Annotated in this window: 53 protein-coding genes and 5 tRNA genes (1 of these 58 running past the window's edge); 39 read left to right on the top strand and 19 right to left on the bottom strand. The window is 72.8% G+C overall.

Features of this window, described 5'->3' with window-relative positions; genetic code table 11:
- Positions 1–808, bottom strand: partial view of a PucR family transcriptional regulator gene (locus tag IE305_RS16980; protein WP_190130448.1) — the 5' portion only. The gene continues 455 nt to the left of window position 1, outside the view; the window shows 808 of its 1263 coding nt (coding positions 1–808); the start codon lies at positions 806–808; its stop codon lies off the left edge, out of view.
- A 202-nt stretch (positions 809–1010) separates the two neighbouring features.
- Here IE305_RS16980 and IE305_RS16975 point away from each other — a divergent pair, with 202 nt between their 5' ends.
- Together IE305_RS16975 and pruA are read left to right on the top strand one after the other, a co-directional pair.
- Entirely contained in the window at positions 1011–1937 is a 927-nt protein-coding gene (locus IE305_RS16975; RefSeq protein WP_190130447.1) for a proline dehydrogenase family protein, read from the top strand.
- Positions 1938–1978: 41 nt separating this feature from the next.
- Positions 1979–3610 (top strand): L-glutamate gamma-semialdehyde dehydrogenase, encoded by a 1632-nt coding sequence (pruA, locus tag IE305_RS16970; protein WP_190130446.1) that lies wholly within the window; start codon positions 1979–1981, stop codon positions 3608–3610.
- A gap of 125 nt (positions 3611–3735) precedes the next feature.
- Here pruA and IE305_RS16965 read toward each other — a convergent pair whose 3' ends face one another.
- Positions 3736–4092 carry an SH3 domain-containing protein gene (locus IE305_RS16965; protein ID WP_190130445.1) on the bottom strand — a complete coding sequence of 119 codons (357 nt, stop codon included), beginning with the start codon at positions 4090–4092 and terminating at the stop codon, positions 3736–3738.
- A 370-nt stretch (positions 4093–4462) separates the two neighbouring features.
- On the opposite strand from IE305_RS16965, the gene IE305_RS16960 reads away from it, so the two are divergent.
- Complete coding sequence (locus IE305_RS16960) at positions 4463–4615, top strand: hypothetical protein (protein WP_190130444.1); 153 nt, start codon at positions 4463–4465, stop codon at positions 4613–4615.
- Between the two features lie 16 nt (positions 4616–4631).
- Here the strand turns inward: IE305_RS16960 and IE305_RS16955 are convergent, their stop codons facing one another.
- Complete coding sequence (locus IE305_RS16955) at positions 4632–6227, bottom strand: purple acid phosphatase family protein (protein WP_190130443.1); 1596 nt, start codon at positions 6225–6227, stop codon at positions 4632–4634.
- 138 nt (positions 6228–6365) lie between these two features.
- Between IE305_RS16955 and IE305_RS16950 the strand changes: the two genes are divergently transcribed.
- The 4 genes from IE305_RS16950 (at position 6366) to cimA (ending at position 12105) form a co-directional block, all read left to right on the top strand.
- Positions 6366–7415, top strand: coding sequence for a 3-isopropylmalate dehydrogenase (locus IE305_RS16950; RefSeq protein WP_190130442.1), 1050 nt, complete (start codon positions 6366–6368; stop codon positions 7413–7415).
- Positions 7416–7616: 201 nt separating this feature from the next.
- Complete coding sequence (locus tag IE305_RS16945) at positions 7617–8702, top strand: branched-chain amino acid aminotransferase (RefSeq protein ID WP_190130441.1); 1086 nt, start codon at positions 7617–7619, stop codon at positions 8700–8702.
- A 123-nt stretch (positions 8703–8825) separates the two neighbouring features.
- Entirely contained in the window at positions 8826–10169 is a 1344-nt protein-coding gene (locus tag IE305_RS16940; protein ID WP_190130440.1) for an MFS transporter, read from the top strand.
- 328 nt (positions 10170–10497) lie between these two features.
- Entirely contained in the window at positions 10498–12105 is a 1608-nt protein-coding gene (gene cimA / locus IE305_RS16935; RefSeq protein WP_190130693.1) for a citramalate synthase, read from the top strand.
- Between the two features lie 15 nt (positions 12106–12120).
- Here the strand turns inward: cimA and IE305_RS16930 are convergent, their stop codons facing one another.
- Complete coding sequence (locus tag IE305_RS16930; protein ID WP_229891083.1) at positions 12121–12759, bottom strand: TetR/AcrR family transcriptional regulator; 639 nt, start codon at positions 12757–12759, stop codon at positions 12121–12123.
- A 130-nt stretch (positions 12760–12889) separates the two neighbouring features.
- On the opposite strand from IE305_RS16930, the gene IE305_RS16925 reads away from it, so the two are divergent.
- The 4 genes from IE305_RS16925 to IE305_RS16910 all read left to right on the top strand — a co-directional run bounded on the left by IE305_RS16925 (position 12890) and on the right by IE305_RS16910 (position 19092).
- Positions 12890–14317: an FAD-dependent monooxygenase gene (locus tag IE305_RS16925; RefSeq protein WP_190130438.1), complete on the top strand. Its 1428-nt coding sequence runs from the start codon at positions 12890–12892 to the stop codon at positions 14315–14317.
- A 416-nt stretch (positions 14318–14733) separates the two neighbouring features.
- Complete coding sequence (locus tag IE305_RS16920) at positions 14734–17070, top strand: polysaccharide lyase 8 family protein (protein ID WP_190130692.1); 2337 nt, start codon at positions 14734–14736, stop codon at positions 17068–17070.
- 220 nt (positions 17071–17290) lie between these two features.
- The gene (locus IE305_RS16915) at positions 17291–18874 is read left to right on the top strand and encodes an acyl-CoA carboxylase subunit beta (RefSeq protein WP_190130437.1); all 1584 of its coding nucleotides are present in this window, start codon (positions 17291–17293) and stop codon (positions 18872–18874) included.
- A gap of 23 nt (positions 18875–18897) precedes the next feature.
- Positions 18898–19092, top strand: a complete 195-nt coding sequence (locus IE305_RS16910) for an acyl-CoA carboxylase subunit epsilon (RefSeq protein ID WP_190130436.1) — start codon at positions 18898–18900, stop codon at positions 19090–19092.
- A gap of 90 nt (positions 19093–19182) precedes the next feature.
- Here the strand turns inward: IE305_RS16910 and IE305_RS16905 are convergent, their stop codons facing one another.
- The 8 genes from IE305_RS16905 to IE305_RS16870 form a co-directional block, all read right to left on the bottom strand.
- Positions 19183–19764: a GTP-binding protein gene (locus IE305_RS16905; protein WP_099201035.1), complete on the bottom strand. Its 582-nt coding sequence runs from the start codon at positions 19762–19764 to the stop codon at positions 19183–19185.
- Positions 19745–20272 (bottom strand): DUF742 domain-containing protein, encoded by a 528-nt coding sequence (locus IE305_RS16900; protein ID WP_190130435.1) that lies wholly within the window; start codon positions 20270–20272, stop codon positions 19745–19747. The genes IE305_RS16905 and IE305_RS16900 overlap by 20 nt, the downstream gene beginning before the upstream one ends.
- 84 nt (positions 20273–20356) lie before the next feature.
- On the bottom strand, positions 20357–20770 hold the full coding sequence (locus IE305_RS16895) for a roadblock/LC7 domain-containing protein (RefSeq protein ID WP_190130691.1): 414 nt from the start codon (positions 20768–20770) through the stop codon (positions 20357–20359).
- A 10-nt stretch (positions 20771–20780) separates the two neighbouring features.
- Positions 20781–23879: a sensor histidine kinase gene (locus IE305_RS16890; RefSeq protein ID WP_190130434.1), complete on the bottom strand. Its 3099-nt coding sequence runs from the start codon at positions 23877–23879 to the stop codon at positions 20781–20783.
- A gap of 317 nt (positions 23880–24196) precedes the next feature.
- Positions 24197–24793: a GTP-binding protein gene (locus IE305_RS16885; protein ID WP_190130433.1), complete on the bottom strand. Its 597-nt coding sequence runs from the start codon at positions 24791–24793 to the stop codon at positions 24197–24199.
- Positions 24774–25187 (bottom strand): DUF742 domain-containing protein, encoded by a 414-nt coding sequence (locus IE305_RS16880; RefSeq protein WP_190130432.1) that lies wholly within the window; start codon positions 25185–25187, stop codon positions 24774–24776. Before IE305_RS16880 ends, IE305_RS16885 begins: the two co-directional genes overlap by 20 nt.
- Positions 25188–25288: 101 nt before the next feature.
- On the bottom strand, positions 25289–25702 hold the full coding sequence (locus tag IE305_RS16875) for a roadblock/LC7 domain-containing protein (RefSeq protein ID WP_190063450.1): 414 nt from the start codon (positions 25700–25702) through the stop codon (positions 25289–25291).
- A 9-nt stretch (positions 25703–25711) separates the two neighbouring features.
- The gene (locus IE305_RS16870; protein WP_190130431.1) at positions 25712–29287 is read right to left on the bottom strand and encodes a sensor histidine kinase; all 3576 of its coding nucleotides are present in this window, start codon (positions 29285–29287) and stop codon (positions 25712–25714) included.
- Positions 29288–29754: 467 nt separating this feature from the next.
- Between IE305_RS16870 and IE305_RS16865 the strand changes: the two genes are divergently transcribed.
- The 10 genes from IE305_RS16865 to IE305_RS16820 all read left to right on the top strand — a co-directional run bounded on the left by IE305_RS16865 (position 29755) and on the right by IE305_RS16820 (position 35023).
- Complete coding sequence (locus tag IE305_RS16865) at positions 29755–29949, top strand: hypothetical protein (RefSeq protein ID WP_190130690.1); 195 nt, start codon at positions 29755–29757, stop codon at positions 29947–29949.
- Positions 29950–30078: 129 nt separating this feature from the next.
- Positions 30079–30861 carry a fumarylacetoacetate hydrolase family protein gene (locus IE305_RS16860; protein ID WP_190130430.1) on the top strand — a complete coding sequence of 261 codons (783 nt, stop codon included), beginning with the start codon at positions 30079–30081 and terminating at the stop codon, positions 30859–30861.
- Entirely contained in the window at positions 30854–32329 is a 1476-nt protein-coding gene (gene gltX, locus IE305_RS16855; RefSeq protein ID WP_190130429.1) for a glutamate--tRNA ligase, read from the top strand. Before IE305_RS16860 ends, gltX begins: the two co-directional genes overlap by 8 nt.
- A 211-nt stretch (positions 32330–32540) precedes the next feature.
- A tRNA-Gln gene (locus IE305_RS16850) sits at positions 32541–32612 on the top strand.
- Between the two features lie 90 nt (positions 32613–32702).
- Positions 32703–32775 (top strand) — tRNA-Glu (locus IE305_RS16845).
- Between the two features lie 26 nt (positions 32776–32801).
- Positions 32802–32874 (top strand) — tRNA-Glu (locus IE305_RS16840).
- 18 nt (positions 32875–32892) lie between these two features.
- A tRNA-Gln gene (locus tag IE305_RS16835) sits at positions 32893–32964 on the top strand.
- Between the two features lie 40 nt (positions 32965–33004).
- Positions 33005–33077, top strand: a tRNA-Glu gene (locus IE305_RS16830).
- Positions 33078–33165: 88 nt separating this feature from the next.
- Positions 33166–34080, top strand: a complete 915-nt coding sequence (locus tag IE305_RS16825; RefSeq protein ID WP_190130428.1) for an MEDS domain-containing protein — start codon at positions 33166–33168, stop codon at positions 34078–34080.
- Positions 34073–35023, top strand: coding sequence for an anti-sigma factor RsbA family regulatory protein (locus IE305_RS16820; RefSeq protein ID WP_190130427.1), 951 nt, complete (start codon positions 34073–34075; stop codon positions 35021–35023). Before IE305_RS16825 ends, IE305_RS16820 begins: the two co-directional genes overlap by 8 nt.
- 277 nt (positions 35024–35300) lie before the next feature.
- Here IE305_RS16820 and ndgR read toward each other — a convergent pair whose 3' ends face one another.
- Positions 35301–36032, bottom strand: coding sequence for an IclR family transcriptional regulator NdgR (gene ndgR / locus IE305_RS16815; protein WP_190130426.1), 732 nt, complete (start codon positions 36030–36032; stop codon positions 35301–35303).
- A gap of 107 nt (positions 36033–36139) precedes the next feature.
- On the opposite strand from ndgR, the gene leuC reads away from it, so the two are divergent.
- From leuC to IE305_RS16795, 4 genes are all read left to right on the top strand, one after another.
- Positions 36140–37579 (top strand): 3-isopropylmalate dehydratase large subunit, encoded by a 1440-nt coding sequence (gene leuC / locus IE305_RS16810; protein WP_190130425.1) that lies wholly within the window; start codon positions 36140–36142, stop codon positions 37577–37579.
- A gap of 5 nt (positions 37580–37584) precedes the next feature.
- Complete coding sequence (leuD, locus tag IE305_RS16805; RefSeq protein WP_190130424.1) at positions 37585–38190, top strand: 3-isopropylmalate dehydratase small subunit; 606 nt, start codon at positions 37585–37587, stop codon at positions 38188–38190.
- Between the two features lie 202 nt (positions 38191–38392).
- A complete protein-coding gene (locus tag IE305_RS16800) occupies positions 38393–38638 on the top strand; it encodes an SCO5555 family protein (protein WP_190130423.1) in 246 nt (81 codons plus the stop codon).
- Between the two features lie 123 nt (positions 38639–38761).
- Positions 38762–39457 carry an HU family DNA-binding protein gene (locus IE305_RS16795; protein WP_190130422.1) on the top strand — a complete coding sequence of 232 codons (696 nt, stop codon included), beginning with the start codon at positions 38762–38764 and terminating at the stop codon, positions 39455–39457.
- A 97-nt stretch (positions 39458–39554) separates the two neighbouring features.
- Here IE305_RS16795 and IE305_RS16790 read toward each other — a convergent pair whose 3' ends face one another.
- Positions 39555–39791, bottom strand: coding sequence for a hypothetical protein (locus tag IE305_RS16790; protein ID WP_190130421.1), 237 nt, complete (start codon positions 39789–39791; stop codon positions 39555–39557).
- Positions 39792–39964: 173 nt separating this feature from the next.
- A complete protein-coding gene (gene cofC / locus IE305_RS16785) occupies positions 39965–40615 on the bottom strand; it encodes a 2-phospho-L-lactate guanylyltransferase (RefSeq protein WP_190130420.1) in 651 nt (216 codons plus the stop codon).
- A gap of 166 nt (positions 40616–40781) precedes the next feature.
- On the opposite strand from cofC, the gene IE305_RS16780 reads away from it, so the two are divergent.
- Genes IE305_RS16780 through IE305_RS16770 form a run of 3 tightly spaced genes read left to right on the top strand, consistent with a single transcriptional unit; the run spans position 40782 to position 43721 of the window.
- Positions 40782–41540, top strand: a complete 759-nt coding sequence (locus tag IE305_RS16780) for a lysophospholipid acyltransferase family protein (RefSeq protein WP_190130419.1) — start codon at positions 40782–40784, stop codon at positions 41538–41540.
- Positions 41537–42538, top strand: coding sequence for an NAD(P)H-dependent glycerol-3-phosphate dehydrogenase (locus tag IE305_RS16775; RefSeq protein WP_190130418.1), 1002 nt, complete (start codon positions 41537–41539; stop codon positions 42536–42538). The genes IE305_RS16780 and IE305_RS16775 overlap by 4 nt, the downstream gene beginning before the upstream one ends.
- Before the next feature lie 34 nt (positions 42539–42572).
- Positions 42573–43721, top strand: coding sequence for a D-alanine--D-alanine ligase family protein (locus tag IE305_RS16770; protein ID WP_190130417.1), 1149 nt, complete (start codon positions 42573–42575; stop codon positions 43719–43721).
- Between the two features lie 19 nt (positions 43722–43740).
- Here IE305_RS16770 and IE305_RS16765 read toward each other — a convergent pair whose 3' ends face one another.
- Both IE305_RS16765 and IE305_RS16760 read right to left on the bottom strand, forming a co-directional pair.
- Positions 43741–44244 (bottom strand): DUF3515 domain-containing protein, encoded by a 504-nt coding sequence (locus tag IE305_RS16765; protein ID WP_229891081.1) that lies wholly within the window; start codon positions 44242–44244, stop codon positions 43741–43743.
- A 20-nt stretch (positions 44245–44264) separates the two neighbouring features.
- Positions 44265–44498, bottom strand: coding sequence for an Lrp/AsnC family transcriptional regulator (locus IE305_RS16760; protein ID WP_190130416.1), 234 nt, complete (start codon positions 44496–44498; stop codon positions 44265–44267).
- Between the two features lie 179 nt (positions 44499–44677).
- On the opposite strand from IE305_RS16760, the gene IE305_RS16755 reads away from it, so the two are divergent.
- Complete coding sequence (locus IE305_RS16755) at positions 44678–45649, top strand: thiamine-phosphate kinase (RefSeq protein ID WP_190130415.1); 972 nt, start codon at positions 44678–44680, stop codon at positions 45647–45649.
- Positions 45649–46446: a bifunctional hydroxymethylpyrimidine kinase/phosphomethylpyrimidine kinase gene (thiD, locus tag IE305_RS16750; protein WP_190130414.1), complete on the top strand. Its 798-nt coding sequence runs from the start codon at positions 45649–45651 to the stop codon at positions 46444–46446. The genes IE305_RS16755 and thiD overlap by 1 nt, the downstream gene beginning before the upstream one ends.
- Positions 46447–46563: 117 nt before the next feature.
- Here thiD and rpmB read toward each other — a convergent pair whose 3' ends face one another.
- Positions 46564–46749, bottom strand: a complete 186-nt coding sequence (rpmB, locus tag IE305_RS16745; protein ID WP_003957616.1) for a 50S ribosomal protein L28 — start codon at positions 46747–46749, stop codon at positions 46564–46566.
- A 253-nt stretch (positions 46750–47002) separates the two neighbouring features.
- On the opposite strand from rpmB, the gene fakA reads away from it, so the two are divergent.
- The 9 genes from fakA (at position 47003) to mutM (ending at position 56166) form a co-directional block, all read left to right on the top strand.
- On the top strand, positions 47003–48670 hold the full coding sequence (gene fakA, locus IE305_RS16740) for a DAK2 domain-containing protein (protein WP_229891079.1): 1668 nt from the start codon (positions 47003–47005) through the stop codon (positions 48668–48670).
- Positions 48671–48709: 39 nt separating this feature from the next.
- Positions 48710–50926 (top strand): ATP-dependent DNA helicase RecG, encoded by a 2217-nt coding sequence (gene recG / locus IE305_RS16735; RefSeq protein WP_190130688.1) that lies wholly within the window; start codon positions 48710–48712, stop codon positions 50924–50926.
- Positions 50927–51081: 155 nt separating this feature from the next.
- Complete coding sequence (gene rsmD, locus IE305_RS16730; protein ID WP_190130412.1) at positions 51082–51681, top strand: 16S rRNA (guanine(966)-N(2))-methyltransferase RsmD; 600 nt, start codon at positions 51082–51084, stop codon at positions 51679–51681.
- 26 nt (positions 51682–51707) lie between these two features.
- A complete protein-coding gene (gene coaD / locus IE305_RS16725) occupies positions 51708–52199 on the top strand; it encodes a pantetheine-phosphate adenylyltransferase (protein ID WP_190130687.1) in 492 nt (163 codons plus the stop codon).
- Positions 52200–52259: 60 nt separating this feature from the next.
- Positions 52260–53291 carry a cell division initiation protein gene (locus tag IE305_RS16720; RefSeq protein WP_190130411.1) on the top strand — a complete coding sequence of 344 codons (1032 nt, stop codon included), beginning with the start codon at positions 52260–52262 and terminating at the stop codon, positions 53289–53291.
- Between the two features lie 222 nt (positions 53292–53513).
- Positions 53514–54110 carry a YceD family protein gene (locus IE305_RS16715; RefSeq protein WP_190130410.1) on the top strand — a complete coding sequence of 199 codons (597 nt, stop codon included), beginning with the start codon at positions 53514–53516 and terminating at the stop codon, positions 54108–54110.
- 2 nt (positions 54111–54112) lie between these two features.
- Positions 54113–54286, top strand: coding sequence for a 50S ribosomal protein L32 (gene rpmF / locus IE305_RS16710; RefSeq protein ID WP_099201005.1), 174 nt, complete (start codon positions 54113–54115; stop codon positions 54284–54286).
- 19 nt (positions 54287–54305) lie between these two features.
- On the top strand, positions 54306–55175 hold the full coding sequence (rnc, locus tag IE305_RS16705; protein WP_190130409.1) for a ribonuclease III: 870 nt from the start codon (positions 54306–54308) through the stop codon (positions 55173–55175).
- A 103-nt stretch (positions 55176–55278) separates the two neighbouring features.
- Positions 55279–56166, top strand: coding sequence for a bifunctional DNA-formamidopyrimidine glycosylase/DNA-(apurinic or apyrimidinic site) lyase (mutM, locus tag IE305_RS16700; RefSeq protein WP_190130408.1), 888 nt, complete (start codon positions 55279–55281; stop codon positions 56164–56166).
- Between the two features lie 41 nt (positions 56167–56207).
- On the opposite strand, the gene IE305_RS16695 is transcribed toward mutM, so the two are convergent.
- Entirely contained in the window at positions 56208–56597 is a 390-nt protein-coding gene (locus IE305_RS16695) for a winged helix-turn-helix transcriptional regulator (RefSeq protein WP_229891077.1), read from the bottom strand.
- Positions 56598–56703: the final 106 nt, after the last annotated feature.

Here is a 56703-nt window from a genome sequence, read left to right as displayed (position 1 = left end):
GCCGGTCGGCAGCGCCGTGGGCGGGGGCGGGCGTGCTGGTGGCGCGCAACCGTACGAGCGCCGCGAGCGCCGTCCCGCCGCCGGGCAGGGAGCCCGGCACCGCGCACAGCGCCGCCACACCCGCCTGCGCCGCCAGCGCCGACGCCGTGCTGTCCGGCGCACCCTCCGCCCCGCCCTCCGCGGCCGCCCCCGGTGCCTCGTCCTCACCGGCGTCCCCGGTCCGCCACGGTGCGACCGCCACCAGCGTCAGCGGCCCGTCCGCGCTCGGCCCCAGGGCCTCCCGCAGCGCCGTGCGCGCCGCCTCCCGCGTCGCGGGCCGCGCCGTCAGCAGCTCCCGCAGCAGCTCACCGAGCTCCGCCCCGGCCCGCGCCTCGGCCGCCAGCAGGGCGCCGATGCGGCCCGCGGCCTCCATGGCGTGCGCCAGCCGCGGATCGCGCAGCGGCACGCCCAGGTCCAGCTCCGCCAGGTGCCCGTCGTCCAGCAGCCACACGTAGCCGTGCACCACCCCGCGGTGCCGCACGGGCAGGCAGATGCGGCCCTTGAAGACGCCCGCCGCCGGGTCCGGCGGGATGCGCAGCGGCGCCTGGGCGCGCGCGATGCCGAACGCCTCGAACCAGGCCCGCACGGCGGCCGTCGACCGCCGCTGGAGGATCGAGCGGGTGCGCACCGGGTCCATCATCAGGTCCAGGTCGTCGTCGCCGCCGTGCGCGCCGAAGGCGATCAGCCCGAAGTCGCGGTCCTCCAGCGTCGCGGGGGCGCCCAGCGCCGCCGAGATCTCGTCCACGAGCTGCTGGTACTCACCCCGCATGCGCCCCGCACTCCTTCCCGCGCCGTCCCCGCGCTGTTTTCGGCCATTGGTGAGCCATCATTGTCATACAACTGTCTGAGATCCCGGCCACGAACGCGTGACAGCTGTCGATGGTCCGGAATATGGCGGGAACTCTACGTTTCACGATGAGTTTCCTATGCCGTCGTCCCCGTGACGAGGGCCGTCATCGTGGAGGTGCCCCGTGCTGGGTCCCGTGATCCTCGCCGCTTCGCGCAGCGACCGCATGCGCCGTTTCGTCTCGGCCGCCCCGGGCACCAAGCAGGTCGTCGACCGCTTCATCGCGGGTGAGACCGTCGACCAGGTCGTTCCCGTGGTCGAGGACGCCACGGCCAAGGGCCTCGAGGTCACCCTGGACGTGGTGGGCGAGGACATCACCACCGTCGAGCAGTCCTACGCCGCGCGCGACGCCTACCTGGAGCTGATAGCCCGGCTCAAGGAGCTGGAGCTCGGCCCGCGGGCCGAGATGTCGGTCAAGCTGTCCATGTTCGGCCAGGCGCTGGAGAACGGTCACGAGCTGGCCCTCGCCAACGTCCGCCCCGTGGTCGAGGCCGCCGCCGCCATCGGCACCACGGTTACGCTGGATGCCGAGGACCACACCACCCTCGACTCGATGTTCGCCATCCACGAGGAGCTGCGGAAGGACTTCCCGCAGACCGGCTGCGTCATCCAGGCGTACCTGTTCCGCACCGAGGACGACGCCCGCCGCCTGGCCGAGGCCGGCAGCCGCGTGCGCATCGTCAAGGGCGCCTACAAGGAGCCCGCCTCGGTCGCGTACCAGGACAAGGCCGAGATCGACAAGGCGTTCGTCCGCATCCTCAAGATCCTGATGGCGGGCAAGGGATACCCGATGATCGGCTCGCACGACCCGCGGCTGATCGCCATCACCAAGGAGCTGGCCCGGCAGGCCGGGCGCAACCCGGACGAGTACGAGTTCCAGATGCTGTACGGCATCCGGAGCGACGAACACGTCCGCCTGGCCGCCGAGGGCCACCGGATGCGCGTGTACACCGCGTACGGCACCGACTGGTACGGCTACTTCATGCGCCGTCTGGCCGAGAAGCCGGCCAACCTGCTGTTCTTCGCCCGCTCCATCCTCACCAAGGGCTGAGCCGCACACACCCCCGTAGCCCCGAAGGAGAAACGGAACCCATGGACGCTGTGACCCAGGTCCCCGCGCCGGTCAACGAGCCGGTGCACAGCTACGCGCCCGGCAGCCCCGAGCGGGCCCGGCTGGAGACCAAGCTCAAGGAGCTCGCCGCCAACCCGGTCGACCTGCCGATGACCATCGGCGGCGAGAAGCGCATGGGCGGCGGCGAGCCGTTCACCGTCGTGCAGCCGCACAACCACCAGGCCGTGCTCGGCACGTACCGCAACGCCACGCAGCAGGACGCGCAGGACGCCATCGACGCGGCCCTCGCCGCCGCCCCGGCGTGGCGCGCGATGTCCTTCGACGACCGCGCCGCGATCATCCTGCGCGCCGCCGAGCTGCTGGCGGGCCCCTGGCGCGAGACGCTGGCCGCCTCCACCATGCTCGGCCAGTCCAAGACCGCGCAGCAGGCCGAGATCGACACGCCCTGCGAGCTCGTCGACTTCTGGCGCTTCAACGTGCACTTCGCGCGCCAGATCCTCGCCGAGCAGCCGGTCGCCAACTCCGCCGGTGTGTGGAACCGCAGCGACCACCGCCCGCTGGAGGGCTTCGTCTACGCGATCACGCCGTTCAACTTCACGGCCATCGCCGGCAACCTGCCGACCGCCCCGGCCCTCATGGGCAACGTGGTCGTGTGGAAGCCGTCCCCGACCCAGACCCACTCCGCGGTGCTGCTCATGCAGCTGCTGGAGGAGGCGGGCCTGCCCAAGGGCGTCATCAACCTGGTGACCGGTGACGGCATCGCCGTCTCCGAGGTGGCCCTCAACCACCCCGAGCTGGCCGGCATCCACTTCACCGGCTCGACCAGGACCTTCCAGTACCTGTGGAAGACGGTCGGCACCAACATCGAGAAGTACAGGTCCTACCCGCGCCTGGTCGGCGAGACCGGCGGCAAGGACTTCGTCGTCGCCCACCCGAGCGCCGACCCCGCCGTGCTGAAGACCGCCCTGACCCGCGGCGCCTTCGAGTTCCAGGGCCAGAAGTGCTCGGCCACCTCCCGCGCCTACATCCCGCGCTCGATCTGGGAGAACGGCTTCAAGGAGGAGTTCGCGGCCGAGGTCGACGGCATCGCCATGGGCGACGTCACCGACCTGTCGAACTTCATCGGCGCCGTCATCGACGACCGTGCCTTCGCCAAGAACAAGGCCGCCATCGACCGCGCCAAGGCCGACGCGTCCTGCACGATCGTCGCCGGCGGCACGTACGACGACTCGGTGGGGTACTTCGTGCGCCCGACCGTCATCGAGTGCACCGACCCGGAGAACGAGGTCTTCACGACCGAGTACTTCGGCCCGGTCCTGGCCGTGCACGTGTACGAGGACGACCAGTACGACGCCATGCTGGAGCAGATGGAGTCGGTGTCCGACTACGCGCTGACCGGTTCGGTCATCGCCAAGGACCGCGCCGCCGCCGCGTACACGATGGAGAAGCTCCGCTTCGCCGCGGGCAACTTCTACATCAACGACAAGTCGACCGGTGCCGTCGTCGGCCAGCAGCCCTTCGGCGGCGGCCGCGCCTCGGGCACCAACGACAAGGCCGGTGCGGCGACCAACCTGCTGCGCTGGGTGTCGACCCGGTCGATCAAGGAGACCCTGGTCCCGCCGACCGACTACCGCTACCCGCACATGGGCTGATCGCAGTCCTGCGCCGAACCCCGCCCCCGCCCGGCCCCCCAGCCGGCCGGGGGCGGTCCGCGTTCACGGCCGTCGCCCCGGGCCCGCCGGCCCGGGGCGACGGCTCACGTCCGCGCCGCTACGGCCTACAGGCCGCCGCAGTACGGCGGGATGACGTTGGAGTGGGACACCCAGCCGCGGGTGCCCTTGGACAGGCCGCCCCGGCTCTTGGCCTTCAGCTGGACGTAGTCCCAGCTGCCCGACGACTTCAGGATGCGGATCGGGTCCTTGAAGTACAGCTGGCCGACGACCGCGCCGGACGTGCTCGCCTTGGTGCGCAGCCGGGTGCCGTCGGTGCGGATGAACGCGTTGTCCTCGTGGCAGACCGAGGCGCGGGTGGCGGCCTGCGGTGCGGCGACGGGGGCGGCCTGGGCCGGGACGGCCAGGGCGGCGGTGGAGCCGATGAGGGCGGCGGTGGCGAGTGCGAGGGATATGCGTCGCACGGATCCTCCGAAGTGTTGCTCGTCGCTGCGGCGATCACCGCAGCGCGATCACCCTAAGCGGCTCCGGAGGACGAACCTGTGGTGATCTTGTCACGTCCCTGTCACGGCTTCCTGTGGGCGCGAGTGACGTGAGAGCGCGTACGGACGGGTGATGCCGCGTCTCAGATAGTAGGACGTCCGACTAATAAGGCAGACAGTGCGGCCCCGCTGACCTAGCGTGGTAGCAGCCGGACGTTCCGCTCCATCGAGCCACGGCGACCGGCGGCCCGTGCCCTCGCGCAGGTGACCCCTGCGGCACGGCGGCCGCCCGCCCCCTCCGAGCCGGCCTCCGCTCCTTCTTTTTCCTCCCCTTTCGCAGAGGAGACGACCCATGGCCGAGTCCGCCACCACCGTCCGCAGGAACCGCCGCCGCGCCGCGCTCGCGGCGGCCGCCGCCGAGCGCAAGGCCGACCGGGTGAACGCCGCCGCCGCGCTCCAGCGCGCGCTCGACCGCCGCGACAACGGCGGCGTCACCGGTCACTGACGGCCGCGCCCCGCGCTCACCGCCCGCCGCGCACCACGTCGAAGCGGTCGATCCGGGCCCCGTTCTCGGCCAGCGCCGACACGCGCAGCCGGGGACGGGAGCCCGGCCGCACCTCGACCGCCAGGAACGAGTGCCCGGTGTAGCGCACCCGCGACCACTCCACCCGTTCCGCCGTCTTCTGCTTGCCCCGGCGCCAGAAGTACGAGGCCACGCTGTCGAGGTCGTGCACATGGCCCTCGTAGCTGTCGGGCACCGGGAAGGAGTACAGCGACTTCCCGGCGCCGCCCGCCGTGACGTACACGATGCCGTCGCGCACCGAGTCGGCCGTGCCGCCGACCGGCACCGCCCGGCCCACCCGGTTGCCGCGGACCGCGTCGGTGCGCTCGTAGACGTGGTTGTGGCCGTTGATCACCAGGTCCACGCCGTGCCGCTCGAAGAGCGGCACCCACGCGTCGCGCACACCGCCGTCGGAGGCGTGCGCGCCCGTGGTGGAGTAGGCGCAGTGGTGGAAGAAGACCACCACGAAGTCGACGTCCCGGTCCGCGCGCAGCTCCCGCAGCTTCCGGTCCAGCCAGGCGGTCTGCCGGCCGCCGCTGTGCCCGGCGTTGGCGGCGATCTCGTACGAGACGTCGTTGGCGTCCAGCGCCACCACGCCCACCGAGCCGTAGACGAAGGCGTACGTGCCCGGTGCCCGGCGCGGGTCGAAGCCGTTGGCCGGCAGCGACCAGCGGGCGCTCTGGCCGCCGTAGCCGTTGGGGGAGTACCACGCCTCCATGTCGTGGTTGCCGGTCGTCACCATCCACGGCACCCGCCCGGCCACCGTCTCGGTCTGGGCGAGGAACTGGTCCCAGACCCGGGCGTCGTAGACGTCGTCCGGCCGGCCCGCGCCGCTGTCGTCGGCGTAGCAGATGTCGCCGGCGTGCAGGTGGAACGCCGGGTCCTGGCCCAGGATCAGCTGGTCGTTGCCGAGCGCGTGGTAGCCCACGCCCTGGTCGCCGAAGGCGGTGAAGACGAACGGCCGGGGGCCGGCCGGCGCGGTGGTGAACGTGCCCACCGTGGTGATGCGGCGGGGGTCGGCGGGGTCGAAGCCGTCGTGGCCCACGCCGTAGTAGTACGTGGTGCCGGGTGCGAGGCCGTCCAGGGCCGCGTGCAGGTAGACCTGGTCCACGGCCGGCAGTTTCTTCGACAGGGGCGGCGTGTGCAGCGTCCGCACCTCGGCGCGGATCCGCTCGCCGAGGTCCCAGGGTCTGGCGCCGATGCGCACGAAGGGCCGGCGCACGGCGAACGGCACCTGCCAGGAGATGCGCATCTGCGTGCGCGCGTCGGCGCCGAAGGCCAGGTGCCGGCCGAAGGGGGCGACCAGGGAGCCGTCGACGGCGCCGGTCGCGGGGGTGGTGACCAGGGTGGGGGAGAGCGGGTGCGCCGCCGCGGGGGAGGACGCCGGGAGCGTCGCGCCCGTGACGGCCGCCGCTCCGGCGGTCGCCGCGCCGGCGCGCAACACCGCGCGCCGGGGCAGGCGCCGGGGGATCCGCGCCCGCAGGTACTCGTGCTGCTCGGCCATCGTCAGGCGGCCGGCGAGTTTCTCGGGGATGCCTACCCGTGGTGTGTCCATGCCGGGAACGTGCCAGCAACGGCACGGCGGGACACGCTCTTTACCCGAACGTGGCCTGTCCGGCCCCGTCCTGCCACCGTTTCGTCCACATGGTGGACGCTGCGTGTCATCCATCGGGATGGGGAGTACGGTCCCCGTATGTCGCGCAGCATCCGCCTCGCAGTGATCCCCGGTGACGGCATCGGCCCGGAGGTCGTCGCCGAGGGCCTCAAGGTCCTCTCCGCCGTGCTCCCTTCGGACGTCAAGCTGGAGACCCGGGAGTACGACCTCGGCGCCCGCCGCTGGCACGCCACCGGGGAGACGCTCCCCGACGCCGAACTCGCCGCCCTCGCGCAGCACGACGCGATCCTGCTCGGCGCGGTCGGCGACCCGTCCGTCCCCTCCGGCGTACTCGAGCGCGGGCTGCTGCTCAAGCTGCGGTTCGCCTTCGACCACTACGTCAACCTCCGCCCGGCGCGGCTCCACCCGCACGCCGCCACGCCGCTGGCCGGCCGGCCGGACATCGACTTCGTCGTCGTCCGCGAGGGCACCGAGGGTCCGTACACGGGCAACGGCGGCTCGCTGCGCACCGGCACCCCCCACGAGGTGGCCACCGAGGTCAGCGTCAACACGGCGCTGGGTGTGGAGCGCGTGGTGCGCGACGCGTACGAGCGGGCCCAGGCCCGGCCCCGCCGGAAGCTCACCCTGGTGCACAAGAACAACGTCCTGGTGCACGCCGGCCGGCTCTGGACGAGCATCTTCGAGCGGGTGGGCACGGAGTACCCCGAGGTCACCACCGACTACCTGCACGTCGACGCGGCCACGATCTTCCTGGTCACCGACCCCGGCCGGTTCGACGTCATCGTCACCGACAACCTCTTCGGCGACATCCTCACCGACCTCGCCGCGGCCGTCACCGGCGGCATCGGGCTCGCGGCCTCCGGCAACATCAACCCCACCGGCGCGTTCCCGTCGATGTTCGAGCCCGTCCACGGCTCGGCGCCCGACATCGCCGGCACCGGCACGGCGGACCCCACCGCCACCGTGCTCTCCGTCGCCCTGCTGCTGCGGCACCTCGGGTACGAGGCCGAGGCGGCCCGCGTCGAGGCGGCCGTCGCCGCCGACCTCGCCGAGCGCGACGGAGTACGCCGTTCCACCGCGGCCACCGGCGACGCGCTGGCAGTACGCGTAGCCACGGTCGGCGACTGACGGCGGCCCGCACACCCTGTGCGCGGCCGCCCCTCCGGAAACCGAAGGACCTGCGGCCGCGCACACACGTTTTCCGCGGACCCCCTCACGAGCGATAATCGGACGTGGGGCCGCGAATATGAGGCGAAGCTCGGACGTCCTCGAACAGAACGGGACGTCGGTGAGCGCGGTCCGCCACGACCGAGTGAAGGACACGCATTCATGACGACGCCCACGATCGAGCTCAAGCCCTCCTCGCACCCGCTCTCCGACGCGGAGCGCGAGAAGATCCTGGCCAACCCCGGATTCGGCCGCCACTTCACCGACCACATGGTCACCATCCGGTGGACCGAGGGCCGCGGCTGGCACGACGCCCAGCTCGTTCCGTACGCGCCCCTGTCGATCGACCCCGCCAACATGACGCTGCACTACGCGCAGACGATCTTCGAGGGCATGAAGGCGTACCGCCGCCCCGACGGCTCGGTCGCCACCTTCCGCCCGGAGGAGAACGCCCGCCGGCTCCAGGCGTCCGCGCGCCGCCTGGCCATGCCCGAGCTGCCGGTCGAGACCTTCATGGCCGCCTGCGACGCGCTGATCAAGCAGGACCGGGCCTGGGTGCCCTCCGGCGGCGAGGCCTCCCTCTACCTGCGGCCGTTCATGTTCGCCACCGAGGTCGGCCTGGGCGTCCGCCCCGCCAACGAGTACCTCTTCGTCGTCATCGCCTCCCCGGCCGGCGCCTACTTCCCCGGCGGCGTCAAGCCGGTCACCGTCTGGCTGTCCGAGGAGTACGTGCGCGCCTGCCCCGGCGGCACCGGCGCCGCCAAGGCCGGCGGCAACTACGCCGCCTCCCTCGTCGCCCAGGCGCAGGCCGCCGAGCACGGCTGCGACCAGGTGGTCTGGCTCGACGCCATCGAGCGCCGCTGGATCGAGGAGATGGGCGGCATGAACCTGTACTTCGTGTACGGGAACCGCATCGTCACGCCCGAGCTCACCGGCTCGCTGCTGCCCGGCATCACCCGCGCCTCGCTGCTGAGGATCGCCGCCGACCTGGGCTACGAGGTCTCCGAGGGCCGCATCTCCGTCGACGACTGGCGCGAGGGCTGCGCCGACGGCACCCTCACCGAGGTGTTCGCCTGCGGCACCGCCGCCGTCATCACGCCCGTCGGCGCGGTGAAGTCCACGCGCGCCGACTGGACGGTGGGCGACGGGCAGCCCGGCGAGGTCACGATGAAGCTGCGCGAGGCGCTGCTCGCCGTCCAGACGGGCGCCACGGAGGACGTCCACGGCTGGATGCACACGGTCTGCTGACCACCCGTCCGGCCACCCCTCCCGCCGGCCTCTCCCGCCAGGAACGCAACGCACGCAAGTACGCGCGATCGTTGCCGGCCGGGCCCTTGTCCGGATCCTTTCGGGCCGTCACCGTGATCGTTCATGGGACAGCACTGGAAGAAGATCTGGGTCGGCTCGGCCGGCAACATGGTCGAGTGGTTCGACTGGTTCGTCTACGCCAGCTTCGCCACGTACTTCGCGGGGGCCTTCTTCCCCGCGGGCAACGACACCGCCAAGCTCATGAACACCGCCGGCATCTTCGCCGTCGGCTTCTTCATGCGCCCGGTGGGCGGCTGGCTGCTGGGCCGCGTCGGTGACCGGCGCGGCCGCAAGGCGGCCCTCACCCTGACCGTCACCCTGATGTCGGCCTCCGCCGTACTGATCGCTGTGGCCCCCACCTACGCGGTCGCCGGCTACGGCGGCGCCGCGGTGCTGCTGGTGGCCCGGCTGCTCCAGGGCCTGTCGGTCGGCGGCGAGTACGCGGCCAGCGCCACGTACCTCACGGAGGCGTCCGCGCCCGGCCGCCGCGGCTTCGCCTCCAGCTTCCAGTACGTGTCCATGACGGCGGGCCAGCTCCTGGGGCTCGGCCTGCTCATCGTGCTCCAGCACACGCTGACCGGCGCCGAACTGCACAGCTGGGGCTGGCGCATCCCGTTCGTCGTCGGCGCGCTCGGCGCGGCCGTCGTCTTCTACCTGCGCCGCACGATGCTGGAGACGGAGGCGTACGAGGCCGTCGAGGGAGACGGCGGCGCCCCGGCGGAGGAGCGCGGCACGATCCGCGCGCTGCTGCGGCACAAGCGCGAGGCGCTGCTGGTCATCGCCCTGACGATGGGCGGCACGGTTGCGTACTACACGTACACCACCTACCTCACCAAGTACCTGTCGAACACCGCCGGCCTGCCCAAGCAGACGGCGACGCTGGTCAGCTTCTGCGCCCTGCTCGTCTTCGCCTGCCTCCAGCCGCTGGCCGGCGCCCTGTCGGACCGGATCGGCCGCCGCCCGCTGCTGATCACCTTCGCCGTCGGCTCCACCTTCCTGACCGTGCCGATCATGGCGATGCTGCGGCACGCCGGCTCGTTCTGGCCGGCCCTGGGGCTGTCGCTGCTGGCGCTGGTGGTCGTCACGGGCTACACCTCGATCAACGCCTGCGTGAAGGCGGAGCTGTTCCCGACGGGCGTGCGCTCGCTCGGCGTGGCCCTGCCGTACGCGATCGCCAACGCGCTCTTCGGCGGCACGGCCGAGTACGTGGCGCTGTGGTTCAAGAACGCCGGTATGGAGTCCGGCTTCTCCTGGTACGTGGCCGGGTGCGCCGCCGTGTCGCTGGTCGTCTACCTGTCGATGCGCGAGACGCGCGACACCGACCTCACGCGGGTGGGGGAGGGCCCACGGGCCGGTGCCACGGGGACGGACGCACCGGCCGCGACACCCGCGGCGCCCACATCCTGAGACGGTCCCCCGACGCGATGGACAGGCGTGCAAGACTGCCTCCGTGCCCTCGTTCGCCACGATTATCGGCAGCAGGCGCGCCGGTCCGCAGTGACCGCCCCGTACCACCCCGTACGGCGCGGCCACCGTGTCCCACGACCCGCGCGCAGACCTCTCGCACCCGCGAGGGGTCTTTTCGTTTCCCGGCCCACCTCGCCGGGGGCACCTTGCGCGCGGGACCATAGGGGGGACGGTGGAACCGGTCATTCCGGTAGACCGAGATCCCACAGGAGTCAGAAGAGCCATGTCAGCCACGTCAGTCCCGCAGGCCGCGCCGGCCCCCCTGGTCATGGCGGCCCCCACCGACGCCCCCGACGACGCCTTCCACGTCTTCGACACCACGCTGCGCGACGGCGCGCAGCGGGAGGGCATCAACCTCACCGTCGCGGACAAGCTGACGATCGCCCGGCACCTGGACGACTTCGGCGTCGGCTTCATCGAGGGCGGCTGGCCGGGCGCCAACCCCCGCGACACCGAGTTCTTCCGGCGCGCCCGGGAGGAGATCACCTTCCGGCACGCCCGGCTCGTCGCCTTCGGGGCCACCCGGAAACCGGGGGTGCGCGCCGCCGACGACCCGCAGGTACGGGCGCTGCTCGATGCGCAGGCCCCCGTCGTCACGCTGGTGGCCAAGTCCCACGACCGGCACGTGGAACTCGCCCTGCGCACCACGCTGGAGGAGAACCTCGCCATGGTGCGCGACACGGTCTCCTTCCTGCGGGAGAACGGCCGCCGCGTCTTCGTCGACTGCGAGCACTTCTTCGACGGCCACCGCGCCAACCGGGAGTACGCCACCCAGGTCGTACGCGCCGCCCACGAGGCCGGGGCCGACGTGGTGGTGCTGTGCGACACCAACGGCGGCATGCTCCCCGGCCAGGTCGAGGAGGTCGTGCGCGCCGTGCACGCCGACACCGGCGCCCGCCTGGGCATCCACGCCCAGGACGACACCGGCTGCGCGGTGGCCAACACCCTGGCCGCGGTCGACGGCGGCGCCACGCACGTGCAGTGCACCGCCAACGGCTACGGCGAGCGCGTGGGCAACGCCAACCTCTTCCCCGTGGTGGCGGCCCTGGAGCTCAAGTACGGCCGGCGCGTGCTGCCGGAGGGCCGGCTGGCGGAGATGACGCGGATCTCCCACGCCATCGCCGAGGTCGTCAACCTCACGCCGTCCACGCATCAGCCGTACGTGGGACTGTCCGCCTTCGCGCACAAGGCGGGGCTGCACGCCTCCGCCATCAAGGTCGACCCGGACCTCTACCAGCACATCGACCCCGAGCGGGTCGGCAACACCATGCGGATGCTGGTCTCCGACATGGCCGGCCGCGCCTCGATCGAGCTCAAGGGCAAGGAGCTGGGCGTCGACCTCGGCGGCGACCGGGAGCTGGTCGGCCGGGTCGTGGAGCGCGTCAAGGAACGCGAACTGCGCGGCTACACGTACGAGGCGGCCGACGCGTCGTTCGAACTGCTGCTGCGCGCCGAGATCGAAGGCCGGGCCCGACGCTACTACCGGGTGGAGTCGTGGCGGGCCATCGCCGAGGACCGCCCGGACGGCACCCACGCCAACGAGGCGACCGTGAAGCTGTGGGCCAAGGGCGAGCGGATCGTCGCCACGGCGGAGGGCAACGGCCCCGTCAACGCCCTGGACCGGGCGCTGCGCGTGGCGCTGGAGCGCATCTACCCGCAGCTGGCCGGCATCAAGCTCACCGACTACAAGGTCCGCATCCTGGAGGGCAACCTGGGCACGGGCTCGATCACACGGGTGCTGGTCTCGTCGAGCGACGAGACCGGCGAGTGGTCGACGGTCGGCGTCGGCGAGAACGTCATCGCGGCGTCGTGGCAGGCGCTGGACGACGCGTACGCGTACGGGCTGCGCCGGGCGGGCGTCGAACCGCAGGAGTAGCGGGCTCCCGGGGCGTCAGAGCCCCTGCCCGGCAAGGCCGTCGCCGAGCAGGTCGTAGGCGCGGTCGGCGTCGGCGTGCGCGGCGTGCAGGACGTCGTCGGTGATGCCGCCGCCGGTGAGGCGCTGCCAGTTGTCCCGCGCGAGGACGTGGTGGACGCCGATGACCTGGGCGGCGGCCAGCCGTGCCGTCGTGCCGTCGGCGTCCGCCGTCTCGACGAGGGCCTCGGCGAGCGCCCGTTCGTCCTCGACGGCGAAGTGGGTGAGGCGGGCGAGCAGGCTCGGGGTCCCGTAGAGCAGGTCGCGGAAGGCCAGCACCTTGGGGTGGTCGCACAGGCCGGTGATGGGGTCGTGCGCGTCGAGCCGGTCATGGAAGTGGGCGCGGAGGGCGCCGAGGGGCGACTGCGCACCGCTGCGGCCGCGCACGACGCGGGCCGCTTCGCCCTGGTGGTCGGCGATGCCGTGCAGGGCGAGGTCCTCCTTGGCGGGGAAGTAGCGGAACAGCGTCGGCTTCGACACCTCGGCGGCGCTCGCGATCTCGGCGACCGACACCTGGTCGAAGCCGCGCTGGAGGAAGAGCTCGACGGCGGTGGCCGAGAGCGTCTCGCGGGTGCGCTGCTTCTTGCGTTCGCGGAGTCCGGGTTCGTGGGCGTTCACACGGACGAGTGTACCCGATGGCACGTTACCGAGAATCTTTTTTAACCGGGTTGCATTTTCTGGGCCGGCTGTCGTTTGATGGAGGAGCGAACAGGCGAACGACCGCGTTGCGGAGATGGGGGAGCGGGACATGACGTCGGAAATGACCTCGGAAATGACCTCGGTACTGATCGTGGGAGCCGGGCCCACGGGGCTGACGCTGGCGTGCGTGCTGGCGCGCGAGGGCGTGCCCGTGCGGATCGTGGACAAGGCTCCGGCCTTCCACCGGGGCTCGCGGGGCAAGGGCCTCAACCAGCGCAGCCGCGAGATCTTCGAGGACCTGGGCGTGGGCGAGGAGGCCACGGCCTCGGGCATCGAGCACATCACGCTGCGCAAGTACCGCGGCGGGAAGATGATCAGCGACCACGTCAGCGCGGGCGACCGCGTGCCGACGGCCGACGCGCCCTACGCGAGCGGGCTGCTCCTCCCGCAGTGGCGGACCGAGGAGATCCTGCGCGGGCGCCTCGCCGCGCTGGGCGCCGAGGTCGAACTCGCCTCGGAGCTCACCGGTTTCACGCAGGACGAGGACGGTGTGACGGCCACGTTCGCCGACGGCCGCCAGGTGCGGGCCCGGTGGCTCGTGGCCTGCGACGGCGGGCGCAGCTTCGTGCGCAAGACCCTCGGCCTCGCCTTCGAGGGCAGCACGGAGACCGAGGAGTGCATGGTGATCGGCGACGTCCGCGCCGACGGACTCGACCCCGCGTACTGGCACCAGTGGTTCGACGAGGACGGCGCCATCATGCTCTGCCCGTTCCGCGACAGCGACCACTGGCAACTCCAGGCCGGCCCCGAACGGGACGCCGAGGGACGGCTCGTGCCGCCCTCCCCGGAGTCCTTCCAGCGCCTCTTCGACCGGCACGCGCGCATACCGGGCATCCGCCTGACGGACGTCCGCTGGATGTCGACCTACCGCATCAACGTCCGCATGGCCGACCGCTTCCGCGAGGGCCGCGTCTTCCTCGCCGGCGACGCGGCACACATCCACTCGCTGGCGGGCGGCATGGGAATGAACACCGGCATCCAGGACGCGTTCAACCTCGGCTGGAAGCTGGCCCTGGTCGCCCGCGGCACGGCGGGCGAGGCACTGCTCGACACGTACGAGGAGGAACGGCTCCCCGTCGCGGCCTGGACACTCCAGCTGACGGACGAACGCCTGCGGGCGGTCCGCGAAGGCGTACGCAAGGCGGGCGTCGGCACGGAGGCGGTGGTCACGGAGGACACGACCACGTTGGGCGTGGCCTACCCCTGGAGCTCCCTGTCCTGGGAGGGCCCGGACGCGGGCACCCGGGCAGGGGGAGTACGCCGCGGCGAGGGCGGAGCATGGTTCACCCTCCGGGGCCGACCGGGCCCGGCGCTGCGCGAAGTGGCGGAGCGGTGCGGTGAGTTGGTGCGAGTGGAGGAGGACGAGGAGGCGAAGGACCTGCTGCTGGTACGACCGGACCACCACGTGGCGATGCGGGTGAGCGAGGACAGGGCGGGGAAGGTGACGGCACGCGTGAGGAGCCTGCAGACGACCTGAGCCGCCGGCGTCGGAGCCCAGCCGGGCAACACCCACCCTCAACCCCGTGGCAGCACCCACCCTGCAGGCCGCGCGGGAATGCCACCCCGCTGGCGCCGCAGGCGGTGCGCACCACGCTGGCCCCGCGGGCGGCGTCCACCCCGTCGGCCCGTCGGGCGGTTCCCACCCTTCCCCGGGCTCTCGGACGGTGCCCACCCCCAGCCCCACCCCCACCCCTCGGGCGGTGCCCACCCACCCGCGCCCCTCTGGCGGTGCCCCACCCCTTCAAGCCCCTCCGGCGTTTGAGGAGCGGGGGTTCGGGGGCGGAGCCCCCGGGCGGGGGACGGGGCGGAGCCCCGGTTCGGGAAGGGGCGGGGTGGGGAAAGAGACCCCGCGTGGCCACCACCTGGACCCGGCGCACCTTCCTCACCGCAACGATGGGCGCCTTCGGCGCCACGGGCGCCGGCGGCGCCGCCTTCGCGGAGGGGGACGAGCCCCACACCGCCCTCCGCAATCGCTGGCGCACCCTCACCCTCGGCACCGGGTTCGACCCCGCCGCCGAGCCCTGCGCGGGGCGGCTGCGTCGCGTGGGGGAGCTCGCCCGGGCCCACCGGGCGGCGATGCGCCCCACGGCCGGCGGCCTCTGGCCCGACGTGCCGTTCGACCCGCCCGCCGGCATCACGCTCAGCCTCGGCCGGCTGCACACCATGGCGGAGGCGTACGCCCAGCCCGGCACGGGGCTGACGGGGGAGGCCGGGCTCGCCACCGACGTCCTCGCCGGGCTGGACCACGTCCACGACCGCGTCTACCACGCCGGCGCCACCCCCCACGGCAACTGGTGGGAGTGGCAGATCGGCAGCCCCCGCCTCCTCCTCGACGTGCTCACGCTCCTCCACGACGAGGCGGGAACCGCACGGCGGGGGCGGCTGCTCGCGGCCGTGGGGCACTTCGTGCCGGACTCCGCGCTCGGCGCGTACACCGGTACGAGCACCGGGGCGAACCGGGTCGACCTGTGCCGGGTCGCCGCGTTGCACGGCGTGCTCGGCGCGGTGCCGGCGCGGATCGCGCTGGCGCGGGACGCGTTGTCGCCGGTGTTCGCGTACGTGACGCGCGGGGACGGGCTGTACGCCGACGGGTCGTTCGTCCAGCACAGCTCCGTCGCGTACACCGGTACGTACGGGTGCGTGCTGCTCGACGGGCTGGCCCGGCTGTTCGCGTTGCTGCGCGGTTCGCCGTGGGAGGTCACCGACCCGGCGCGGCAGCACGTGTTCGACAGCGTCGAGCACGCCTACGCGCCGTTCCTGCACGACGGCCTGGTGATGGACTGCGTGTCCGGGCGGGCCGTGAGCCGTGGCGTGCAGAGCAACGACACCCTGGGGGTGGTGCAGAGCGACCACCAGCGGGGGCACGCGCTCATGGCGGCGATCACCCTGCTGGCGGAGGCGGCGAGCCCCGCCGAACGGGACCGCTGGCACGCGCTGGTGCGCGGCTGGGCCGCGCGGGACGAAACCGGGCCGGTCGCGGCCGACCCACAGTTCGGGGTGGCCGACCTGGCGCGGCTCATCGCCGTCACCGGCGGGCCCGGCCCCGTCGCCCAGGAGCCGGCCGGGCACCGGTTCTTCCCCGCCATGGACCGGGCCGTGCACCGCCGCCCCGGCTGGGCGGCGAGCCTCGCCATGGCGTCGGACCGCATCACGTACTACGAGAACGGCAACGGCGAGAACCCGCGCGGCTGGCACACCGGCGCCGGCATGGTCTCGTGGTGGCACCCCGGCGGCGGGGACCAGTACAGCGACGCCTTCTGGCCGACCGCCGACCCCTACAGGATGCCGGGGACCACCGTCTCCGCCACCCCGCTGGCCGACAACGAGGGCGGCGGCTGGGGCGCGCCGCGGCCGGACGTGCGGTGGGTCGGCGGCGTCACCGACGGCATGTACGCCGTGACCGGCCAGCACCTCAAGGGCCTGGGCTCCACGCTGGAGGCCCGCAAGGCGTGGTTCTGGCTCGACGACGGCGTCCTCTGCCTGGGCGCGGGGATCACCGCCGTCGACGGCACCGACGTGGACACCGTCGTCGACCACCGCAACCTCGGCGCGACCAGCGCGCACGGCACGCCCGCCCTCACCGTCGACGGCGAGAAGCAGCCCGCCCGCGACGGCTGGGCCGGCTCGTGGGAATCCGCCCGCTGGGCGCACCTGGCGGGGCACGGCGGCTGGGTGTTCCCCGGCGGCGCCCCCCTGGAGGCCCTGCGCGAGACCCGCACCGGGGCGTGGCGCGACATCAACGCCGGCGGCTCGCCCGCCCCCCTCACCCGGCGCCGGCTCACCCTCACCGTGCCCCACGGCACCGACCCCGACGGCGAGGCGTACGCGTACCTCCTGATGCCCGGCGCCCCGCGCGGTGCCGTCGCCGCGCGGGCCGCCGACCCCGGCTGGGCCACCGTCCTCGCCAACGACACCGGCCGGCAGGCCGTCCACGTGCCCTCGCTCGGCCTGACCGCCGCCGTCTTCTGGGCGCCCGGCACCGCCGGCCCGCTCACCGTGACCGCCCCCGCGGCCGTCCTCGTCCGCCGCACCGGCCGCACCGCCACCGTGCACCTCTCCGAACCCCCGCGCACCGGCGCGCCGGTCGACGTGACGTGGCACCGGCCCGTCGCCCGCGTCACCGACCGTGATCCTTCCGTGGCCGTGCTCGGCACCGGCCCCGTGCTCCGGCTGCGCATCGACCCGGGTACGCTCTGCGCGGCCCACCACTGCACCGTCGACCTGCGGTGACGTCCGCGGGGCCGGAGCAGGGGCTCACAGGGGTCAATCAGGGGGCACGACCGCCCCCGTCGGCCGCAATTGTGGGGTGCCCACAGCGTGGGACCCCTATGAGGCCGCTCCCACCTGCTAAGGGGGCGTGAAGTTCTGTGTCGCCTGCCCACGAAATCGAGCGGTTCGTTGTGTGGAACCGACATGATGTTCCGGGACCGGGGCCGCGTACCGTCGTTCCATGAGCAATCTCGAAGGTGCGCCCGTAGAGGCGAGTGACGTCCGTGGGCGCGTCGCCGAGCTGCACGCCATCCGCGAGCAGGTTCGGCGGGGTCCCAGCGAGCGGGCTACCCAGGCGCAGAAGGCCAAGGGGAAGCTGACGGCTCGGGAGCGTATTGATCTTCTGCTGGACGAGGGCTCTTTCACCGAGGTGGAGCCGCTGCGGCGGCACCGGGCGACCGGCTTCGGGCTCGAGGCCAAGCGCCCGTACACGGACGGTGTGATCACCGGGTGGGGGACGGTGCACGGACGGACGGTGTTCGTCTACGCGCACGACTTCCGGATCTTCGGTGGTGCGCTGGGCGAGGCCCACGCCACGAAGATCCACAAGATCATGGACATGGCCATCGCGGCGGGTGCTCCGCTGGTGTCGCTCAACGACGGTGCGGGTGCCCGTATCCAGGAGGGCGTGTCGGCGCTGGCCGGCTACGGCGGCATCTTCCAGCGCAACACCAAGGCCTCGGGCGTCATCCCGCAGATCAGCGTGATGCTCGGCCCCTGCGCCGGCGGCGCCGCGTACAGCCCGGCGCTGACGGACTTCGTGTTCATGGTCCGTGAGACCTCGCAGATGTTCATCACCGGCCCGGACGTGGTCCGCGCGGTCACTGGCGAGGAGATCACCCAGAACGGCCTCGGCGGCGCCGACGTGCACGCCGAGACCTCGGGCGTGGCGCACTTCGCGTACGACGACGAGGAGACCTGCCTGGAGGAGGTCCGCTACCTCCTGTCGCTCCTGCCGCAGAACAACCGCGAGAACCCCCCGCGGGTGGAGGCCTCCGACCCGGCCGACCGCCCCGGCGACGCGCTGCTCGACCTGGTCCCGGCCGACGGCAACCGGCCGTACGACATGCGCAAGGTCATCGAGGAGATCGTCGACGACGGCGAGTTCCTGGAGGTCCACGAGCGCTGGGCCACCAACATCATCTGCGCCCTGTCCCGGCTCGACGGGCAGGTCGTCGGCATCATCGCCAGCCAGCCCCAGCACCTGGCCGGCGTCCTGGACATCGAGGCCTCCGAGAAGGCGGCCCGGTTCATCCAGATGTGCGACGCCTTCAACATCCCCCTCGTCACCCTTCTGGACGTACCCGGCTTCCTGCCCGGCGTCGACCAGGAGCACGGTGGGATCATCCGGCACGGCGCGAAGATGCTGTACGCCTACTGCAACGCGACCGTGCCGCGGATCTCGGTGATCCTGCGCAAGGCCTACGGCGGCGCCTACATCGTCATGGACTCCCAGTCCATCGGCGCCGACCTCACCTTCGCCTGGCCCACCAACGAGATCGCCGTGATGGGCGCCGAGGGCGCCGCCAACGTGATCTTCCGCCGGCAGATCGCGGAGGCCGACGACCCCGAGGCGATGCGGTCCCGCATGGTCAAGGAGTACAAGGCCGAGCTCATGCACCCCTACTACGCGGCGGAGCGCGGCCTGATCGACGACGTCATCGACCCGGTCGAGACCCGCGCGGTGCTCATCCGGTCGTTGGCGATGCTCGCGCACAAGCACGCCGACCTCCCCGCCCGCAAGCACGGCAACCCGCCCCAGTGACCCGCCCACCAGTGGAGACCCCCATGAACGACACGCTCGTCCGCGTCGAGAAGGGCCACGCCGACGCCGAGGAACTCGCCGCCGTCACGGCCGTCCTGCTCGCCCGCGCCGCCGCCGGCACCGCCCCGGCCCCCGGCCGCCCGCGCCGCTCCACCGCCCCCTGGCGCCGCCTGGAGCGCACCGCCGGCTTCCGCGCGCCGCACAGCTGGCAGGGCTGACGCCCCCGGCCCCCGGGCCGGTACCGAACGAACGGAAAAGCCCCCGCACTCCCTCAGGAGCGCGGGGGCTTCCCCGTGTGTGCGTGGCGGTCAGCGGAGCCGGGCCATCAGGGCGTGCTCGACCAGCGTGATGAGGGCCGACTTGGCCTCGTTGCGGTGCCGGGCGTCGGTGGTGATGATCGGCGCGTCCGGGCCGATCTGCAGCGCCTCGCGGACCTCTTCCGGCGTGTACGGCTGGTGCCCGTCGAAGCCGTTGAGGGCGATGACGAAGGGCAGGCCGCTGTTCTCGAAGTAGTCGACGGCCGGGAAGCAGTCGGCCAGGCGGCGCGTGTCGACGAGCACGACGGCGCCGATCGCACCGCGCACCAGGTCGTCCCACATGAACCAGAAGCGGTCCTGGCCGGGCGTGCCGAACAGGTACAGGATCAGGTCCTGGTCCAGGGTGATACGGCCGAAGTCCATCGCCACGGTCGTCGTGGTCTTGTCCGGCGCGTGGGTGAGGTCGTCGATGCCCGCCGAGGCGGAGGTCATCACGGCTTCGGTGCGCAGCGGGTTGATCTCCGAGACCGCGCCGACGAACGTGGTCTTGCCCACGCCGAAGCCACCCGCCACCACGATCTTCGCGGAGGTGGTGGAGCGGGCTGCCTCGCCGCTAGAGGTTCCGAAGTCCACTGAGCACCCTTTCGAGCAGTGTCACGTCAGGCTGGCCGCCGGCGGCCGCGTCGCCGCCGGGTTGATGAATGGCGACGAGTCCGGCCTCCGCCAAGTCGGCGACGAGGATTCGGGCGACGCCGAGCGGGATGGAGAGGAGTGCCGAGATCTCCGCGACCGACTTGATCTCGACGCACAGATGGCAGATGCGCTGGTGTTCCGGCAACTGCCCCTGCAACTGGGACGGCTGGGCCGTGGTGTGCACCAGCGCCTCGATGGCGAGCTGGTACCGCGGCCGCGTCCGGCCGCCGGTCATCGCGTAGGGGCGGACCAGCGGGTTGTGCTTGGTGGTGCCTGCCGGTGAGGCGCCCGGGGCGCGCCGCTGCTGCTGCGCGTGGCCCGGCACGCCGGGGTACTGCTGCTCCGGCACGGCCCGGTGGCTCGGTGAGGAGGGAAAGGTGTAGCGGTTCAACGGGGGTTGAGCCTGCTGGTCGTTTCCATACGGGTAACCGCCTGGGGGCGTTGCCACGTCTCCTCCTCCGACTTGCCTGTCTCCTGCTGGTCGCGCCACCGCACCATAGGGGGCGGTGGCGCGAAACGCACTGTCCCTCGGTTAGTTGAGAAGGCTCCCCTGCAGTTCGGAGCGGAGCTCCGGCGTCAGCACGTTGCCGGCGCGGTCCACCAGGAGGGCCATCTCGTAGCCGACGAGGCCGATGTCGCACTCCGGGTGCGCCAGCACGGCCAGCGAGGAGCCGTCCGAGATGGACATGATGAAGAGGAAGCCGCGCTCCATCTCGACCACGGTCTGGTTGACCGTGCCGCCCTCGAAGATGCGGGACGCGCCCGCGGTCAGCGAGGTCAGGCCGGAGGCGACGGCCGCAAGCTGGTCGGCGCGGTCCCGCGGAAACCCTTCGGACATCGCCAGAAGGAGTCCGTCGGCGGAGACCACGACGGTGTGGGACACCCCGGGGGTGTTGTCCACGAAACTGGTGATCAACCAGTTCAGGTTCTGCGCCGCCTGGCTCATCGGGCTCACACTAACGCTCCTGATCATAGGTACCGCCGGGGCCGAAGCCCTGGTCGTGCTGCTGCTGGTCGTGCGCGGTGTTCGGGGCGGGCTCGGTCCCCGCGTTGCGGCCCTGCTGGATGCCGCGGCGCAGGTTCGCGAGCCTGCCGCGGACGTCCTCCGGTGCCCGGGAGATCTGGGGGCCGTCCTGCGGCGTCGTCGCCGCCTGGCCCTCCACCAGATTGGCCTTGGGAACCCGGCGGGGGAGTCCGGAGGCGGTGACGCCGCCGGCCTTCGGATCACGGAGCTGCCCGGCACGCTGCCAGCGCTCGTCGTTCGCCGACCGCCAGTCGGGGTCCCGCTCGGCGGGCCGCTGCCGGTCCTCCTGCCGGGACTGCTGCTCCGGTTCTGCGCCGTCCCTCCTGGCCTCCTCGCCTGACTCGGTGTGCTGCCACCGCTTGTCGCGGCGCGGCAGACCGGACCCGGTCAGCGAGTGGGGGCCGCTGGAGGCGGGGCCCGGACGGTCGAACTCTACGCGGTCCGGCTGGGCCGTGTCAGCGGTCGGCCGGGATTCCGGTTCCGCTGCGTAACCCTGCCCGTACGCCTGCTGGTACGTACCTGTATCGGTCCACTCGCCCTGCGGGCCAGGGGCGTTGGGCTCGCCGTACGGCTGCCCGCCGAAGTCCTGCGCGGGGTACTGCTGGTGCGCCGGCTGTTCCGGCTGCGGCTCGTACGCGGGCTGCGCGGGCTGCGTGGCGTACGCGTCATAGCCCTGCTGCCCGCCCTGCTGCTGCCCGAACGGGTCCTGCACCGGGGCCTGCTGGGTCTGCTGGGCCGGGGCCTGCTCCTCGACCTCGTCGCGGAACAGCGGGCGGTCGCCGCCGGCGGACCGGTCGCCCAGCGCCGCGCGGCGCTCCTCGCGGAGCAGCGAACGGCCGACGGAGTCCAGTGCGGAGCCGTCCTGCGGCCGCTGCTCGTAGCGCGAGTCGTCGAAGCCCAGCTCGGCCGCGGTCTTCAGGCCGCCGCCCTGCGCGGGCTGCGGCTGCTCCGGCACCACCCGGGAGACGGTGAAGTCGTCCTCGACGAGATCGTCGCCGCCACCACCGTGGGTGATGGCGTCCGGCAGCATCACCAGCGAGGTGGTGCCGGCCTGCTCGCCCGAGGGGCGCAGCTGGACCCGGATGCCGTGGCGTGCCGCCAGGCGGCCGACCACGAACAGGCCCATGCGCTGGGCGATCGCCACGTCCACGGTCGGCGGGTTGGCCAGCCGGTGGTTGATGTCGGCGAAGTCCTCGGCGGTCAGGCCGATGCCCTTGTCGTGGATCTCGACCATGACGCGGCCGTCGGGCAGACGCGTCGCGGTGACCCGGACCTTGGTGTGCGGGGAGGAGAACGTGGTGGCGTTCTCCAGCAGCTCGGCGAGCAGGTGCACGAGGTCGGTCACGGCCCGGCCGTGGATCTCGGCCTCGGGCAGGCCGCTGAGCTCGATGCGCTCGTACGCCTCCACCTCCGAGGAGGCGGCGCGGAGCACGTCCACCAGCGGGATCGGCTGGTCCCAGCGGCGGCCGGGCTCCTCGCCCGCGAGGATGAGGAGGTTCTCGCCGTTGCGCCGCATACGGGTGGCCAGGTGGTCCAGGCGGAAGAGGTTCTCCAGCTGGTCCGGGTCGGCCTCGTTGTTCTCCAGGTCGGTGATGAGGGTCAGCTGGCCCTCGATCAGCGCCTGGTTGCGGCGGGACAGGTTGGTGAAGATCGCGTTGACGTTGCCCCGCAGGCCCGCCTGCTCGGCGGCCAGCCGCACCGCCTCGCGGTGCACCTGGTCGAAGGCGCGGGCGACCTCGCCGATCTCGTCCCTGGTGGTGATCGGGATCGGCTCGACCCGGGTGTCCACGCGACCGGGGTCGGTGCGGGAGAGCTGGTCGACCAGGGCCGGCAGGCGCTGCTGGGCCACCTCGGCGGCCGCGGCCCGCAGCCGGCGCATGCTGCGGCTCATGGAGCGCGCCATCTTCCCGGCCACGAGGAACGCCAGCGTCAGGGCGAGGACCATGACCGACGAGTTGACGATGGCGGACTGCTGCGCGTCCGAGGCGACCTTCTCGGCCTCGTCCACGGCCTTGTCGGCCAGGTGCTCCTCGACGGAGCGGTACGCACCGAACTTGCCGGTGGACGTCGCCAGCCAGGTCTCGTCGGTCACCCCGCGCGCCTTGAGCTGGGCGGTGGTGGCGCCGGACATGATGGCGGCGGCCATCTTGTCCTGCTCGGCGACCTGCGCGTCGGCGGACAGCGCGTTGTTGAGGCGCTTGATGTCGTCCTCGGTACCGCCGGCCTCGTACTCGCCGCGGGCGACGTACTCCAGGAAGTTGTAGGAGGAGAACGCGGTCAGCAGCGTCTCGCGGTCCTTGGCGGTGCCCGGCTTGATGAGCAGGTGCACACCGATGGAGCGCTGCAGCGACTCGGCGGCCTTGGCCAGCGACACGGCGTAGACCATGCGGCCGTACGAGGTGACGTTGCCCGTGCCCAGGCCCAGCTCGTTGGTGAACGCCATGAGCGGACGCTGGATCGCGCCGTAGCCGTCCTCGGTCTTCGCGCCCTCCAGGGCGGAGGTGTACGCGGCCTGGCGCAGCTTGGGCAGCGTCGGCTCGGCGTCGCGCACGGCCTTCAGACGACGCTCCAGGGAGGGCGTCCTCGGCATCTTCTTGACGGCCTGGTCGAAGTCCTCGCGGGCGGCGTCCGTGGCCGACCGGGTCTTCTGGACGACCGGGTCGTCGTGCCGGTTCTCCAGCAGCGGCTTGGCCGTGAGGTCGCGCTCGTCGATGACGGCGTGCGCGTACACCACCGCGGCCCGCACCACGCGCGCCGTGTTGGCGGCGTTCTGCGCCTCGTCCCAGGTGTCGACGGTCTCCTTGATGTGGACGCCACCGACGACCAGGGCCACGATCACCGGGATCAGGAGGATCGCGTTCAGTCTGACGGGCACGCGCCAGTTGCGGGGCGAGAATCTGCCGCCGCGGCCGGGATCGGGGGCGGGGGGTTCGGGCATGTCGGAAGGCGGCGCCGCTGTGCGCGACGGCGGGGTGAAGTTACCCCGCGCATCCCGCGCCTGCTGCGCGGCGCCCGTCTTTCTTCGCCTCACTCGACCAACAACCTCTCGGCGTCGGCACCTGTTGCTGTGCCGTTTATCTGCTGAGCCCGTCACTGCTCAGTCCGGGAATTCCAGCACGGCGGACAGGCGCATTCCAAACAACGGACAGAGCCCCTGAAGGCCGCGATTTGCCCGACCTAAAACGGGCATTAAGGCCAGGCCGCGTCAAAAGCCCGGGGCGGTGTGTGCACAGAGAAATCGGCCGGACGCGCCCAGTGGTCGCGTCCGGCCGATTCTCTGTCGAAACGTTATGAACACCCGAAGTGCTTCGTGGTCAATCCCACATCTTACGCACCGTCATGACGGCGCTATTTCAGCCGGGCCATCAGGGCGTGTTCCACCAGCGTGATGAGGGTGGACTTGGCCTCGTTGCGGTGCCGGGCGTCGGTGGTGATGATCGGCGCGTCCGGGCCGATCTGCAGCGCCTCCCGCACCTCCTCCGGGCCGTAGGGCTGCTGCCCGTTGAACCCGTTGAGGGCGATGACGAAGGGCAGGCCGCTGTTCTCGAAGTAGTCGACGGCCGGGAAGCAGTCGGCCAGACGCCGGGTGTCGACGAGCACCACGGCGCCGATCGCGCCGCGCACCAGGTCGTCCCACATGAACCAGAAGCGGTCCTGGCCGGGCGTGCCGAACAGGTAGAGGATCAGGTCGTCATCGAGCGTGATGCGGCCGAAATCCATCGCCACGGTCGTCGTGGTCTTGTCCTGGACGTGGCTCAGATCGTCGATGCCCGCGGACGCGGACGTCATCACGGCCTCGGTGCGCAGCGGACTGATCTCCGAGACCGCGCCGACGAACGTGGTCTTGCCGACGCCGAAGCCGCCGGCCACGACGATCTTCGCGGAGGTCGTGGCACGGCCGGCGGCCGCGCCGCCGTAGCCTCCGCTAGAGCTTCCGAAGTCCACTGAGAACCCTTTCGAGCAGTGTCACATCCGGCGTCCCGCCGGCCTCGGTGCCGCCGCCCGGCTGGTGGATCGCCACCATGCCGGCCTCCGCCAGGTCGGCCACGAGGATCCGGGCCACACCCAGCGGCATGTTCAGCAGCGCCGAGACCTCGGCCACCGACTTCACCTCTTGGCACAGGTGACAGATCCGCTGGTGCTCGGGGAGCAGCCCGGCCAGGACGGCCGGATCGGCCGTCGAGCTGACCAGCGCCTCGATGGCGAGCTGGTAGCGCGGCCGGGTCCGGCCCCCCGTCATGGCGTAGGGGCGGACGAGCGGCTGGTCACCTTCATCACTCCCGTACGACGCATGGTGGTGTGCGGCGCCGTACGGGCCGGGCGAGGCGGGCGGGGTCATGGATCCTCCGGACGGGACAGCAGGATGGCAATGATGCCGTCGAGCGGGGGCCGCTGGGGGGCTTTCGGCCGTACGGTCGAACGGGACGGTTGTGGCGGCGGTCAGTTCAGCAGGCTGCCCTGGAGCTCGGCGCGCAGGTCGGGCGTGAGGACGTTGCCCGCGCGGTCGACGAGCAGCGCCATCTCGTAGCCGACGAGGCCGATGTCGCACTCCGGGTGCGCCAGCACGGCCAGCGACGAGCCGTCCGAGATGGACATGATGAACAGGAACCCACGCTCCATCTCGACCACGGTCTGGTTGACCGTGCCCCCCTCGAAGATGCGCGAGGCGCCGGCCGTCAGCGACGTCAGCCCGGAGGCCACCGCCGCCAGCTGGTCGGCACGGTCGCGGGGAAACCCTTCGGACATCGCCAGAAGAAGTCCGTCGGCGGACACCACGACGGTGTGGGACACCCCGGGGGTGTTGTCCACGAAGTTGGTGATCAACCAGTTCAGATTCTGCGCCGCCTGGCTCATCGGACTCAACTAACGCTCCTGCTGGTAAGTGGGGCCAACATTGTGACTGCCGGTGGTCGAGCCGTTGCCGGCCTGACGTCCTTGCTGAATGCCCCGGCGAAGATTGGTCAGGCGGCCGCGCACGTCGTCGGGCGCGCGCGAGACCTGCGGACCGGACGGGAGGGACTGCTGCTGCGCGGTCCCCTCCACCAGGTTGGCGCGCGGCACGCGCCGCGGCAGACCGGACGAGGTGGTGCCGCCGGCGGCCGGCTCGCGGACCTGCTCGGCACGGCGCCAGCGCTCGTCGTTGGGCGTCTCGCGCCACGGCGCCTCGCGGTCGGCGGGCTGCACCTCGGCCCGGTCCGGCGCCGGGGCGGGCGCCTGCGGCTCGGGCCGCGCGGAACCGTCCGGCTGCTGCGGCACGCTGCCGGCGTCGGCGGCACCGCGGAACCAGTGCGACTCCAGCTCCTCGAAGAGCGGGGTCCGGCCACCGGCGCCCTCGGCCTGCGGCTGCGCGGGCAGCTCGTACTGGCCCGTCTGCTGCGCCGGCTCGGCGTGCTGCTGCTGAACCTGCGCGAACTGGCCCGTGGCGGACGGGTCGGTGGGCAGCGCGTACTGGCCGGTGCTGCCGGCCGGCGCGTCGCCGTGCTGCGGGCGCTCGTACTCGCCGCTGGTCGAGCCGGGGGCGTCGGCCGCGGCGGGGCTCGCGAACCGACCGGTCGTGCCGGACAGGTCGGCGGGCACCGCGTACTGGCCGGTCGTGGCCGGGTCGGCGGGCAGCTCGTACTGGCCGGTCTGCTGGGACGGCTCGGGGTGCTGCGGCGCCTGCTGCCGGGACTGCTGCTGGGACTGCTGCGGCTGCGCGAACCGGCCCGTGGTGGACGACTGCGGCTCGCCCGCGGCGTTCAGCGCCGGGAACTCCGCGGTGTCGCCGGGGCCGCCGCCGGCCTGCGCGGCGTTGCCGGGCACGGCGAACTGTCCGGTGGCGGACGGGCCCGAGGCGTCCGGCCGCACCGGCGGGAACTGGGCCGTGTCGCCCGGACCGCCGGCCAGCGGGGCCTTGGCGGGCGCGGCGTCGACGTCCTCGTGGCCGCGCGGGGTGTCCTGCTCCGGGCGGGCGGAGCCGCCGGAGGCCATCGGCCAGTCGTCGTCGCGCTTCTTGGGCTTGCGGCGCGGCGTGAGGCCGGCCAGCCCCTGGCCGGGCGCGCCACCGGGCGCACCGGCACCGGCGCCGGGACCGCCGGCGGGGCGGTCGGAGCCCCAGCTCGGCGTGGCGGCGCGGGCGGACGGCTGCGGGCCGCCGGCGGGCGGCATGGCGCCGGGGCCGCTCTGGCCACCGCGCGGCGCGGTGTCGAAGAGGCTGCCCGTGGCGGCACCGCCGGAGGGCGCGGCGCCGGCACCGGCGCCACGGACGGGCAGGCCGCCGTCGGTCGTCGGGGGACGCTGGCCGGCCACCGGGCGCGGAGCCGCGCCCGGGCCCTGCCGGCGCTGCTGGCCGGGGCCGCCGGCCGGGGCGCCGGGGGCCGTGCCGGGCGCACCGCCCGGAGCGGGCTTCTTGCCGCCCTGGGCGACGTCGACGGGCAGCATGACCAGCGCGGTCGTGCCGCCGGAGTCGGACGGGCGGAGCTGGATGCGGATGCCGTGTCGCAGGGACAGGCGGCCGACCACGAACAGGCCCATGCGGCGGGAGACGGAGACGTCCACCGTCGGCGGGGCGGCCAGGCGCTCGTTGATCGCCGCGAGGTCCTCGGGCGACAGGCCGATGCCGGTGTCGTGGATCTCGACGAGCACACGGCCGTCGGGCAGGGCGTGACCGGTGACCTTGACCTTGGTCTGCGGGGAGGAGAACGAGGTGGCGTTCTCCAGCAGCTCGGCGAGGAGGTGCACGAGGTCGTTGACGACGCGGCCGGCGACCTCGGTCGGCGGCACGCCGCTGAGCTCGATGCGCTCGTACTGCTCCACCTCGGACGCGGCGGCGCGGAGCACGTCGACGAGCGGGACCGGGCGGGTCCACCGTCGGCCGGGCTCCTCACCCGCGAGGACGAGGAGGTTCTCACCGTTCCGGCGCATACGGGTGGCGAGGTGGTCGAGCTTGAAGAGCGAGGACAGCTGGTCGGGGTCGGCCTCGCGGGACTCGAGCTCGGAGATCAGGGACAGCTGACGCTGGATGAGGCCCTGGCTGCGGCGCGAGAGGTTGGTGAACATCGCGTTGACGTTGCCCCGGAGGAGGGCCTGCTCGGCGGCGAGGCGGACCGCCTCGCGGTGCACGTCGTCGAAGGCCGCGGCCACCTTGCCGATCTCGTCGCGGCTGTGCACACCGACGGACTCCACGGACGTGTCGACGTCCTGCGGGTCGCTTTCGGAGAGCTGCTTGACGAGCTCGGGCAGACGTTCCTGGGCGACCTTCTGCGCGGTGTCCTGGAGGCGGCGCAGCGAGCGCACCATGGACCGGGCCACGACGAAGGCGCCGACGAGCGAGATGCCGAGGACGAGGATGATGAGCGCACCGTTGAGGATCGCGTCCTGCTGGGCGTCGTCACGCAGCTCGAGCGCCTTCTGCTCCATCTGGGAGAGCAGGGTCTGCTCGATCTTCGACATCTCGTTGATCTTGATGGTGTCGAGGTCGAACCAGTCGAGGTAGGTCGTCTTCTCGCCCTTGAGGGCGTCGGACCCGAAGGCGCGCTCGGCGAAGGTGTTCGCCGTGGTGATGTCCGGCATGCCGCCGTTGAGCGACTTCAGCAGCTCGGCGGAGTCGCCGGCGCGGATGGCGGTGAAGCGGCGCAGCGCCTCTTCCTCGTTGTCCAGCGCGGCCTTGCCGTACTGGTGGTCGTTCTCGGAGAGGTGCGCGCCCTTGGTGTTGGCCAGACCCGCACTGATCACGGCGCGCTGGATGGAGGCGTACTCCTTGGCGGAGGAGAACGTCGCCAGCGCGCGCGTCGCGGTGATCATGTCGCTGTTGCTGGTGGCCTGGGCCATGTCCTGCGACAGCGAGAGCAGCGAGTTGATGAGCTCGCCGTACTGGTTGACCGTCCGCGAGACGAATTCCTCGTCCTTGTACGGCTGCTTGCGGATCTCCTTGAGCTTGTCCAGCTGCTTGGTGATGTCCACGAGCGTGGTCTGGACGCCGACCATCGTCGGGTCGTCCGGCTTGACCTTCGCGGTGGTGTCGCGGAACGCCTGGGCGGCGCGGTCGGACTTCTGCCGCGAGGCGTTGATCTGGTCGTCCACCCGCCTGGAGATGGTCGGGCCGGCGGTCCGGTCCCGCTCCTCCTGAAGGGCGTTGGCCAGCAGCGTGGCCTTGCCCGTCATCTCGGTGAGGAGCTTCATGTGGTCGAGCTGGTCGACCTTGCCGAGCGAGTCGTCGATGCGCAGGGCACCCAGCGAGGTCGCGGCGACGACCGGGAGGGCGAGCAGCGACACCAGACGCGTCGAAATGCGCCAGTTGCGCAGGGCTATTCGTGAGCCCGGCCCGCCGGGACCCTTCGCCTTCGGCCGTTCGGCGGGTTCCCCGCCGTTCGGTACGTCGGCGGGCGTGCCGCGGTCGGTCGCACCGCGCGGCTCCGGCTCCGCCGCAGCGCTGCCATCCCTCTTGAAACGTCCCTGCACTAGCGTCGCAACCTCTGGACCAGGCGTCCCGCCGCGAGCGGAGGGACGGTGTCGAGTCGTGGGGGGACCGCGGTGCCCCCCTGGCGGTCCCGGGAATTCCAGCACAGGGCCGGATCTCGCAACAAGGCCGGTGCCCGGGCCCGGCGGAGCGGTGACGCAATGTGGCCGGATCGATGACAGGGCGTAGAGATATCGGTGTTGTTTGTCCGGTTGATCCGTATCGGTACATGGGCCGACCGGGGCAGGTGCGGCGTGTCCCAGTCGCCATGATCAGGAGCGGAACGGGTGATTCAGCACCGCAATGTCCGTTTCGGCCCCCGGAATCGGGCGCCCGGTATGCCGTAATTATCACTTCACTGGTGAGCAAACTCACAGCAAAAGCGTGACTCGTCCACCGAGCGCCGGGGGAAAGGCGCGCCTAGCCTTGTTCTTTGCACCAGTCCCCCGACCCACGCGAGGCACCACCAGTGAAGACGACGATGACGTCCCGGAAGATCGCCAACCCGCGCCGCACCACGCTCGCGCACCTGAAGGACGCCGAGTCGCTGCGGATGCCGGAGGCCGACCTCCCCCAGCACGCCGTCGAGCTGCCCGTCTCCACCGCCAACCCGCGCCGCACCGTCCTCATGGTCGCGCCGCAGGCCTCGCAGCCCCAGGGCTGACGGCTCCCCTGCCGCCGTCCCTCCCGGCTTCCCCTTCCGCCACCGGCGGCGCACGGGCCCCGGACCGGCCCCCGCGATAGCCTGAGACGTCAGACTCCGGCCAATACAGACAAAGGGGCAACGGCTCCCGTGCGCATCGCCAGGTTCTCCATCGACGGAAACGTCGGATTCGGTGTGGTCGAGGGGGACGCCGCCACCGAAGGCGGCCCCGTCCTCGACATCATCAAGGGACACCCGTTCGCCGAGTTCGAGCGCTCCGGGCAGAAGGTCCCGCTGGACAAGGTGCGGCTGCTGCCGCCCGTCCTCCCCAGCAAGGTCGTCGCGGTCGGCCGCAACTACGCCGAGCACGCCGCGGAGCTGGGCAACGAGGTTCCCGGGGAACCTCTCCTCTTCCTCAAGCCCTCCACCGCCGTCACCGGCCCCGGCGACCCCGTCGCGTACCCGTCCTTCTCCTCCGAGGTCCACCACGAGGCCGAGCTGGCCGTGGTCATCGGCCGCATGTGCCGCGAGGTCCCGCGCGAGCGCGTCAAGGACGTGATCCTCGGCTACACCTGCGCCAACGACATCACCGCGCGCGACGTCCAGCGCCGCGAGAAGCAGTGGACGCGGGCCAAGGGCTTCGACACCTCCTGCCCGCTGGGCCCCTGGATCGAGACCGAACTCGACCCGTCCGACCTCGGCATCATGTGCACGGTCAACGGGCAGCAGCGCCAGCTCGGCCGCACCAGCGACATGCAGCGCTCCGTCGAGGACCTGATCGTCCACATCACCGAGGCCATGACGCTGCTCCCCGGCGACGTCGTCCTCACGGGCACCCCGGCCGGGGTCGGGCCCCTCAACGTCGGCGACGAGGTCGCCGTCACCATCGAAGGCATCGGCACTCTCACCAACAAGGTGATCAAGCGTGGCTAACGCGACCGTCCGCGTACGTTTCTGTCCCTCCCCGACCGGCAACCCCCACGTGGGCATGGTCCGGACCGCCCTCTTCAACTGGGCGTTCGCCCGCCACCACGGCGGCACCATGGTCTTCCGCATCGAGGACACCGACGCCGCCCGCGACTCCGAGGAGTCGTACGAGCAGCTCCTCGACGCCATGAACTGGCTCGGCCTCGACTGGGACGAGGGCCCCGAGGTCGGCGGCCCCCACGAGCCCTACCGCCAGTCGCAGCGCATGGACATCTACCGGGACGTCGCGGCCAAGCTGCTGGAGTCCGGGCACGCCTACCGCTGCTACTGCACCACCGAGGAGCTCGACGAGCGCCGCGAGGCCGCCCGCGCCGCCGGCCGGCCCTCCGGCTACGACGGCAAGTGCCGCGAGGTGACCGCCGAGCAGAAGGAGCAGTACGAGCGCGAGGGCCGCGAGCCCATCGTCCGCTTCCGCATGCCGGACGAGCCCATCACCTTCACCGACCTGGTCCGCGGCGAGCTCACCTTCACCCCGGAGAACGTGCCGGACTACGGCATCGTCCGCGCCAACGGCGCCCCGCTCTACACGCTGGTCAACCCCGTCGACGACGCGCTCATGGGCATCACCCATGTGCTGCGCGGCGAGGACCTGCTCTCCTCCACGCCGCGCCAGATCGCGCTCTACCGCGCGCTGGCGGAGATCGGCGTGGGCAGCGGCACCCTCCCCGAGTTCGGCCACCTGCCGTACGTCATGGGCGAGGGCAACAAGAAGCTCTCCAAGCGGAACCCCGAGTCCTCCCTCAACCTGTACCGGGAGCGCGGCTTCCTCCGCGAGGGCCTGCTGAACTACCTGTCGCTGCTCGGCTGGTCCCTCTCCGCCGACCGCGACATCTTCACCGTCGAGGAGCTGGTGGCGGCCTTCGACATCAAGGACGTCAACGCCAACCCGGCGCGCTTCGACCTGAAGAAGGCCGAGGCCCTCAACGCCGAGCACATCCGCCGGCTCGACGTGAAGGCGTTCATGGACGCCTGCGCGCCCTGGCTGAAGGCGCCGTTCGCCCCCTGGGCGCCGGAGAAGTTCGACCAGGCGCAGTTCGAGGCCATCGCCCCGCACGCGCAGACCCGTCTCACGGTGCTCTCCGACATCACGGCCAACGTGGACTTCCTCTTCCTCGACGAGCCCGTGGAGGACGAGGCGTCCTGGCAGAAGGCCATGAAGGAGGGCTCGGACGCGCTGCTGCGCACCGCGCGCGCCAAGCTCGCCGAGGCCGAGTGGAACGCCGACGCGCTCAAGGCCGCCGTGGTGGCCGCCGGCGAGGAGCACGGCCTGAAGCTCGGCAAGGCACAGGCGCCCGTCCGGGTGGCCGTCACCGGCCGTACGGTCGGCCTGCCGCTGTTCGAGTCCCTGGAGGCCCTGGGCCGCGAGCGCACCCTGGCGCGCGTGGACGCCGCCCTGGCCAGGCTGGCGGGCTGACGGGCGCGTCGTACCCGTCGTCCCAGCGTGAAGGGCCCGGCAGCCGTGGCTGCCGGGCCCTTCGTGCACCCGCCGGCGGGGCCGCGGGTTATCGATTTTGGTGCGCGGTCCACCTTCGGGTAATGTTCTTCCTGCGCCGCCCGAGAGGGCCGAGAGGCCGGGCGGGAGGCGCCGGCGGAACGAAGAACCCCTCCGGGGGATGGAGTTCCGGTGGGGTATGGTGTAATTGGCAGCACGAGTGATTCTGGTTCACTTAGTCTAGGTTCGAGTCCTGGTACCCCAGCAAGAGAAATTCTCGCGAAATGCTCGGTGAAATTCTCTGCGGAAACTACTGATAAAGTAGTGACCAGCGCGAAAGCGCAAAACAGTGCGAGCCCCCGTTGTGTAGCGGCCTAGCACGCCGCCCTCTCAAGGCGGTAGCGCCGGTTCGAATCCGGTCGGGGGTACTGATTCTCGCAAGGGAATCGCTAGGGCCCCCGTTGTGTAGCGGCCTAGCACGCCGCCCTCTCAAGGCGGTAGCGCCGGTTCGAATCCGGTCGGGGGTACTGGTTTAAAAACCACCATGGGCTATGGTGTAATTGGCAGCACGAGTGATTCTGGTTCATTTAGTCTAGGTTCGAGTCCTGGTAGCCCAGCGCAGATTGCTTTTTGAGTCTGCACCAGCAAGAAAAGCAGGCCCCCGTTGTGTAGCGGCCTAGCACGCCGCCCTCTCAAGGCGGTAGCGCCGGTTCGAATCCGGTCGGGGGTACAGAAGGAAAAAATGCCTTTCGCGTCCGCGAGGGGCATTTTTTCGTGCGTCCTTCCACGACCTGCGGTACGGCGGGATAATCCCCGGCATGGTCCATCCCCACGGCGTGCGCCAGCGGGTCCACGTCGGCGATCTCCAGCCCGGCGACCACGCGTGCCTGCTGTTCGAGTCGGACGAGGAGCGGGCCTCCACCCTGCGGGACTTCGTCCGCGGGGGCCTGGCCGCCGAGGACAAGATCCTGTACCTCAGCGGGGGACGCGGCCCCGCCGGACCCGACGCCCTGCTCGACGCCTGCCGGCTCCCCGGCCTGCCCGCCGGCCCCGCCGGCCGCGTCGAAGTCGTCCGCCTCGCCGAATTCGTCTCCGGCCGCGGCCACTTGGAAACCCTCGCCCTGCTGCGCCGGCTGCGCACCGCGGCCCGCCGCTCCCGCGAGGAGGGCTACCGGGCGCTGCGCGTGGCCGGCGAGCCGTGCGCGGCCCTGCCCGACGGGCGCGGGCCGCGCGTCCTCGGCGCGCTGGGAGTGGCCCGGCTGCTGCGGTACGAGGCGATGCTCGCCGAGGAGTTCGCCGGGGCCGGGGCGCTGGCCCTGTGCCAGTACGACACCCGGTGCTGCGAGCCGGCCGCGCTGGCCGCGTTCGCCTCCGCGCACGCGCGCAGCGTCGAAGCCGATCCACTGGTGCGCACCGAGGACCTCACCGTCGTCCGCACCTACCGGCCGCAGGGGCTGCGCATCGAGGGCGTGGTCGACGCGGGCGCCTACCGGCACCTGCGCGACGCCCTGCGGTCCGTCGCCGCCGTGCGCGGGGACGTGTGCCTGGAGCTGTCGCGGCTGGAGTTCCTCGACCTCGGCGGGGTGCGGCTGCTCATGACGTTCGCGCGCGCCCGCGCGGCCCGGCACTGCACCGTCGAGCTCGCCGGGATGCCGGCCCACCTCCGGCAGGTCATCACCCTCGTCGGCTGGGACCGCACGCCGGGGCTGCGGCTGGGGGCCGCGCATGCCTGACGGCACCGGCTTCGTTCACCACGCGTGCCTGTACGGCACGGACGCGGAGTTCCTGGCGATGGCCGTCCCTTTCGTCCGGGACGGCCTCACGGCCGGCGAACCGGTCCTGGCGGCCACCACGCCCGCCAACATCGACCTGCTGCGCCGGGCCCTGGGGGAGAGGGCGCACGCGCTGGACACCGCCGAGACCGCGTACTTCGGGCGCCGGCCCGTCGAACGGGTTTCGGCGTTCCTCCGCTACCACGACCGGCGGGCGCGGCCCGGCCGCCGCGTCCGCATGATCGCCGAACCCGTGTGGAACGGGAAGTCCGCACGCCAGGTCGCGGAGTGGAAACGCATGGAATCCGGGCTGAACGTGGTGCTCTCCGGACTGCCGGTGTGGATGATCTGCCCGTACGACACGCGGAGCACACCGGACGACGTGGTGCGGGCCGCGTGCGCGACGCACCCGGCGCGGGTGGACGGGGAGCGGCTGATCCCGTGCTCGGCGTACGCCGACCCCGGGGCGTACGTGGCCGGCGTGCCGCTGCCGCGCGCCCCGGCACCGCCGGGGGCCGCCCGGTGCGGCCCCACGGCCCGGGTGCCGGTCCTGCGGGCCTTCGCCCGCGACCGCGCCGCGGCGGCCGGCCTGGCCGGTGAGCGGCTGGCCCTCGCCGTGCTCGCGGTCTGCGAGGCCGCGGGCTATCTGCTGGCGCCGGGGGACGTCCGCGTGGCCCTCCGGGCCTGGGAGGAGCCGGGCGCCCTGGTCTACGAGCTGCTCTGCGCCGGCTCCCGCCCGGTCCATGCCTTCGCCGGCTTCCGCCCCCCGGGCCGCGAAGCGGCCCCCGAAGACGGCCTCTGGCTGGCCCGCACCCTCACGGACTCCCTGGACATCCGCACCCAGGGCCCCCTCACCCGCCTCACGCTCCACATCCCGGACCCCCACGACGCAGAACGCCTCTGAGGGGCCCGGGCTTGCCGGGTACTTCTTCCCGCCGCGACGGCGACCGGAGGTGTGGCCACGGCCTTGAGGCGGGTTCGGCACCGCCGGTCTGCGCCGCCGTGGCTGTTCGCCGTCGCGGCGGGGTGGGGGTGCGCGGCAGCGTCGAGCGTGCCCGGTCACCGGGCTGCGGTCGGGGCCCGCCCCGGGCTGCTGTGGGGGAGCCCCGTGTGGGCCGCGGTCGGGCGGTGGGGGAGGCTCCGCGTGGCCGCGGCCAGGCCCCGGCCCGGGGGGCGTGCTCTTACGAGCCGTTGCGGCGCAAGGATTCCGTGAGGCGGACTGCGGCGTCGAGGACCGCCTGGGCGTGCATGCGGCCCGGGTGGCGGGTGAGGCGTTCGATGGGGCCCGAGACGGAGACGGCTGCGACGACGCGGTTGGAGGGGCCGCGGACCGGGGCGGAGACCGAGGCCACGCCCGGCTCGCGCTCGCCGATGGACTGGGCCCAGCCCCGGCGCCGTACGCCGGAGAGCGCCGTCGCCGTGAAGCGGGCGCCCTGGAGGCCGCGGTGCAGGCGCTCCGGCTCCTCCCAGGCCATGAGGACCTGCGCGGCCGACCCGGCCTTCATCGGCAGCGTCGAGCCCACCGGCACGGTGTCCCGCAGGCCGGACAGCCGCTCCGCCGCCGCCACACAGATCCGCATGTCGCCCTGGCGCCGGTACAGCTGCGCGCTCTCGCCCGTGACGTCCCGCAGGTGCGTGAGCACGGGGCCCGCCGAGGCCAGGAGCCGGTCCTCGCCGGCCGCCGCGGCCAGCTCGCTCAGCCGCGGGCCGAGGATGAAGCGGCCCTGCATGTCCCGCGCCACCATCCGGTGGTGTTCCAGGGCCACCGCCAGCCGGTGGGCCGTCGGCCGTGCCAGCCCCGTCGCCGTGACCAGCCCGGCCAGCGTCGCCGGACCGGACTCCAGTGCGCTCAGCACCAGAGCCGCCTTGTCGAGAACCCCCACGCCACTCGAGGCGCCACCCGTGATGTCCATGCAACGATACTCGCGTCTCAGAGTATGAAACGCAAGTTCACGAATCCGCGAGACGCGCCACTCTGGATCCACGGCATCCACGGCACCCCACCCCCGAAGGGACAGCGATGGGAAGGACACTCGCGGAGAAGGTCTGGGACGACCACGTCGTCCGGCGCGCCGAGGGCGAGCCCGACCTCCTCTTCATCGATCTGCACCTGCTCCACGAGGTCACCAGCCCGCAGGCCTTCGACGGCCTCCGCAAGGCCGGCCGCACGGTCCGCCGCACGGACCTGACCATCGCCACCGAGGACCACAACACCCCCACCCTCGACATCGACAAACCGATCGCCGACCCCGTCTCCCGCACCCAGCTGGAGACCCTGCGCCGCAACTGCGCCGAGTTCGGCGTCCGGCTGCACCCGCTGGGCGACGTCGAGCAGGGCGTCGTCCACGTCGTGGGACCGCAGCTGGGCCTCACCCAGCCCGGCACCACCGTGGTGTGCGGCGACAGCCACACCTCCACCCACGGCGCCTTCGGCGCGCTGGCCTTCGGCATCGGCACCAGCCAGGTGGAGCATGTGCTGGCCACCCAGACCCTGCCGCTCGCGCCCTTCCGCACCATGGCCGTCACCGTCGAGGGCGAGCTCCCCGAGGGCGTCACCGCCAAGGACCTGATCCTCGCCGTCATCGCCGAGATCGGCACCGGCGGCGGCCAGGGTCACGTCATCGAGTACCGCGGCCCGGCCGTCGAGAAGCTCTCGATGGAGGCCCGGATGACCGTGTGCAACATGTCCATCGAGGCGGGCGCCCGCGCCGGGATGATCGCGCCCGACGAGACCACGTTCGCGTACCTCAAGGACCGCCCGCACGCCCCCCAGGGCGCCGACTGGGACGAGGCCGTCGCCTACTGGCGGACCCTGCGCACCGACGACGACGCCGTCTTCGACCGCGAGGTCGTCATCGACGCCTCGAAGCTCGCCCCGTTCGTCACCTGGGGCACCAACCCGGGCCAGGGCGCACCCCTGTCCGAGGCCGTCCCGGACCCCGCCTCCTTCGCCGACCCGTCCGAGCGGCTCGCCGCGGAAAGGGCGCTGGAGTACATGGGGCTGACGCCAGGTCAGCCGCTCAAGGAGGTGCGCGTGGACACCGTCTTCGTGGGCTCCTGCACCAACGGCCGCATCGAGGACCTGCGCGCCGCCGCCGGCGTGCTGGCGGGACGGAAGGTCGCCGACGGCGTCCGCATGCTGGTGGTCCCCGGCTCGGTGCGCGTGGGCCTCCAGGCCGTCGCCGAGGGGCTGGACAAGGTGTTCACCGCGGCCGGTGCCGAGTGGCGGCACGCCGGCTGCTCCATGTGCCTGGGCATGAACCCGGACCAACTGGCGCCGGGCGAGCGCTCCGCGTCCACCTCCAACCGCAACTTCGAGGGCCGGCAGGGCAAGGGTGGCCGTACCCACCTGGTCTCGCCGCAGGTCGCCGCCGCCACCGCCGTCCTGGGCCGGCTGGGCTCGCCCGCCGACCTCGCCGCCGCGCACGGTGCCGGCGCCCGTACCCCCCTGGAGGTCTGACCGAGATGGAAGCTTTCACCACGCACACCGGCCGGGCCGTGCCGCTGCGCCGCAGCAACGTCGACACCGACCAGATCATCCCTGCGCACTGGCTGAAGAAGGTCACGCGCGACGGTTTCGAGGACGGCCTCTTCGAGGCGTGGCGCAAGGACCCCGAGTTCGTGCTGAACCGCCCGGAGCGGGCCGGCGCCACCGTCCTGCTGGCCGGCCCCGACTTCGGCACCGGCTCCTCCCGCGAGCACGCCGTCTGGGCGCTGCAGAACTACGGCTTCAAGGCCGTCGTCTCCTCCCGCTTCGCCGACATCTTCCGCGGCAACTCGCTGAAGAACGGTCTGCTCACCGTCGTCCTGCCGCAGGAGACCGTGGAACGGCTGTGGGAGCTGACCGAGAACGACCCCTCGGTCGAGGTGACCGTCGACCTGGTGGAGCGCCGGGTGTCGGCCGGCGGAATCTCGGCCGGATTCGAGCTTGACGAGAACGCCCGGTGGCGACTCCTGGAGGGGCTCGACGACATCGGGCTGACGCTCCGGCACGAGGCGGACATCGCCGCCTTCGAGGCCGTACGACCCTCCCACAAGCCCTCCACCCGGGAGGTCCGGCCCACCGTCTGAGGCCGGTTCCGGGCTCGTTCCGGCGTCGATTGCGTATCGTTTGGCCCAGTGTCGGACGGCTTCGCCCCGGCTCCGGACGCCCCGGATTTTCGCTGCTCACCCAGCGTTTGGCATGATGCGCCCCCTGTCCGCGGACCGGGGGCGCATCGTGTTGTTGAGGCCCCGTGAAGCGACAACTCGCCTCAGATGGCACAATCGGTGCATGGAACGCGACAGCCAACTCGAGCTTTACCGGCTCGTCGCCGACCAACTGAAGGAAGCGCACGCAAGGGTGCGCACACTGCAAGTCCCGGAGGCCGTACGGATGGCGCTGTCCAGGCAGCTGCTGGCCATTACGGCATCGGCGAAGCACGATCTGTCGGGCGCGTCAAGGCGCCTGAACCGGCTGATGAACGACCTCGACGAGGGCCGTTTCCCCCAAGAGCCCGACTCCTACGGAACTCCGTGATGGGCCGAGTTCGTTGCGGCACAAGGGTGATTAGACCGTTTCGTGTTTGATTTGCGGTATATATCTGCCTAACGTGCGAAAAAGCTGGAGAGCATTCCAGCCAATGTCTCCGAAGGGGAAGACGTGAACAAGGCGCAGCTCGTTGAAGCGATTGCCGACAAGCTCGGCGGCCGGCAGCAGGCCGCGGACGCGGTCGACGCGGTCCTGGACGCCATCGTCCGTGCCGTCGTCTCCGGCGACCGGGTCTCGGTCACCGGTTTCGGCTCGTTCGAGAAGGTCGACCGGCCGGCCCGCTACGCCCGCAACCCGCAGACCGGTGAGCGGGTGCGGGTCAAGAAGACCTCGGTGCCCCGTTTCCGCGCGGGTCAGGGCTTCAAGGACCTGGTGAGCGGCACCAAGAAGCTGCCGAAGCTGGGCGAGGTCTCCGTCAAGAAGGCGCCCAAGGGCAGCCTCACCGGTGGCAAGGCCACCACCAAGGCCGCGGCCAAGAAGGCCACCGCCAAGAAGGCGGCCACGGCGAAGAAGGCGGCGCCCGCGAAGAAGACCACCGCCGCGAAGACCACCGCCGCGAAGAAGACCACGGCGAAGAAGACCACCGCCGCCGCGGCGAAGAAGACGACGGCGAAGAAGGCCACGCCGGCCGCCGCGAAGAAGACGACGGCGAAGAAGGCGGCCCCGGCCAAGAAGACCACGGCGAAGAAGGCGGCGCCGGCCAAGAAGACGACGGCCGCGAAGAAGACCGCGCCGGCGAAGAAGGCCCCGGCCAAGACCACCGCGCGCAAGACCACCGCCAAGAAGACCACCGCCCGCAAGAAGTAGGGGCGGCGGCGCCGTCACGACGGCCAGCGGAACGACGCGCCGGGCCGGGCTCCTCCGGGGGAGCCCGGCCCGCGGTCGTGTCTCAGAACATCTCGTGTCAGAACGTCTGGAGCGTCACCAGCACCACCCGGCGCTCGGCCGGCGGTCGCTCCGCGCCCCCCGCACCCTCCGCGGCGTCCTCCGCGAACTCGATGCGCACCCGCTGACCGGGCCGCAGCAGCCGCAGTCCGCCCGCGTCGAACGCCTCCGCGCCGAAGGGCACGGGCGTGCCGTCGTCCAGCAGCACGCTGCCGGAGCGGGTGTCGGGGTCGAAGGTGTACGCGGTGGCCTGCATGGGCAGTCAGCCTAGGGGGTGTCCGATGGGTCGGCACACGCACCCCGCCGCCTGGCACGGCACCTCGCTGTGTTGTCGCATCACCCGAGTACGCCCGGTACGAGGGCGACGCTCCGCCTTGCGATGCACCGCACCAGACGACGGGGTGCGCGCACCGACCCACCGGACACCCCCTAGCCCGCCGCCGGCCCGGAGAGCGCCAGGCCGCCGGTGAGCGCCGCCGTGCGCGGCCCCACGCCCAGCGCCACGGCCGCCCGCAGGTCCGCCTCGGTGTCCACGTCCCGGCGTACCGATTCCACGTCCGGCAGGGGTATCTCGTGCGCCCCGGACGCCGCGTGCCGGGCGCGCGAACGGCCCTCGAACGCCGGCGCCAATTCCGTTCCGGGTGCCGCCGCCAGCAGGGTCGTACCGATTCCGGCGGCGTCCGCGAGAAATGCGCGGGGGAATTGCGCGGCGAAATCGAGCACCCGGCCGAGTTCCGCCGGGCGGAGCGCCGGCAGGTCCGCGTTGAGGGTGGCCACGCCGTGTCCGGGGCGCCGTTCCCGTACCGTACGGGCGCCGTGCGCCAGGGCCGCGTTCAGCCCGCCGCCGCCCGGCGGCTCGGGCACCACACGGGCGCCCAGCGCCGCCAGCGCGGCCCCCGCCCGGGGATCGCCCGTGACGACCGCCACATCGGCGACCGGGCCGCAGGCCAGGGCCGCTGCCACGGTGTCGGCGGCGAACGCGAGGGCCAGCGCCGGGCCCGGAAGGTGGGCCGCTCCCCGCACCAGACGGCTCTTGGCCAAGGTCAGCGGCTTGACGGGCACCACCAGCGTCCAGACCACGTCCGCTCCCTCCTCGCGTCGCCCCATTGTCACCCGCCGCCGCGTCCGTCACCGGAGCGCGGGGTTACGGTGTTCTCGACAGACCGGGTACCTGGGGCGACACTTGTCCGGCCCCCGGGTGAGCAGCAGGCCCGTAGCTTCCAGGTCCCAACAGAAGGGTGTCCGAGTGTCCCGCCGCAGAATCGGCTTCTGGTACCGCTTCGCAGCGGTGTTGGCCAAACCGCCGCTCGTGGTTCTGTTCAAGCGGGACTGGCGGGGAATGGAGCACATTCCGGCCGACGGCGGATTCATCACCGCCGTCAACCACAACTCGTATCTCGACCCGTTGTCGTACGCCCATTACCAGTACAACACCGGGCGGGTCCCCCGCTTCCTCGCCAAGGCCGGCCTCTTCAAGGGCAGCTTCGTCGGCGCCGTGCTCCGCGGCACGGGCCAGATCCCCGTCTACCGGGAGTCCGCCGACGCCGCGACCGCCTTCCGGGCCGCCGTCGACGCCGTCAACCGCGGCGAGTGCGTGGCCTTCTACCCCGAGGGCACCCTCACCCGCGACCCGGACATGTGGCCCATGGAGGGCAAGACGGGCGCCGCCCGCGTCGCGCTCCTCACCCGCGCCCCCGTCATCCCCGTCGCCCAGTGGGGCGCCAACGAGGCCATGCCGCCGTACGCCAAGGAGAAGAAGCTGCGGCTCTTCCCCCGCAAGACCCTCAAGGTGCTGGCCGGCCCGCCCGTCGACCTGTCCGCCTACTACGACCGCGAGCCCACCGCCGAGGTGCTGCGCGAGGTCACCGACAAGATCATGGCCGACATCACCGGACTGCTGGCCGAACTGCGCGGCGAACCGGCGCCCGCCGAGCCCTACAACCCGCGCAAGGCCGCGGCGGCCCGCTCCGCCGCCCGCCGCAAGGCAGGGGAGGAGCGCGCATGACCCGCTGCGCCGTCTTCGGCACCGGCTCGTGGGGCACCGCCTTCGCGATGGTGCTGGCCGACGCCGGCTGCGAGGTGACCATGTGGGGCCGCCGCGCCGCCCTGGTCGACGCCGTCAACAACGGCCGCACCAACCCCGACTACCTCCCCGGCGTGGAGCTGCCCGCCGCCGTACGGGCCACCACCGACCCCGCCGAGGCCGCCCGCGACGCCGACTTCACCGTCCTCGCCGTGCCCTCGCAGACCCTCCGCGAGAACCTCACCGCCTGGACCCCGCTGCTGGCGCCCGGCACCGTCCTCGTCTCCCTGATGAAGGGCGTCGAACTGGGCACGGCCAAGCGCATGAGCGAGGTCGTCGAGGAGGTCGCCGGGGTCACCGCGGACCGCGTCGCCGTCCTCACCGGCCCCAACCTCGCCCGCGAGATCGCCGCCCGGCAGCCCGCCGCCGCCGTCGTCGCCTGCCGCGACGAGGACGTCGCCAAGCGCCTCCAGGCCGCCTGCCACACCGCCTACTTCCGCCCCTACACCAACACCGACGTCGTCGGCTGCGAACTGGGCGGCGCCGTGAAGAACGTCATCGCGCTCGCCGTCGGCATCGCCGACGGCATGGGCCTCGGCGACAACGCCAAGGCGTCCCTCATCACCCGCGGCCTGGCCGAGACCACCCGCCTCGGCCTCGCCATGGGCGCCGACGCGCACACCTTCGCCGGCCTGGCCGGCATGGGCGACCTCGTCGCCACCTGCTCCTCGCCGCTCTCCCGCAACCACACCTTCGGCACCAACCTCGGCCGCGGCATGAGCCTCGAGGAGACCATCGCCGTCACCAGGCAGACCGCCGAGGGCGTCAAGTCCTGCCAGTCGGTGCTCGATCTGGCCCGGCGTCACCATGTCGACATGCCGATCACCGAGACCGTCGTCGGCATCGTGCACGAGGGCAAGTCGCCCAAGGTGGCCCTCAAGGAGCTGATGGCGCGCAGCGCCAAGCCCGAGCGACACTGATCCCCCCGCTCCCACCAGGTACTCTCAACCCGATATGAGCAGCGAGACCTCCCCCCAGAGCCCCGAGCGGAAGCCGCGCGTCGCCGTCGTCTTCGGCGGCCGCAGCTCCGAACACGCCATCTCCGTGGTCACCGCGGGCGCCGTGCTGCGCGCCATCGACCGCAGCAAGTACGACGTCCTGCCGATCGGCATCACCACCCAGGGGCGTTGGGCGCTCGCCGCCGACGAGCCCGAGCGGATGGCCATCACCGACCGCGCCCTGCCCAGCGTGGAGCAGCTGGCCGAGTCCGCCGAGGGCGGCGTCGTGCTGCCCGTCGACCCCGCCAGCCGCGAGGTCGTCTACACCGAGCCCGGCGCCGTGCCCAAGGCCCTGGGCGAGGTCGACGTGGTCTTCCCGGTGCTGCACGGCCCCTACGGCGAGGACGGCACCCTCCAGGGCATGCTCGACCTGGCCGGCATCCCGTACGTCGGCTCGGGCGTCCTGGCCTCGGCCGTCGGCCAGGACAAGGAGTACATGAAGCGGGTCTTCACCTCCTTCGGGCTGCCCGTCGGCCCGTACGTGGTGATCCGCCCCCGCGAGTGGGACAACGACCCGGCGGCCGCCCGCAAGAAGATCGTGGACTTCGCCGGCGACCACGGCTGGCCGGTCTTCGTGAAGCCCGCCCGCGCCGGCTCCTCCATGGGCATCACCAAGGTCGACGACCTCGCCGGCCTGGACGAGGCCATCGAGGAGGCCCGCCGCCACGACCCCAAGATCCTCGTCGAGGCGCTGCTGCGCGGCCGCGAGATCGAGTGCGGCGTGCTGGAGTTCGAGGACGGCCCGCGCGCCAGCGTGCCGGCCGAGATCCCGCCGGTCTCCGCGCACGACTTCTACGACTTCGAGGCCAAGTACATCGACTCGGCCTCCGGGATCGTGCCGGCCCCCCTCACCGAGGAGGAGACGCGCCGCGTCCGGGAGCTCGCCGTGCGCGCCTTCGAGGCCGCCTCGTGCGAGGGCCTGGTGCGCGCCGACTTCTTCCTCACCGAGGACGGCGAGTTCGTGATCAACGAGATCAACACCATGCCGGGGTTCACCCCGATCTCCATGTACCCGCGCATGTGGCAGGAGACCGGGCTGTCCTACCCCGAGCTGGTGGACCGGCTCATCGAGGCGGCGCTGCGCCGCCCGACGGGCCTGCGCTGAACCGCCCCCGGGGGGTGCGTCAGCGGACGTACCCCTCGGGGACCGTCTTCTTGACGGCGCCGGCCAGCCCGGTCAGTGCGCTGACGTCGCCCGCGGCGCCGGCCACCTCCTTCGGCAGCGTCACCTCCACGTACGCCTCCCGCAGGACGGTCGTGCAGCGGACGCTGCCGTCGGGCTGCTTCTCCGGCAGCCAGCCGACGTCGTCGATGTACATCCCGTCCGGCGGCGGCCGGTGGTCGAGCAGCTTCGGCCGCGGCACCCCGCAGCGCAGGGTGACCGCCGGGTCGTCGCCCCACGCGGCGGTCAGCTCCGAGGCGGGCTCCGTGTCGCGCAGGGGCTTGCCGGCCAGCGTGCGCGGCAGCTCCTGGTGCAGCGCACGGCAGAGCGCGGCCTGCTTCGCGGGCGGGGAGGGCGGCGTCAGGGCCATCCGGCCGTCCGGGGACGAGCACGCCGTCGCGCCGGCGCACAGCAGCACGACGGCGAGCGCGGGCACACCGGAGGGCCGGCGGAGCAAAGACTTCACCGGCCGAGCATACGGGGGAGCTACAGATGGACCACCGGGCAGGTCAGGGTGCGGGTGATGCCCTCCACCTGCTGCACCCGCGCCACCACCATCCGGCCGAGCTCGTCGACGGTGTCGGCCTGGGCGCGGACGATCACGTCGTAGGGACCGGTCACGTCCTCGGCCTGGACGACACCGGGGATCTGCCCGATGACTTCGGCCACGGTCGACGCCTTGCCGACCTCGGTCTGGATCAGGATGTACGCCTGTACCACGGAACCTCCAGGGCGGCTTCGAGGATCATGGGGGGAGAAGAGACGCCACGGTACCGCGTCGCCGCACGGTGCGGGGAGACCCGCGCGGCCTGCGCGGCGCGTGGAGGCACCGTGTCAGGCCACGGGGCGCCGCGGGCGTCACGGGTTCGGCAACCGACAGCACTCCGAGGAGGAGCTCAGTGAAAGGCACCGTGGGCGAGCTGGGGGAGTTCGGCCTCATCAGAGAGCTGACCTCCCGGCTCACCACCACTCCGGCGGTCCGCCTCGGACCGGGCGACGACGCCGCGGTGGTCGCGGCCCCCGACCGGAGGGTCGTCGCCAGTACGGACGTGCTCCTGGAGGGGCGGCACTTCCGCCGCGACTGGTCCACCGCCTACGACGTCGGGCGCAAGGCGGCCGCGCAGAACCTGGCCGACATCGCCGCCATGGGCGCGGTCCCCACGGCTGTGCTGCTCGCCCTCGTCGTCCCCGCCGAGCTCCCCGCCACCTGGCCCACCGAGCTGATGGACGGCATCCGGGACGAGTGCCAGGTCGCCGGCGCGGCGGTCGTCGGAGGCGACGTGGTGCGCGGCGACACCATCACCGTGGCCATCACGGCCCTGGGCGACCTGCGCAACCACGAGCCCGTCACACGGGCCGGCGCCCGCGCCGGCGACGTGGTCGCCGTCACCGGCTGGCTGGGCTGGTCCGCGGCCGGCCTGGCCGTGCTCTCCCGCGGCTTCCGCTCGCCCCGCGCCTTCGTCGAGGCCCACCGCCGCCCCGAGCCCCCGTACCACGCCGGGCCCGCGGCCGCCGCGCTCGGTGCGACCGCCATGACGGACGTCAGCGACGGCCTCATCGCCGACCTCGGCCACATCGCCGAGGCCAGCAAGGTCCGCATCGACCTGCGCACCGCCGCCATCGACGTGCCCACGCAGATGTCCGACATCGGGCAGGCCGTCGGCGTCGACCCGCTCCAGTGGGTGCTCACCGGCGGCGAGGACCACGCCATCGTGGCGACCTTCCCGCCGGACGTGAAGCTGCCCGCCCGCTGGAAGGTCATCGGCGAGGTCGTCACGCTCTCCGCCCTGCCGCAGGTCACCGTCGACGGTGCGCCCTGGGACAAGGCGGGCGGCTGGGACCACTTCGGCGAGCCGGAGCCGGAGGACTGATGACCGTGCCCCCGCGGGTGCTGACCGTCGCCGGGTCCGACTCCGGCGGCGGCGCCGGCATCCAGGCCGACCTCAAGACCGTGCTCGCGCTCGGCGCGCACGGCATGAGCGTGATCACGGCCGTCACGGCGCAGAACTCGCTGGGCGTCCAGGGCGTGTGGGAGCTGCCGGCGGAGGCGGTACGGGCCCAGTTCCGCAGCGTCGTCGACGACATCGGGGTGCAGGCCGTCAAGACGGGCATGCTCGCCTCGGCGGAGCTGGTGGAGACGGTGGCCGGGCTGCTGGCGGGCGTGGACGCACCCGTGGTCGTCGACCCCGTCGGTATCTCCAAGCACGGCGACGCACTGCTCGCGGCGTCCGCGCTCGACGCCGTGCGGGGCACGCTGCTGCCGCGGGCCACGGTGGCCACGCCCAACCTCGACGAGGTGGCGTGGCTGACGGGGGTCCGGGTGCGGTCGGAGGACGACATGCGGCGGGCCGCGGAGGCGGTGCTGGCGTACGGGCCGCGGTGGGTGCTGATCAAGGGCGGCCACCTGGGGGCGGGGTCCGCGGCCGTCGACCTGCTCACGGACGGCACCGCCGAGCACTGGCTGCGGGCGCCCCGCCACGACAACCGGCACACGCACGGCACGGGCTGCACCCTGGCGAGCGCGATCGCGGCGGGACTGGCCGGGGGAGCGGACGTGCCGTCCGCGGTGGCCGCGGCCAAGGAGTACGTCACCGGCGCGATAGCGGCGGGCTTCCCGCTGGGCGGGGGCATCGGGCCGGTGCGGCACGGGTGGCGGTGGGGCGCGTAGGCGTGCCCCGGTCGGTGTCCCAGGGGGGAGCCCCCGGACACGGAAAACGCAAGAGCCGGCCCCCCGAAGGGGACCGGCTCAGGCAAAGGGCGGCGAGGCTGCCGCGCTGCTAGCTAGTCAGCGCGAGACCTTGCCGGCCTTGATGCACGAGGTGCAGACATTGAGGCGCTTCGGCGTCCGACCGACCACGGCACGCACACGCTGGATGTTGGGGTTCCAGCGACGGGACGTACGGCGGTGCGAGTGCGAGATGTTGTTGCCGAAGCCCGGCCCCTTGCCGCAGACGTCGCAGTTGGCAGCCACGGGTCACTCCAAAGACTTCAGATGCACTTACGGGAAATCCCGGCGTGCCGAGGTCGGTGGTGACCGGCTTGCCAGGGGATGTCACGCCCGACTCTCGTCGGGCAACCGGAGCAGCATACAACGGCCGCTCCTGGACAACGAAACTACCATGTCCGGCCCGGGGTCCGCCCGTCCCGCCCCCCTCGGGCCCACCCGGGACTACGCTGCTCTCCCGCACTGCCCACCAGCCCCCAGCAGCCCCAGGAGGACACCGGTGCCTCATCCGCTCGACGCCGAGGCAGTACGCACCTGGTGCTCCCTGGCGCTCGACGCGCTCGGCCGCGCCCGCGAGGAGATCGACGCGATCAACGTCTATCCCGTCGCGGACGGCGACACCGGCACCAACCTCTACCTGACGGCCGAATCCGCCGCCCGGGCCGTCGACGCCGTCTTCGAGGGCCACGCCACCACCGCCCCCGCCTCCCGCCCCGGCCTCCCCGAGGCCGTACGCGCCATGGCCCACGGCGCCCTCATAGGCGCCCGCGGCAACTCCGGCACGATCCTCGCCCAGCTGCTGCGCGGCATGGCCGAGGTCCTCGCCGCCCCGGGTGACCAGGATCACGCCGCCGCCGCACCCCTGCGGCGCGCCCTGCGCCGGGCGGTGGAATCCGCCTACGAAGGCGTGGCCCGCCCCGTCGAAGGCACCGTTCTCACCGTGGCCGCGGCCGCCGCCGACGCCGCCGAGGCCACCCCCGGCGACGCCGCCGCCGTGGCCCGCGCCGCCCACCAGGGCGCCGTCACGGCCCTGCAGGCCACCCCCGGGCAGCTCGCCGAGCTCGGCGCCGCCGGAGTGGTCGACGCGGGCGGCAAGGGCCTCGTGGAGGTCCTCGGCGCCCTCGCCGAGGCCCTCGCCGGCCGCCCCGCCCCCACCCCGGCCGTCCCCGCCGGCGCCGCGCACCCCTGGCGGGTCGCCCCGTGCCCCGCCGACAGCGGGGAAGCCGGCTCCGGCGGGCCCACCGCCCCCGGCGACGGCCCCGCCTTCGAGGTGATCTACCTCCTGGACGCCGACGACGACGCCGTCGCCCGGCTCCGCGCCCGCCTCGACACCCTCGGCGAGTCCCTCGTCGTCGTCGGCGGCGACGGCCTGTGGAACGTCCACGTCCACACCGACGACGCCGGCGCCGCGGTCGAGGCCGGCATCGACGCCGGCCGCCCCCACCGCATCCGCATCACCCACTTCGGCAGCACCGCCCAGGAGGGCACCCGCGTCCGCGAACGCGCCCAGCGCGCCGTCGTCGCCCTCGTCCCCGGCGAGGGGCTGGCCGCCCTGTGCGCCGAGGCCGGCGCCACCGTCGTCGCCCTGCGCCCCGGGGAGCCGCCCGCCGCCGGCGAGATCGTCGAGGCCGTCCGCCGCGCCCACGCCCACGAGGTCGTCCTCCTGCCCAACGACCCCGACCTGCGGCACACCGCCGCGGCCGCCGCCGAACAGGCCCGCACCGAAGGCGTCCGCGCCGCCCTCATCCCCACCCGCTCCCCGGTCCAGGGCATCGCCGCCCTCGCCGTCCACGAACCCGGCCGCCGCTTCGACGAGGACGTCGTCGCCATGACCTCCGCCGCCGGCGCCACCCGCTACGCCGAGCTGTCGGTGGCCGAACGCCAGTCGTGGACCATGGCCGGCGTCTGCCAGGCCGGCGACGTGCTCGGCCTCATCGACGGCGACGTCGCCGTCATCGGCACCGACCTCGCCGCCACCGCCGGCACCGTGCTCGACCGGATGCTCGCCGCCGGCGGCGAAATGGTCACCCTCGTGCTCGGCACCGGCGTCCCCGACGTCGTCGCCGACCGGCTCCGGCACCACGTGCGCCGCAGCCACCTCGCCGTCGACACCGTCGTCTACCGCGGCGGGCAGCAGTCCCCGCCACTGATCATCGGGATCGAATGACCGGCGGCGTCCGCCGGGCTGTCGGTGCCGTGGTGTGCAATAGGTGACGTGCCTCCGCTCGACGAACCCCTGAAGAAGACCCTCGGCGGCAACACCGCGAAGGTGCTCGCCGACCACCTCGACCTGCACACCGTCGGCGACCTCCTGCACCACTACCCGCGCCGCTACGCCGAGCGCGGCGAGCTGACCCGGCTGGCCGACCTGCCGCTCGACGAGCACGTCACCGTCGTCGCCCAGGTCGCCGACGCGCGCGTGCACAAGTTCAACCAGGGCCGCGGCCAGCGGCTGGAGGTCACCCTCACCGACGGCAGCGGCCGCCTCCAGCTCGTCTTCTTCGGCCGCTCCATCTACCACCACCAGAAGGAACTGGTACCCGGCCGGCGCGGCATGTTCGCGGGCAAGGTCGGCACCTTCCGCAACGTCCGCCAGCTCTCCCACCCCGCCTACGAGATGCTCGGCGAGAACAGCGGCAAGGACGCCGTCGAGGCCTGGGCCAACCAGCTCATCCCGCTCTACCCGGCCTGCTCCCAGATGGAGTCCTGGAAGATCTCCAACGCCCTGGACGTGCTCCTCGCCTCCATGGACGCCACCGGCTGGCAGGGCGTCGTCGACCCGCTGCCCGCCGCGCTGCGCGACGGCCGCGGCCTGCTGCCGCTGCCCGAGGCGCTCCGCAAGGTCCACCGGCCCCGCACCAAGGCCGACATCGAGGACGCCCGCGCCCGGCTGAAGTGGGACGAGGCGTTCGTCCTCCAGGTCGCCCTCGCCCGCCGCCGCCATGCCGACGCCCAGCTGCCCGCCGTCCCCCGCAAACCCGCCCCCGGCGGCCTGCTCGACGCCTTCGACGCCCGCCTGCCCTTCACCCTCACCGAGGGCCAGCGCACCGTCTCCGCCGAGATCTTCGACGACCTCGCCACCGAGCACCCCATGCACCGCCTGCTCCAGGGCGAGGTGGGCTCCGGAAAGACCATGGTCGCCCTGCGCGCCATGCTCGCCGTCGTCGACGCCGGCGGGCAGGCCGCGATGCTCGCGCCCACCGAGGTCCTCGCCCAGCAGCACCACCGCTCCATCACCGAGATGATGGGCGACCTCGCCGAGGGCGGCCTCCTCGGCGGCTCCGACCTGGGCACCAAGGTCGTCCTGCTCACCGGCTCCATGGGCGCCGCCGCCCGCCGCCGGGCGCTGCTGGAGCTCGCCACCGGCGAGGCCGGCGTCGTCGTGGGCACCCACGCCCTCATCGAGGACAAGGTCCAGTTCCACGACCTCGGCCTCGTCGTCGTCGACGAACAGCACCGCTTCGGCGTGGAACAGCGCGACGCCCTGCGCTCCAAGGGCAAGCAACCGCCGCACCTGCTCGTCATGACGGCCACCCCCATCCCGCGCACCGTCGCCATGACCGTCTTCGGCGACCTGGAGACCTCCGTCCTCGACCAGCTGCCCGCCGGCCGCTCCCCGATCGCCACCCACGTGGTGCCCGCCCGCGACAAGCCGCACTTCCTGGCCCGCGCCTGGGAGCGGGTGCGCGAGGAGGTCGCCGGCGGCCACCAGGCGTACGTCGTCTGCCCGCGCATCGGCGACGAGGAGGACCAGAAGGCCGCCGGCCGCAAGAACGCCCAGGCGTCCCCGGAGGACGAGGCCGAGAAGCGCCCGCCCCTCGCCGTCCTCGACGTCGCCGCACAGCTCGCCGACGGCCCCCTCGCCGGGCTGCGGGTGGCCGTGCTGCACGGCCGGATGCACCCCGACGAGAAGGACGACGTCATGCGCCGCTTCGGCGCCGGCGAGCTCGACGTCCTCGTCGCCACCACCGTCATCGAGGTCGGCGTCAACGTGCCCAACGCCACCGTGATGGTGATCATGGACGCGGACCGGTTCGGCGTCTCCCAGCTGCACCAGCTCCGCGGCCGCGTCGGCCGCGGCTCCGCCCCCGGCCTCTGCCTGCTCGTCAGCGAGATGCCCGAGGGCAGCCCCGCCCGCGCACGCCTCGGCGCCGTGGCCGCCACCCTCGACGGCTTCGAGCTCTCCCGTATCGACCTGGAGCAGCGCCGCGAGGGCGACGTCCTCGGCCAGGCACAGTCCGGCGTCCGCTCCAGCCTCCGCATGCTCACCGTCATCGACGACGAGGAGGTCATCGCCGCCGCCCGTGAGGAGGCCGCCGCCGTCGTGGCCGCCGACCCCGAACTGGCCGGCCTGCCCGAGCTGCGCACCGCCCTGGACGCCCTCCTCGACCAGGAGCGGGAGCGGTTCCTGGAGAAGGGCTGAGCGCGGGCCCCGGGCGGAGGCCCGCGCAGGGCGGCCCCGCACGGACGCCCTAGGCTGAGAACGGTGGCCGGCACCCCCGGCCACCGGCCGGCCCGGATCCAGCCCGGATCCGGCCCCGGACCCAGCACAGACCCAGCGCGAAGGAACCGCCACCGATGACCCGCGTGATCGCCGGCGCCGCCGGCGGACGCCGCCTGGCCGTACCGCCCGGCACGGGCACCCGTCCCACCTCCGACCGGGCGCGCGAGGGCCTGTTCTCCACCTGGACCTCGCTGCTGGGCACGCTGGACGGCACCCGCGTCCTCGACCTGTACGGCGGTTCCGGCGCGGTCGGCCTGGAGGCCCTCTCGCGCGGCGCCGCCCACGTCCTGCTCGTCGAGGCGGACGCCCGCGCGGTCCGCGTCATCAAGGAGAACGTCCGCTCCGTCGGCCTGCCCGGCGCCGAGGTCCGCTCCGGCCGCGCCGAGCAGGTGCTCGCCGGGCCCGCGCCCGCCGGCCCGTACGACGTCGTCTTCCTCGACCCGCCCTACGCCGTCACCGACGACGAACTGCGCGAGATCCTCCTCACACTGGCCGCCGGGGGCTGGCTGACCGGCGACGCACTGGTCACCGTGGAGCGCAGCACCAGAGGCGGTGAATTCCGCTGGCCGGAGGGGTTCGAGGGGCTGAGGGCCCGTCGTTACGGCGAGGGAACGCTTTGGTACGGTCGCGCCGCCTCGGCGTGCACCGCCGATCAAGGAACGGGCACGTCATGAATGGACCGGAGAGCGAGGAACCACCGTTGCGCCGCGCCGTCTGCCCGGGGTCGTTCGACCCCGTCACCAATGGACACCTCGACATCATCGCCCGCGCCTCGAAGCTGTACGACGAGGTGTACGTCGCGGTGATGATCAACAAGTCCAAGCAGGGCCTGTTCACGGTCGAGGAACGGATAGGGCTGCTGCGGCAGGTCACCGCCAAGTACGGCAACGTGAAGGTCGAGTCGTTCCACGGCCTCCTCGTCGACTTCTGCAAGCAGCGCGAGATCCCCGCCATCGTCAAGGGACTGCGAGCCGTCAGCGACTTCGACTACGAGTTGCAGATGGCCCAGATGAACAACGGGCTCTCCGGCGTGGAGACCCTGTTCGTGCCCACCAACCCCACGTACAGCTTCCTGTCGTCGAGCCTGGTCAAGGAGGTCGCGGCCTGGGGCGGCGACGTCTCCCACCTGGTGCCGCCGCTCGTCCTCGACGCCCTGCGCGAGCGGCTGGAGAGCCGCCGCGGTTCCGACTGACCCTTCCGACTGGCCGTCAGTTCCCTGCGGCGCCCGCCCCGCGGCCCTACAGTCGCCAGGGTGGACGTGCACCAGAAGCTCGACGAGATCGTCTCGGCCGTCGCCGGAGCCCGCGCCCTGCCCATGTCGGCGTCCTGCGTCCTGAACCGGGCCGCCCTGCTCGCCCGGCTGGAGGAGCTGCGCGCCGCCCTGCCCGGCTCGCTGGCCGAGGCGCGCGAGGTCCTCGGCGACCGCGACCGGCTGGTCGCCGACGCCCGCCAGGAGGCCGAGCGCGTCCTGGAGGCCGCGCGCGCCGAGCGCGCCGCGCTGGTCTCCGGCACGGAGGTGGCCCGGCGGGCCGACGAGGAGGCCGGCCGCATCCTGGCCGAGGCCCGCCGCGAGGCGGAGACGGTGCGTGCCGGCGCCGACGACTACGCCGACGCCAAGCTGGCCCACCTGGAAGTGGTCCTCACCAAGGCCGCCGCCGCGGCCGGCGGCCCGCCGGAGACCGGTTCCGGGGCCGCCCCGGAGCCTGATTCCGGCGGCGTTCCCGACGGCGTCGCCGGGGTCCGGGCCCTGCTCGCGGACACGCTGGCCGAGGTGGCCCGGGGCCGCGAGAAGCTCCGGGGTGCCCTCCCCGCCGACGGCCTGTCCGCCGGTGACGACGGCCCCGCCGACGCCGACGGCGCACCCGTCGCCCACACCGACGCCGACTTCCTCGCGGGCCTCGCCGCCCCGGAGGAGCCCCTGACGCCCTCCGCGGCCCCCGGGGCGTCCCAGGAGCCCCAGGCGTCCCCCGAGCCCCTCCAGCCCGCCTGGGAGCCCGCCCACGCCGCCGCCGAGCCCCTCACGGCGTACGCGCGGCAGGAGCACCCCGAGCCGTACGGCGAGCAGGCCGGCGCCGGGTTCGCGTACCAGGCCGACCCGTACGCCGTGCCCGGCACCTGGTCCCAGCCCGACCCGTACGCCTGGCCGCCGCCCCAGGACGCCGGCGGCCCCGCTGCGCCGGACCCCGCGGAGCCGGCGGCCGCGGACCCGGCGCCGCCCGGCCGGGGCCGGCACCGGGGCGCTGCGGACCCCGGCGCGGCCACGGGGTACGGTCAGGGGAGCTGACCCCGGCGGGGCGGCCCCGTGACGGGCATTCCCGGGGGCTTCCCGGTGGCTTACCGGGGGCGGATTGGGTCCAGGGCGGACCGTCCAGTATCCTGACTGTTCGGTCGCGGCTGTCTCCGTGACCCAGGCCGCCCGTCGCGCCCTCCGTGCCCGGGCCGGCCGTCACCGCAGCGTAGAAAGCAGGAAGCCCTGAACGCCCGCCTCGACCCCCGTAACCCTCTCGTGTTCGACACACGCGAGCTGGGCCGGCGTCCCGGTGCGCTGAAGAGGGTCTCCCGCTCCCTTCCCGCCCCCGCCGACCTCGGCATCGAGGTCATCGGCGTGGCCGAGGGCGCGACGGTGGAGCTCGACCTCCGGCTCGAGTCGGTCATGGAAGGGGTGCTCGTCACAGGCACCGCCCGTGCGCCGCTCACCGGGGAGTGCGTAAGGTGTCTGGAGCCGCTCGAGCAGGAGCTCGACGTGGACTTCCAGGAGATGTTCTCCTACCCCGACGCCGACGCCCGGGGCCGCATCGTGGCCGCGGACGACGACGCCGAGGACGACGAGGAGGACATGCTCTTCCTCGAGGACGACTTGTTCGACCTCGAACCCGTGCTGCGGGACGCGGTGGTGCTCGCACTGCCGCTGCAGCCGGTGTGCCAGGACGACTGTCCCGGCCTGTGCTCCGAGTGCGGGGCGCGGCTGGCGGACGACCCGGACCACCACCACGAGACCGTCGACATTCGTTGGGCGGCACTGCAGGGACTCGCCGGTTCCGACCAGGACGGCGAGATGGACAACGCACCCCGTGCCAACGGGGATGACTCACAGGAGAAGTAGCCGTGGCTGTTCCGAAGCGGAAGATGTCGCGCAGCAACACGCGCCACCGCCGGTCGCAGTGGAAGGCTGCGGTCCCCACCCTTGTGGCGTGCGAGCGCTGCCACGAGCCGAAGCAGCAGCACATCGCGTGCCCGAGCTGCGGCACCTACAACAAGCGCCAGGTCCTCGCGGTCTGATCGGCGGGTGACAGGCTTCATGTCAGACGCCTCTACGCCGAAGAAGGCGCCGGCGGACACGGCCTCGTCTCACACGCTTCTGGAAGGGCGGCTCGGGTACAGCCTCGAGACCGCCCTTCTGGTGCGTGCGCTGACACACCGTTCCTACGCCTACGAGAACGGCGGGCTGCCCACCAACGAGCGGCTGGAGTTCCTCGGCGACGCCGTGCTCGGCCTGGTGGTCACCGACACCCTCTACCGCATGCACCCGGACCTGCCCGAGGGGCAGCTGGCCAAGCTGCGGGCCGCGGTCGTCAACTCCCGGGCCCTGGCCGGCGTCGGCCGTGGCCTGGACCTGGGCTCCTTCATCCGGCTCGGCCGGGGCGAGGAGGGCACCGGGGGCCGCGACAAGGCATCGATCCTCGCGGACACCCTGGAGGCCGTGATCGGTGCGGTCTACCTCGACAAGGGGCTGGAGGCCGCTTCCGAGCTGGTCCACCGGCTCTTCGACCCGCTGATCGAGAAGTCCTCGAACCTCGGCGCCGGCCTGGACTGGAAGACCAGCCTCCAGGAGCTGACCGCCACCGAGGGCCTGGGCGTGCCCGAGTACCTGGTCTCCGAGGCCGGTCCGGACCACGAGAAGACCTTCACGGCTGCTGCCCGCGTCGGTGGTGTCGCGTACGGCACCGGCACCGGCCGCAGCAAGAAGGAAGCGGAGCAGCAGGCGGCCGAGTCCGCCTGGCGCGCGATCAACGCGGCGGCGGAGGCCCGCGCCGCGGCCGAGAAGGCCGCGGCGGAGGAAGCCGCCAAGGCGGCGGCGGCCAAGGCCGCCGGCGCGGCGGGGGCGGCGGAGGCCGCCGACGCTGCGGAGTCCGCCGACGCCGCCGACGCCGGATCGTCCGCGAACTGATCAGCCGGCCGGTCCGTCCGGCCGACCGTCCCCGGGCCGTGGCCCGGACCCTTCGTGGGTCCGGCCGCGGCCCGGAGCCGTCAGCGGGGGAGGAGCACCACCCATGCCCGAACTGCCCGAGGTCGAGGTCGTCCGCACCGGCCTGGAACGCTGGGTCTGCGGCCGCACCGTCGCGTCCGTCGAGGTGCTGCACCCGCGTGCGGTCCGCCGTCACCCCGCCGGCCCCGAGGACTTCGCCGCCCGGCTGACCGCCCACCGGCTCGGCCCCGCCCGGCGCCGCGGCAAGTACCTGTGGCTGCCCGTGGAACCGCTCGGCACGGACGCCGCACCCGAATTCGCCGTCCTCGCCCACCTGGGCATGAGCGGACAGCTGCTGGTCCAGCCGCAGGGCTCGCCCGACGAGAAGCACCTGCGCATCCGGTTCCGCTTCACCGACCCCGCCGGCACGGAACTGCGCTTCGTCGACCAGCGCACCTTCGGCGGCCTCTCCCTGCACCCCGTCGTGCCCGGCGACCCGGAGGCGCTGCCGGAGATCATCGCGCACATCGCCCGCGACCCGGTGGACCCGGCGTTCGACGACGACGCGTTCCACGCGGCGCTGCGCCGCAAGCGCACCACCATCAAGCGCGCCCTGCTCGACCAGTCGCTGATCAGCGGCGTGGGCAACATCTACGCCGACGAGGCGCTGTGGCGCACGCGGCTGCACTACGACCGGCCCACCGCCGGCCTCACGCGGCCACGCACGGCCGAGCTGCTGACGCACATCCGTGAGGTGCTCAACGAGGCGCTGGCCGCGGGCGGCACCAGCTTCGACAGTCTCTATGTGAACGTCAACGGCCAGTCCGGCTACTTCGACCGTTCGCTGGACGCCTACGGGCGCGAGGACGAGCCGTGCCGGCGCTGCGGCACGCCGATCCGCCGGCGGCCGTGGATGAACCGGTCGAGCTACTTCTGCCCGCGCTGCCAGCGGCCGCCGCGGGTCACGGGCTGACGGTCACGGGCCGACGGGTCCGCGGCGCGGGCGCGGACGGTTCAGGCGCGCCGGGCGTCGTAGCTGTGCTGTGCCGCCAGGACGTCGGGCATCCGCTCCTCGAGCAGGTTCACCAGGGCCAGCAGCCGGTCGGTGACCTCCTGGCCGAGGGGGGTCAGCCGGTAGTCGACGCGGGGCGGGTTGGTCGGCCGGGCGTCGCGGGCGACCAGGCCGTCGCGCTCCAGCGCGTGCAGCGTCTGGGACAGCATCTTCTCGCTCACGCCCTCCACGCGCCGCCGCAGCTCGTTGAAGCGCAGCGTGTCCTCGCGCAGGGCGCACAGGGTCAGGCCGCCCCAGCGGCCGGTGACGTGCCCGAGGGTCTCCCGGGACGGGCAGCTGCGGGCGAAGACGTCGAAGGGCAGCTGCTCGTGGTGCTCGTCAATCGTCCTCATACCGACACCATACTCCCGCATAGCGCTCACCAGAGGGTTGCGCTTTCTAAAAGTTAGTGCTTTCCTTTCGGTCGTACCCGCTGAACCAGCACCGTCCAGGGAGTCC

Source organism: Streptomyces mashuensis, from assembly GCF_014654785.1.
Taxonomy (GTDB): Bacteria; Actinomycetota; Actinomycetes; order Streptomycetales; family Streptomycetaceae; genus Streptomyces; species Streptomyces mashuensis.
The sequence above is the reverse complement of the archived record's forward strand: the minus strand, read 5'-3'. Positions and strand labels throughout refer to the sequence as shown.

Bases quoted from the DNA above. Each gene is read 5' to 3' on its own strand.
- ndgR (WP_190130426.1), bottom strand. From the start codon at position 36,032: ATGGACATCACGGGTGGCGCCTCGAGTGGCGTGGGGGTTCTCGACAAG.
- thiD (WP_190130414.1), top strand. From the start codon at position 45,649: ATGACCGTGCCCCCGCGGGTGCTGACCGTCGCCGGGTCCGACTCCGGC.
- IE305_RS16945 (WP_190130441.1), top strand. From the start codon at position 7,617: ATGACGACGCCCACGATCGAGCTCAAGCCCTCCTCGCACCCGCTCTCC.
- IE305_RS16960 (WP_190130444.1), top strand. From the start codon at position 4,463: ATGGCCGAGTCCGCCACCACCGTCCGCAGGAACCGCCGCCGCGCCGCG.
- IE305_RS16940 (WP_190130440.1), top strand. From the start codon at position 8,826: ATGGGACAGCACTGGAAGAAGATCTGGGTCGGCTCGGCCGGCAACATG.
- IE305_RS16820 (WP_190130427.1), top strand. From the start codon at position 34,073: ATGCCTGACGGCACCGGCTTCGTTCACCACGCGTGCCTGTACGGCACG.
- pruA (WP_190130446.1), top strand. From the start codon at position 1,979: ATGGACGCTGTGACCCAGGTCCCCGCGCCGGTCAACGAGCCGGTGCAC.
- rnc (WP_190130409.1), top strand. From the start codon at position 54,306: ATGTCAGACGCCTCTACGCCGAAGAAGGCGCCGGCGGACACGGCCTCG.
- IE305_RS16770 (WP_190130417.1), top strand. From the start codon at position 42,573: ATGAGCAGCGAGACCTCCCCCCAGAGCCCCGAGCGGAAGCCGCGCGTC.
- IE305_RS16925 (WP_190130438.1), top strand. From the start codon at position 12,890: ATGACGTCGGAAATGACCTCGGAAATGACCTCGGTACTGATCGTGGGA.
- cimA (WP_190130693.1), top strand. From the start codon at position 10,498: ATGGCGGCCCCCACCGACGCCCCCGACGACGCCTTCCACGTCTTCGAC.
- IE305_RS16800 (WP_190130423.1), top strand. From the start codon at position 38,393: ATGGAACGCGACAGCCAACTCGAGCTTTACCGGCTCGTCGCCGACCAA.
- IE305_RS16880 (WP_190130432.1), bottom strand. From the start codon at position 25,187: ATGACCCCGCCCGCCTCGCCCGGCCCGTACGGCGCCGCACACCACCAT.
- IE305_RS16910 (WP_190130436.1), top strand. From the start codon at position 18,898: ATGAACGACACGCTCGTCCGCGTCGAGAAGGGCCACGCCGACGCCGAG.
- IE305_RS16920 (WP_190130692.1), top strand. From the start codon at position 14,734: ATGGGCGCCTTCGGCGCCACGGGCGCCGGCGGCGCCGCCTTCGCGGAG.
- IE305_RS16790 (WP_190130421.1), bottom strand. From the start codon at position 39,791: ATGCAGGCCACCGCGTACACCTTCGACCCCGACACCCGCTCCGGCAGC.
- rsmD (WP_190130412.1), top strand. From the start codon at position 51,082: ATGACCCGCGTGATCGCCGGCGCCGCCGGCGGACGCCGCCTGGCCGTA.
- IE305_RS16875 (WP_190063450.1), bottom strand. From the start codon at position 25,702: ATGAGCCAGGCGGCGCAGAATCTGAACTGGTTGATCACCAACTTCGTG.
- IE305_RS16955 (WP_190130443.1), bottom strand. From the start codon at position 6,227: ATGGACACACCACGGGTAGGCATCCCCGAGAAACTCGCCGGCCGCCTG.
- leuD (WP_190130424.1), top strand. From the start codon at position 37,585: ATGGAAGCTTTCACCACGCACACCGGCCGGGCCGTGCCGCTGCGCCGC.
- IE305_RS16775 (WP_190130418.1), top strand. From the start codon at position 41,537: ATGACCCGCTGCGCCGTCTTCGGCACCGGCTCGTGGGGCACCGCCTTC.
- IE305_RS16895 (WP_190130691.1), bottom strand. From the start codon at position 20,770: ATGAGCCAGGCGGCGCAGAACCTGAACTGGTTGATCACCAGTTTCGTG.
- IE305_RS16825 (WP_190130428.1), top strand. From the start codon at position 33,166: ATGGTCCATCCCCACGGCGTGCGCCAGCGGGTCCACGTCGGCGATCTC.
- mutM (WP_190130408.1), top strand. From the start codon at position 55,279: ATGCCCGAACTGCCCGAGGTCGAGGTCGTCCGCACCGGCCTGGAACGC.
- IE305_RS16695 (WP_229891077.1), bottom strand. From the start codon at position 56,597: ATGAGGACGATTGACGAGCACCACGAGCAGCTGCCCTTCGACGTCTTC.
- IE305_RS16915 (WP_190130437.1), top strand. From the start codon at position 17,291: ATGAGCAATCTCGAAGGTGCGCCCGTAGAGGCGAGTGACGTCCGTGGG.
- leuC (WP_190130425.1), top strand. From the start codon at position 36,140: ATGGGAAGGACACTCGCGGAGAAGGTCTGGGACGACCACGTCGTCCGG.
- IE305_RS16950 (WP_190130442.1), top strand. From the start codon at position 6,366: ATGTCGCGCAGCATCCGCCTCGCAGTGATCCCCGGTGACGGCATCGGC.